This window comes from Alishewanella jeotgali KCTC 22429 (genome assembly GCF_000245735.1).
Lineage (GTDB): Bacteria > Pseudomonadota > Gammaproteobacteria > Enterobacterales > Alteromonadaceae > Alishewanella > Alishewanella jeotgali.
The window spans coordinates 1-41,227 of the sequence record NZ_AHTH01000036.1 but is presented as its reverse complement, the minus strand read 5'-3'; the positions used below and the strand labels follow the sequence as shown (position 1 = coordinate 41,227).

Sequence of the window (41,227 nt, the reverse complement as noted above, 5' to 3'; positions counted from 1 at the left end):
TATTCTGTTTATTATTTGTTATCAACTTTGCAGGTTTCTGGTGGGGATTTCAAGACAAGATTTATTCTGATGTTAATTTGCTTCATTAGGCACACTATTAACGGAGTTTAGGCCGCTCCTCACCTAGTTTTACCCCACTTTGCCATATCGGCTTACTTTCTCTAAGTTATGTACCATACAGAACAACTGCCATTGGCCTTGCACCTTGGTTTTTCCGCGCAAGCTAAAGCGGTTAAGCCCTTTATTGGTGCCAATATTGCCAAACACCGGCTCTACAACTGACATCCGATGGCTGTATATCTGTTTGCCGATATCACTATCGACTCGTTGTTTCATCCAATCGGTGTAATTGGGCGGCGCATTGGCTTTGAGTAAAAATGACACCTGCCGTCCACTGCCTTTTCTATCATTCGCTGATTCTGGGTTTACCATGCATTGCTCTTTTAAATCACAACTGCGGCACTGTAATAACTTACCCGTAAACAAGGCCCGTTGTTGGCCATCTGGTTCTATCCTGATACCCCGGCTCGACAATATCAATCCAGCTGGGCAAATACATTTCATCGCAATTGGATCAAATTCAAATTCACTTGCTGGGATGACTGCCTTTTGGCCTGCCGCGTCTTGCTGATGCCGCTTGCCATACTTTTGTTTTTGTTCGCTAAATTTGGGATCTCGTTTTCTAAACTGGTTGTCTGGGATGTAGCCATTGATATGCTGTTGATACAAGTAACTGTTATTCGCTTCATTCGCAAAGCCCGTGTCTGCCGTCACGATGGTTTTACCGTCGAAGATCTTTTCGCTGATCCCCATACTTTTATAGCGCTGCTTTATTTTCTCAAGCACAGGCACTAACGTATGATGCTCTTGCCCTTCACCAAAGGCTTGTGCGTCCACGATGATTTGATGTTTTTTATCCACCGCCGCCACGCCGTTATAGCCCTGAATAGTGCCTTTACTGGTGGTCATTTTGGCGGATTCATTATCAGTAATGTTACTTTTGACTTCCTTGGGTCTTTTGCCCTGGCCCATCCGTGGACTGGCGGTCTTTAAAAAATCAGTGATTTTGTCATGCGCTTTATTGAGCGTGTCGATGCTTTGTTGATGTCGCGCTTTACGCACTTCATCTGCATTGGCTTGTTCATCGAGCTTCTTATGTTGCTCCAAGTGGTAGCAAATTTGCCGTTTGAGTTTATCTCGTTTGGCTGTGAGTTCTTTCAAAGTACCAGACCATTCTTTGGCGGCGTTGGACGGCATTTTGCAACCGTCGATGGCAAACAGCTCGTTGCCCAGCAAACCCTGCTGATGGCAAACCAACAACACCTGCTCAAACAGCTGCGCAATTTGCACCGACGAGCCGCTGACAAACGCCGCTATCGTCGTAAAGTGCGGCACTGTATCGCACGACAGTGCTTTAAAAATGATATTGGTTTCGCAGCACCACTGTATTTCACGGCTAGAGGTGATGCCTTTGGAGTAAGCAAACAGGATGATTTTCAAAAGCACCGCAGGGTCATATGCCGGCCGTCCATTATCATTGTTGTTGTATTTACAGTGAAATATCGACAGGTCGAGCTTGTGATCAATTAGATAATGAATTGCATGTTCAAAGGTGCCTGGCTGCAACTGATCAAGATAGTTAATCACCACCATGGCACTTTGGTTGTAATCGTAAGGGATATATTTAGGCATAAAGTGTTGTCCACTTTTTAATCAGACAACACTATTTGATCACAAACCTGATCGGGTGAAAAGAGGTTTTTCTACAGCCTCAACGCCCCGCTAAACGGCGAGCGTTAGCGAGTCCGGTGGAGGCCACGCTTTTTGTGGCCGGAACGAATTTAAGCGGTTTGTTAGCAGCATTACTCAAAGGTAGCAAGCAAGTCACTGATGAGCCTCCCCGATGCCGAAACTCTAGATTTTTCAAAATGTTCAAAAGATAATCTATTTAATCTTGGCTCATACATTCTAAGCTTCTTGATAGCTTCCCGGTCAATTTCCAGAAGCTCATGAACTAAAAGCATTGCTCGATAATAGTTACTGCTGTGTTGTTTCAGATTGTCGATTAAGAACTCTTGCGAGCAATAACGGCCTGTAGCCCAAAGCGAAAAATAGGTAGAAACCCCTTCATTAAGGACTGTTGTCGGTTCCTTTTCACCACTCAAGCTCATTGTTGGATATAAAAGATGGCAAACTTCATGAGCTAATTGAAAATGAAGCTGAATCTCGTCATCTTGAGTTTTTTCACTAAGTGAAATAGCCACCTGTCCATCTTCCGGGTAATAACGAAGGTGTGGTCCCATATCATTGATTTCTACCCCCACATATTCCCAGTCGGAACACATCGGACCAAAATTTTCTTGGGCGATATTTATATATTCATCAGCGATGACTTGAATATCTGTCATTCTTCACCTTACTGCTAACGCAAAGCTTTGGGGCGGCTGGAGCGCAGCGTAAGCCGTCCCAGCCGCGCATGCGGCGACAATAGCGCCTTGTTAGAGTTTATCCCAGCACCCTGGCAGTACCGAGAGCTAATGAATAGATTAATCCTCCGATGCTCTTTCTTTTTCTTGATGGGATTAACTCTTCGATAATTACTTCGTTGTTTACAGTTAGTTTTGAGCGCCAAAGAATAAACGCGAAAATATGAACTTTGTATATTTTTGATGCAATTTCTATTTCGCTTTCATATTTCGAACTGAAGACAAAAGGTTTTGAAACCAGAACTTTTCCATCGAGCGACAAGGTAAAAACTGTGCTGAAACGATCATAGCTAGCTGTAAGCTCTCGATCTTCAACTATATGAGTCTCTTTTTGAATTCGCTCAAACATCTTCATAAACTCTAACAGTTATTATGTAGACCTCTCAGTAACATCCGAAAGGCAAAACAAATTTATACCTATGAGTTCACTGAAAATCAATAACTTAAGAGGCCAGTTAAGGACATAATTTACTTTTAATTTACGACATTACTGAGACTTCTCAGTAACACACTCGATAATCAACAAAGGAGCTTACATGACTCGTTCACCTTTCCTTGAAAGCATCAGGCAGGTTATGCGAACCAAGCATTACTCAATTCAGACTGAAACATGTCCGGTTTTCAGTCAGATACGATCTTCACTTTGAGCGAATTGCAGAATTTTCTCCCTGTACCATAATATACATACGATTGTCGGCTCAATCTCAAAACCGGACGTGTTGTCCGGTTTATTTCAATAGTAAATTAACCTTGTATAGGCCTAATTGTCCCTAAAGAATGTTGACTGTCGACATCCGGAGTAATGCGCTTTTGAACACCTAATTTTTTTACCGCAGAAGTGAATTTTTCTTAGTTGTATAACTGCAATCAGGGCTAATCTATTTGCAGTAGTTTCCGTATGTAAAGCAGTTAAACAGGCATAAAAAATTGCGGTTTTTTTCGCTCAGCTCAATTTTTGAGCATAACTTTTTATCTATTAATCGTGCGTCGTGCGCTTTTGTTTCCAAGATACGTGCTAACAAAAGCCTGAGTAGAACGTCGATAACTCACAATTGAGGATGCTTAAATGTTGAAGCCACAAAGAATGATCATGGCAATAATTGCGGTATCGTTAGCCGGACCGGTAATGGCCCGTTCCGGAGATATCGGCTTTACCTACATTGAAGGAGGTATTGTCGGTGGTTTTGTCAACGATATAGAGACATCCGGAGCAGTCACAGGGACCGTCCCACTCGATCTTGAAAGCGATGCCGATGGTGGTGGATTTATTGGCGGTGCGTGGCAGTTTGGATCTCAGATGCACCTGTTTGGCGAGTATGCATCACTTGGCCAAGAGCTTGAGATCCGCAGCGGCACCAACACTGCTGCTGGTGAGTACGACGTTACGCGTTGGCGCATTGGCGTTGGTTACCAATACCCTGTCTCAGAAACGTTGGCTTACTATGGTCGACTAAGCCTTGATCAGCTTGAGTTCAAGGATGCGCGCGCCGAAGGTTTCAATCTAGATGTCGATGCTGACGATAGCGGTATCGGTGCTGAGATTGGCGTTATCTGGGCAGCAACGCAAACTGTGCATCTTCAAGGCCATGCGCGTTACACTGCGGTCGGTGGAATCGCATCCAGCGGTTCAGACCCATTCGAATCAGACGTCCTGATCGGTGCGAACGGCCGCTGGTATCTCCGTCCCAACATCGCACTGGTCGCAGGCTATGAGTACGGAAAAATCACGACGTTGAACGTGGGATTGCGTTTATCGTTCTGAGCGCTTCCAATGCGCCGTTATTAAATTCTCCCACTGCCAGAATCCAGAGCGGTGCTATTGGAAAAGTAAGAAGATAGCTTATTTGGCTATGATAGTGCACTAAAACGCTAATTCGCGGCTTTACTCACAACAAAGTCGCGAATTCAGCACTTAAGCAAGTTGCATATACGAATGCCGCATTCAGACCCAAAGTACACATACTAAAAAGATAACTGTCAATTCGGCTTTTGGCACTTAGTGACGATCTTCACTTTGAGCGAAAAGCAGAGATTCAGCACCTCAACACAATCCGCATGCGAATGACCGCTTTTACCGCAAAACCGGACATGAAGCCCGGTTTATTTAAAACGAAATTATCGGTCTATAGGGCTAATTGTCCCTGATGAATGTTGACCGATGACATGTGTATATATTTGAGTTGTCTTCAAATCCGTATGCCCTAACAGCTCTTGAACTGTACGAATGTCTGTTCCCGCTTTTAAAAGCTGTGTTGCGAAAGAGTGCCTGAATGTGTGTGCGGTAACGTGTTTCTGAACACCTGACCGTATAATACCATTCCATCTTAAAGTTTGTTCAGTACAGCCCACTCTCTAGAGCACATCTTGATCACTCGATGGGTATCGCTGATAAAGCTGTTCCAGTCAATGCCGACCGCTCCAATTTCAACTTCACCATGCTTTCTAATGCCAAGCCGCAGCATGGTCAATGTCCGGTTAAAATCGATTTTAGTGCAAGAGCCGCAGAGCCGCGCGATGCGATTAAAGGGCAAATCGCTCGGATTTACTTTTACATGCACGACCGTTATGACCTCAACATGTCTCGCCAACAACAGCAGCTTTTAATTGCTTGGGATAAGCAGTTTCCCGTTACCGAGTGGGAGCGCGAGCGAGATAAACGCATTGCAAAACGTATGGGGCATTCAAATCCCTTTGTAACCGGAGAGCGCACCTGGTCTCTTGGGCATAAAAACCGCGCTGAGGGTGTGGTAACCCAGCTGCTATCAAGGCAAACACAGCAAACCCATGCACCCATTGAGATAAAAACATCTTTTAAAACAGATTGTTGCTCCATAGCACCTATTCCTTTTTGTGCAACGTAATTAAAAAGTTAAATTATAGTAATTAATTTATGCATTAAAAGAGGCGAAAGCAAGAAATGGTGTCAGGGTGTTCGGCGACAATTAGGATGACCGGTTGACGACAATTATCTTGGCCGGTTGGGTGTCACAATAGGTACCTTGTTTTCTGTTCGGAGTTCAAGGTGCCTGGACAACACATCACCCACCGACAAGAGGAGCTGTATATGCAGCATCGCCAACAAGGCATGACTCAAGAAATCGCTGCTGCGAAGTCTGCCATTTCCACCCGAACTGCCCGACGTATTGAGCAGTCCAACACCTTACCCCGCGTTAAAGCTGATAGAGATTGGCGCACCCGCGAAGATCTACTGGAAGCTGTATGGGAAACCGAATTGGTTGTGCTGTTAAACGCCAAGCCCGAGCTCACGCCCATTACTTTGCTGGAGCATTTGCAGGCGCACTACCCAGACCAATATGACCAGCGCATTTTGCGCACCCTGCAGCGGCGGGTTAAGCAGTGGAAAGCGCTACATGGCCCGGAGAAAGAGGTTATCTTCCGCCAGCAAGCCCCAGCCGGTTTACAGGGTTTCTCCGATTTCACTCATCCTGATAGCCCGGTTACCATTAAGCAGCAGCCCTTTGCCCATTTACTGTATCAGTTCCGACTCGCTTATAGCGGCTGGCGTTCAGTGACGGTGGTTCAGGGGGGTGAGAGTTATTCTGCCTTATCTACCGGCTTACAGCGTGCGCTGACGCAGGCCGGTGGCTGTCCGGTGGAGCACCGCACCGATAGCCTCAGTGCCGCCAGAAACAATACACAAAACGTTTGGACAGATGCCTATCAGGACTTGTGCGAGCATTACAACATGACGCCGACAAGGAATAATTTAGGGCAATCGCATGAGAATGGCGTGGTGGAATGCGCTAATGGCTCATTTAAACGCCGTCTGGCGCAGCACCTGCTCCTTCGCGGCCACAGTGACTTTGACAGTATCGAAGCCTACCAGGCCTTTATTGATCAAATCGTCGGCAAGCTAAACCAGCGCTCACGCAGCCGCTTTTTAGAAGAGCAGCAAGCCCTGCAGGCCTTACCAGAGTATGGTGCTGCTGATTACACCTTACTGAGCATTAAAGTCACCCGTAGTGCCACCATTGAAGTGCGCCGGGTGGTGTACAGCGTGCCATCACGACTGATTGGCGAGCGCCTGCAGGTACGACTGTATCATGACAAACTGGTGCTCTATGTGGGCCAGCAAGTGGCGCTGACCTTGCCACGAATTTACCCGGCCCCCGGCCAAAGCCGTGCACGTTGTATCAACTACCGGCATATTATCCGCTCACTGGCCGCTAAACCGCAGGCGTTTCGTTTCTCGCAGCTGCGGGATAACATCTTACCTGACGACAATTACCGTGAGCTGTGGCAGTTAGTGGATGATGCCTTACCGGCACAGGAGGCCTGTAAATGGATCGTCACGGTACTACGGTTGGCCTGTGAATATGATAGCGAACACGCGCTGGGTGAAGCCCTGCTGCAGCAGGCCAGAGCGGGGCAATTTGAGAGTACCCAGGCTATCCAGGCGCGCTTCTTTACACCACAACGTGCGCCTGAGTTGAAGAGTCAGCAGCACAGCCTGCAAAGTTATGATGCGCTGCTAACGTCATTGAAGGCCCAGGCGAAACACGATGTGGAGGTGCCATTTTGACTTCCTCCGTTGCATTACTGCTCAAAGAATTACGGCTGCCGGCGTTCGTCAGACACTATGAAAAACTCTGGCAAACCGCGGTAGAAAAAGGCTGGTCGCACAGTGACTACCTTGCGGCATTATGCGAATACGAGCTCTCTGAGCGCTTTACACGGCGTACACAAAGCTGGGTACGCGAAGGGAGGCTGGCACCGGGAAAAACCTTAAGCACTCTGGATAACAGCGTGCTCAGCCGGGCAAATCAAGCGCTGATCGCTAAGTTGCATCAAGAGCTGTCCTGGGCGCATCATGCCGATAACATCCTGCTGATAGGCCCCAGTGGCACCGGCAAAACCCACTTGGCCAATGCACTGGGTTACCGGCTGATAGAACAAGGCATACGCTGCAAACTGTTTCCGGCTATCGGTCTGGTACAGCAGTTACAACAAGCCAAGCGCGAATTGGATCTGATGAGCGAGATGAGCAAGCTGGATAAGTATCAGGTGATCATCATTGATGACATTGGTTATGTGAAAAAAACCGATGCAGAAACTCAGGTGCTGTTTGAGTTTATCGCGCATCGATATGAAAGCGGCAGCCTGATCATTACAGCCAATCAGCCGTTTAGTGCATGGGATCAGATCTTCCCGGACAGCATGATGACGGTAGCGGCCATAGATCGGCTGATCCACCACGCGACAATTATAGAATTAGAAGGGGAAAGCTATCGAAAACAACATCAGTTAAAACAGGCTGGAGCCAGATAAAATGCGAAAACCTAACCGGCCATCATAATTGACGCGAACCGGCCAAGATAGTTGACGCCGAACAGTCAGGGTAACTATCTAATAACAAATGCGGGAAGGTAATGCTTACTAGATTCTGCAACCAGCAACGTTATACTTACTCTCAAATAAGGGCTTGGAGCTAGCTATGACTGAACCAACTACTTATCCCGGTAACGAGCAAGACTACAAAGGCTATCACGCCGACTGGCCGCAAACCGTACGTGAGTTGGCAGGATGCTGGCAGGAGTTACCGCAGCAGGAAGAACTGCGTGCAGGGCAAGGCAAAGATATACCGCGAGAGTCGCTTTGATTTTTGGGCTAAATCCTTTAAATAGCGTTCCTACTTTGCCTGCTTACCATTGCAATAAAACCTCTTTGTGAATAATTTTGCTACTGCGCCGGGTTGACTAAAAACCCCCGCTTAACGCCCTTGCTGGCGCTGCTGCAACCGGCCAGAATAGCGCCATCTTGCAGTTGAGGTGGTTATGGTTAATCTGGCGTTGCTGGGTGCGTTTATTCCGACGTTTTTGTTTGTTTCGGTTACCCCGGGCATGTGCATGACACTGGCGATGACGTTGGGCATGAGCCAGGGCGTGCGCCGTACGCTGTGGATGATGTGGGGCGAAATGCTCGGCGTGGCGTTGGTGGCAATACTGGCGGTGTGCGGTGTGGCGGCGATAATGCTGCAGTTTCCGGCTTTTTTTCAGGGTTTTAAAGTTGCCGGTGCGGTATATCTCACTTACATAGGCCTGCAAATGTGGCGTGCTAAAGGCAAACTGGCGTTGCCGCAACCAGGCGAGCTGCCTGCCAGGCTGGCGCGGCGTACTTTATTTAGCCAGGGTTTTATTACGGCAGTGGCTAACCCCAAAGGCTGGGCGTTTCATATGGCGCTGCTGCCGCCCTTTATCGATAGCCCGCTGGCATTCTGGCCGCAGTTGCTGGTGTTAGTGGCAATTATTCTGTTGCTGGAATTTGGCTCTATGTTGCTGTACGCCAGTGGCGGCAAAGCTTTGGCGCTGTTTTTTAGTAAAACTAACCGGGTGCAGTATTTAAACCGCATCGGCGCCAGCCTGATGTTTGGCGTGGCGCTGTGGATGTTACTTGGCTAATACCGCATAGCACCGCGGTGAGTTTAACCGACGTCACGCCAGTTTAAGCCTGATGCTAAAGCGGGTAGAGCGCGCATCTGATTCGACGCTTAACTGGCCCTGATGAGCATCGACTATGGCTTTGGTAATGGCTAGGCCCAAACCCGAGCCTTCTATCTGGCGTTGGCGCGAGGCGTCAGCACGATAGAAGCGATCGAATAAAAACGGCAAATGCTGTGGCGGGATCGGCTGGCCCGGGTTTTCTACCGTGATGGTGGTGCTGTCGGCTGCTGCGGTGGTGCTGACGGTAATGGTTTCGCCGGGCGGGGTATACCTAAGCGCATTGGATAATAAATTGGTCAGGGCGTGGCGCAGCAAGGTGCGATCTGCCTGCACAATAATATTGGCACCGTGATAGCTAAGGCCAACCTGACTTTCTGCCGCCCAGGCTTCGAAAAAGTTGAAAATTGCGGCCACTTCCTGCTTTAGCTCCAGCGGCTGCTTTTGCAGTGTTAACAGGCCATTGTCACTTTTGGCCAGCCACAGCATATCGCTAATCATTTTATTCAGCCGCTCCAGCTCTTCCAGATTGGAGAACAGCAGATTCTGGTACTCGTCGGCGCTGCGCGCGCGCGATAAGCTGACCTGCGTTTGCGTGATCATATTGGTCAGCGGCGTGCGCAGCTCGTGGGCGATGTCGGCACTAAAGTGCGACAGCTTGGTAAACCCCTGCTCCAGCCGATCTAACATCAGATTAAAAGACTGCACCATGTGGCGCAGTTCGGTCGGGACCTCGCCCGGGGACAAGCGAATATCCAGTTTACTGGTTTGAATATCACGCATTTGTTCGCTAAGGCCTCTGAGTGGATTCAACCCCTGATGCACCGCCAGCCAGGCCGCCAGCAAGGTGAGCAGTGCAGAGCCGAGTAAAATCAGCCCCAGGCTGCGCTGTAACTGCGCCAAGAAATGGGTATGAAAACTGATATCAATAGCAGCAATTACCTTATAGTGCTGATCTGCCGTGGTCAGGCGGCTGAACACACCGCGATAGGCTTTGCCGTCCAGCTGCCAGTGGTGGATGGTTTTGGCATTGTAGTCGGCGCTGGCCGGGGTGTTGGCAGCCAGCAGGCTTAAGTCAACGTCGGCATTGCGGTACAGTAAGCGGTTTTGGCTATCCATCACCTGATAGTAAACACCGTGATGGCCCGATACCGCTTTGGCCAGCGTCTGTGCCGGCTGTTGCTGGCCGTCCTGAGCGGTAGTCAGCGTGTGCTCAACCGCGTGCAGGATCACGGCTAATTCGTCGGCGTCCTGCTCGATAAAGTGATGTTCGACTGAGCTGAGCAGTAATTGCTGCACGAAGAACAGGCAAATCGAAATGGTTAGCGCGACAAAAAGTACCACGCGAACGGTGATCGAGAGAGGGCGCTTGCCAGCTTTATGCATCAGTTTGCTCATCGTCCAGTTTATAGCCCATACCGCGCACGGTGTGGATCAGTTTTGCCGCAAAGCCATCATCAATTTTGGCGCGCAAGCGGCGGATAGCTACATCGATAACATTGGTGTCGCTGTCAAAATTCATATCCCACACCTGCGAGGCGATAAGCGAGCGTGGCAGTACTTCGCCGCGGCGGCGCATCAGCAGCTCAAGCAAGCTAAATTCCTGATTACTCAATGTTATTTTGGCGCCGCTGCGGCTGGCTTTACGCTTGGCGATATCCAGTTGTAAATCGGCGACCTGCAATAATTCTGACTGCGGTACGGCCTGACCACGCCGTAGCAGGGTTCTGACCCGGGCCAGCACTTCAGAGAAAGCAAAGGGTTTGATCAGGTAGTCGTCGGCGCCAAGCTCCAGGCCTTTTACCCGGTCGTCGACACTGTCGCGGGCCGACAGAAACAGTACCGGCGTGTGGTTATGGTTTTCTCTTAGCGCCTGCACAATGCGTAAGCCGCTGACGTCCGGCAGCATCACATCCAGCATGATTAAATCGAAATCTTCTGTCATCGCCAGATGATGGCCATCCAGGCCATTTCTGACCAGTGACACCTGAAAACCGGCTTCGCTCAGGCCTTGCTTCAGATAGTCGCCGGTTTTTTGTTCATCTTCCACAATCAGCAAACGCATCTTGTCATCTCCAAACATAGCTTTGGCAGTATTAGGCCATAAACCGCCAAACAGCAACATGACAGCAAGATTACAACTTTGTCATGTTCAGGTCATGCTGCTGACAGTTTCGTCCTCTACACTGCTACGCATATAGAGAGTATTGGAGGTTGCAGATGATAAAGACTAACACCATGATGCCGGTATCGGTTTCACGGCGCCGGTTTGTGCAGGGGCTGGCGGTGGGCGGCGTGCTGGCCACTTTTCCGCATATCGTCAGGGCGGGTAGCGCCTTTAAAGATAATGCCTTTACCGGCTATGCCACTGAGCTCAGCGGTAACGTGATTGATTTAACCATCGGCGAAGCGCTGGTAAATTTTACCGGCGTGGTCCGTAAAGCCACCACCATCAATGGTTCGATACCGGCACCGACCTTACGCTTGCGCGAAGGCGATGAGGTCACCATACGGGTAACCAATACCTTGTCGGTGCCCAGCTCAATTCACTGGCACGGTATTATTTTACCCTACCAGATGGACGGCGTACCCGGCATGAGCTTCAGAGGCATTATGCCCGGCGAAACCTTTGTCTATCGTTTTACGTTAAAGCAAAGCGGCACGTACTGGTATCACTCGCACAGTGGCTTTCAGGAAATGACCGGCATGTATGGCGCGCTGATCATTGAACCCAAAGCGCAGGATGTAATTGCCGCCGATCGCGAATATGTGGTGCAGCTGTCAGACTGGACCGATGAAGATCCACATACGGTGTTTCGCAAATTAAAAGTGCAAAGTGATTTGTACAATTTTAATCAGCCAACAGTGCAGGACATGCTGCGCGATATCACTGACAGAGGGCTGGACGCGGCGCTGGCAAAACGGCAGATGTGGCAGCAAATGCGCATGAATCCAACCGATTTAGCGGATTTGTCAGCCGCTGTCTTAACCTTCTTAATGAATGGCAGCACACCGCTAGCCAACTGGCGCGGTTTATTTAAGCGCGGTGAGCGCGTGCGGCTGCGGTTTATCAATGGCTCCAGCAACAGCTTTTTTGATGTGCGTATTCCCGAGCTGAAAATGACCGTGGTGCAGGCTGACGGCCAGAATGTGCACCCGGTGACGGTGGATGAATTCCGCTTTGGCCCGGGCGAAACCTATGATGTTATCGTGTCGCCACAAGCGGATGCATACACCATTTTCGCCCAGAGTATGGACCGCAGTGGCTATGCCCGCGGTACCCTGGCCGTGGCCGAGGGCTTGCACGCCCCGGTGCCGGCACTGGATCCGGTGGAGTGGCTGACGATGGCTGACATGATGGGTAATATGAATCATGGCGCAAGCGACCGCCACAGCCACGGCCACAGCGCGATGGCGCACGGCAATGGCGCGGAAGATCATAGCCAGCATGGTGCTATGGCTATCGATCACAGTCAGCATGGCCCGGCGGTGCCTTATGCCAAAGCCAGTTCAACTGTGCGTCATGCCAGCACCGAGTATGGCCCGTCGGTGGATATGCGGGTGGATATGCCAAGAACCAACCTGGACGATCCGGGCATTGGTTTGCGCAATACCGGGCGGCGCGCGCTGACCCTGGCCGATTTACATTCGCTGGACGGTATTATTGAGCCGGGCGGTCCGGAGGCGGAAATTGAGCTGCATCTGACCGGCAATATGGAGCGCTACACCTGGTCATTCGATGGTTTAGAGTTCAGTAAAAGCACACCGGTGCATATGAAGCACAATCAGCGTATCCGGGTGATCTTGCAAAACGACACCATGATGACCCACCCGATGCATTTGCACGGTATGTGGAGTGATCTGGAAAGTGACAACGGTGCCGTACAGGTACGCCGCCATACCATTCCGGTGCAACCGGCGCAGCGCATCAGCTTTTTAACCACGCCGCATGATGTTGGGCGCTGGGCCTGGCATTGTCATTTATTGTTCCATATGGATGCGGGTATGTTCAGAGAAGTGGTGGTGTCATGAAAACAGCCAACGTAACGCTAACCTTGTCGCTGCTGGCGCTGGCCTGTACTGTGGCGCTCAGCCCTGGCGTGGCAGCGCAGAACGCCACTGAGAAACCGCCGGTACCAACGCACAGTGGCATGGACCACAGCAAAATGGACCACGGCAAAATGGATCATAGCAAGATGAACCACGCTGAGCAGGCGGTTAACCATAGCCAGACGAACCCTAGTGACATGGATCACAGTCAGATGGATCATAGCGGCATGGACCACAGTAAAATGGGCCACGCTGAGCAGGCCGTAGACCATAGCCAGGTGGACCACAGCGAAGTGGACCATAGCAAAATGGATCATACCGAGATGAACCATAATGAAATGACCCATGCTGAGCAGGCCGTGGATCACAGCAGTATGGATCACAGCACGATGAACCATGCCGATATGCAGATGCAAGGCGGTAAGGCGCCGGCTAATGCCCGCGATCCACATGCCTACTCCAACGGCTACACCCTGACTGACGGGCCCTATGGCATGGCCGATTCACGCCATTTAAAGCACGGCGTTGAACATCCACAGTGGTCCGTGCTGGGCGATCGGCTGGAATACAATGCCGACAGTGAAGCTGGCGAACTGGAGCTGCAAGCCTGGTATGGTACGACCTATGATCGGTTGGTGCTGAAAACCGAAGCTGAAGTCAGTGACGGCAAGCTGGAAGAGAGCAGCACCGAGCTGTTATGGAGCCACGCGATAGCAGCCTATTGGGATGGTCAGCTTGGGCTGCGCCTGGATCAGGTTGCCGATGGCACCAACCGGCAGTGGTTAGCATTGGGTGTGCAGGGTTTAGCGCCGTACTGGTTTGAAGTGGATGTCACGGCTTATCTGGGCAGTGGTGGGCGCACTGCGCTAAGTGCCGAAGCGGAATATGAGCTGCTGTTAACGCAGCGCCTGATCCTGCAGGCCCGGGCGGAGCTGACAGCCTATGGCAAAGACGATGAGGTCAATCAGCTGGGTAAAGGCCTGTCTTCACTGGGGGCAGGGCTTCGGCTGCGCTATGAATTCTCCCGCCAGTTCGCACCCTATGTCGGGGTAGAGTGGCATAACAAATATGGTAACACGGCAGATTTTGCCCGCCTGCAGGATGCATCGACAGCAGAAACATCCTGGGTTGCCGGTGTGCGTTTCTGGTTTTAATAGATCAGGGTTTTAATAAATAAGGTGATCAACATGAAAAAATTAATCCCGCTGCTTACTCTGCTCTGTTTGGCGTTTGCCGGGCCTGTGCTGGCGCATGTTAAACAAAGCGGCTCGGTGCCGGCGGATAACGCCATGCTAATGCAGGCACCGGATGTACTCAGTATCAGCTTTAGTGGCCCGATCCGGCTGACGAAAGTCACGCTGTTGCACGATAACGGTAACACTGTCGATTTTGGCTTTACGCCCACCGCTGTCGCCACGCAGTTTAGCTGGCCGTTGCCAGTGCTGGAGATCGGTAGTTATCAGGTTAACTGGGTAGGTTTGGGCGAAGACGGTCATAAAATGAAAGGTGATTTCAGTTTTATGCTCCACGCCGGCGCTGATGCCGGGGTGAAAGCTGATAGCGCGCACGCGCATCAGCACTAGATGGCTTGAGATTGGCGATGTTTAGCGATACCTGGGTATTAGCCTTATTCGCCCACAAGCTGCTGAGTTATTTAGCGGTTAGCGGCAGTATTGGTGCGGCGTTTTTGCTGCAGTTGCCGGCGCTGGCTCAGCCACAGTCTGATAGCCTTGCCTTTCGGCTGTGGTTAAAACGCCTTGTACTGGGGTGGTCGGCCGCAGGTATGGTGCTGGCGTTACTGTATCTGCCGCTGCAGGCTGGTGCGCTGGCCGAAACAGGCGTAGCTGGCATGGCCGACAGGCTGATGCTACAGATGGTTTGGCAATCGGCAATGCGCACCCAGCTGCTTTTATGGTTATGCGGTTATGCAGCGCTGTGGCTTTGGGCCCGGCGCGTTAAACACAGCGGCAACACGGTGAGCATTGCGCTTGTTAGCCTGGCTGCGTTTTTGCTGGCCGGCAGTTTCAGCCAAACCGGCCATGTGGCCAGTTTGGCAGGCCTGTGGCAGCTGTTACTGACGCTGCATGTGCTGGCAATAGCGGCCTGGGTAGGCTCCTTGCTGCCGCTGTGGCAAAGCTGTTACCGCTTGGCACCAGACAGGCTGCTGGCGCTGATGCAGCAGTTCGGTCAGGTTGCGCTTTATCTGCTGGTATTGCTTATCAGCTGTGGCGTGTTGATCTTACTGCAACTGCTTGACCCACTTAGCCAGTTGTTTGTAACCGATTATGGCCGTTTGCTGCTGTTTAAGCTGATGTTGGTCGCGGCAATGTTACTGCTGGCCGCCTGGCATAAATTTAAGCTGGTCAACGCGCTGGCGAAGCATCAGAACAGCCGCTTGCTGGCACGGTCTATTTTTATCGAAATGCTGTTGGCGCTATTGGTTCTGGCAACCAGCAGCAGCTTTACCACTGTGGTGGGCTTAGCACATTAAGCCTGCTTTATTCTAATAATTACAACAGGATACCTAATATGTTTCGCAATAAAGTTCAAACCTTGTCTGCCATCAGCCTGGGCCTGGCGTTGCTATGCCCCGTTAGTGTGCAGGCGCACGGCAATGAAAAGCATGCCGCCCCGGCCTTGTTTGTCGGCGAAAGCACCGCTGCCGCTCAGGCGGTAAAAGCGTTTCATCAGGCGTTACGCGCTGGTGATGCCAATGCTGCCCGCGCCATGCTGGCAGATGACGTACTGATTGTCGAAGGTAATGGCGTAGAGCGCTCGGCAGATGAGTATGCCAGTCACCATATGCTGGCCGATATGAAATTTATGGCGGCGGTACAGGTAGAGGCGCTGGAACATCAGACCAAGGTGCTGGGCAAGGTGGCCTATTCGGTTAGCCGCAGCCAACTGACTGGCGACTATAAAGGCAAGCCGGTTGACGTTATCAGTAAAGAAACGCTGGTGCTGGTAGATAACGACGACGGTTGGAAGATCGTGCATGTGCACTGGTCGCACTAAGGCAACAGCGGGAGAGCACTATGAAGTTAACTCTGATAGCGGCAATGCTGGCAGCCACTGCGCTATTGGCTGGTTGTAAAGACGCCGGCCCGGCTAAACCGGAAACTACAGCTTTGTCCGACAGTGCTGGCAATGCGGCAGCACTAACCCTCACGGTATACAAAACGCCAAGCTGTGGTTGCTGTAAAAAGTGGGTATTGCACCTTGAACAGCAGGGAGTGGTTGCATACACGAAAAATTATGATGATTTAAGTGGCATTAAAGCCCGCTACGGTATCTCACCACAGTATTATTCCTGTCACACCGCCGTATCGGAGCAGGGCTATGCTTTTGAAGGCCATATCCCTGCTAAATACATCCGGCAATTCCTCGCTGAGTCGCATCCGGATGCGATTGGCCTGAGTGTACCGGCGATGCCGCTCGGCTCACCGGGCATGGAGGTCGAAGACCGCTTTATGCCGTACGACATTCTGCTGCTAAACAAAGATGGCAGCGCCAGCGTCTACGCCCACATCAGCGATGCTTCGATGCAGTAGCCAATAATAGGCGCTTAAAAAAATGGGGTATACGGATTTAATGGTTGATGGGGCACCTTCACCCCATCAATCTGATACCACCCTCAGATGGTTGATAGATCGACTCCGTAGTTGAGTTCCTCTGCGAAGTCCGGCAGTCCGTAACCGATGGTTTTCTTGTAGAAAGGAGAGACCTTCGCAGTCGGTGCCTTCTTCTTGTGCTTCGTGGTGTAGAGCATTCGTGCCCGCATCACCTCGAAGGAGTAACCGCGCCCTTCACGGTTCTTGTCCTTGGCCAGTCGGTTGATGGACTCCGTGTAAGCGTTGGTGACGGGCATGTCCGTCTCGAAGTAGGTCATGGTCTCTTCGCGCCAGTTTCCCACTGCCCTGACCAGATCGCTCCAGACTTCCTTTTGGCCCTTCGGGATGGTGGCTATCCACTCGTCCAGGGCGGCTTCTGCCTGGAGCCGTGTGGTGGCGTCCCAGATGCCGTAGAAGCGCTCCTTGTGCTCGTAGGCGGCCAGCAGTTGCGGGAACGCGCCTGTCCAGGTCTCCATGATGAGGCGCTCCCGGTCTGAGACTTCGTGAGCGCGTTTCAGCAGGATTTTCCGGTCTCCCTTGAGAGTCCGGCTCTGGGACGGTTTCAGCTCCTTTCTGAGGCCCTTGCGCACTCTCTCTAGGGCATCGTTGGCCATGCGCACCACATGGAACTTATCGACCACGATACGGGCCTGGGGCAGCACAGCCTTGACCGCTGCCCGGTAGGGGTTCCACATGTCCATGCTGACGATCTCGACCTTCTGCCGGTCTTTCAGCTTCATCAGGTAGTTGGTCACCACGTCCTGGCGGCGGGTGGCCAGCAGGTCGAGCAGGGTTCGCTCCTCAATGTTGGTCAGAATGCAGCGGTAGCGCTTGTTCAGGTAGGGGTCGTCTCAGAATTCGGAAAATAAAGCACGCTAAGGCGTAGTCACCCCGTGACTCCCCCGCGCCGATGCAGCGAGCTTCGTTCCGTCTTGCAGTGACGCAATCAGCGGGCAGGAAACGTTCCCTTTCCGCGCATGGCAGGCGCACACCAGTTCAGACAGCACGGCCTCCATGCGTGCCAAGTCGGCCATCTTCTCGCGCACATCCTTGAGCTTGTGCTCGGCCAGGCCGCTGGCTTCCTCGCAATGGGTGCCATCCTCCAGCCGCAGTAGCTCGGCGATTTCGTCCAGGCTAAAGCCCAGCCGCTGGGCCGATTTCACGAACCGCACTCGTGTTACATCCGCCTCGCCATAGCGGCGAATGCTGCCATAGGGCTTGTCTGGCTCCGGCAGCAGGCCCTTGCGCTGGTAGAACCGGATGGTCTCCACATTGACCCCGGCCGCCTTGGCAAAAACGCCAATGGTCAGATTCTCAAAATTAATTTGCATATCGCTTGACTCCGTACATAACTACGGAAGTAAGCTTAAGCTATCCAAACCAAATTTGAAAGGACAAGCGTATGTCTGAACCACAAAAGTCTGAACCACAAAAGTCTGAACCACAAAACGGGCGCGGCGCGCTCTTCGCCGGTGGGCTGGCCGCCATTCTTGCGTCGGCCTGCTGCCTGGGGCCGCTGGTTTTGATCGCCTTGGGATTCAGCGGCGCTTGGATGAGTAACTTGGCGGCATTGGAACCTTACCGCCCCATCTTTCTCGGTGCGGCATTGATAGCAATGTTCTTTGCCTACCGCCGCATCTTCCGGACTACGCAAGCATGCGAGCCTGGCGATGTATGCGCTGCCCCACAAGCCAAGACGTCGTACAAAGTCATCTTTTGGATTGTGGCTGCGCTAGTTGTCGTTGCACTAACGTTCCCGTATGTAATGCCCCTGTTCTACTAATTGAGGAAAAATCATGAAAAAACTGCTTACCGCTCTTGCCCTTGCCGCTACCTTCGCTGTCCCTGCCTGGGCCGCCACGCAGACGGTCACGTTGTCCGTTCCCGGAATGTCCTGCGCGACTTGCCCGATCACCGTCAAAATGGCGATTTCCAGGATTGAAGGCGTTGATAAAGTTGACGTTACCTTCGAACCACGCGAAGCGGTTGTCACCTTCGATGATACCAAGACCAGTGTGCATGAGTTGATCAAGGCGACGACGGACGTGGGCTACCCTTCTGAACTGAAGAAATAAGGCATCAAATGACGGCGGCGTCGCCAGAGCCAGATAGAGATGTTGTTCTGGCGATTCTACTGTCAGTCATTCCGTGCACAACCTGTAAATGACGTACGGAGCCTGTTCGCTGATGCGAAAAACTGATCCAGTTACCGAGGCGTTGTACGAGTCGGCTTGGGCATAACGGATGAAAGAGAGAGCAAAATGCAAGAATTAAACGAAGTTGGTCTGAGCGTGGCGGGCATGACTTGCCCAAGTTGCACAAAGCACGTTGAGGACGCGCTGCTGGCGGTTCCCGGCGTGATACGAGCGTCTGTCGATTATCCGGCGAACAGGGCGCAGGTCACGGGCAATAGGCTTGACGTATCGGCACTCGTGACGGCAGTGGGGGCACTTGGTTATCGTGCTAAGCCTGCAGACGAAGTGGAAAGCAAAAGGCGCAGTGCTGAACGGCCAGGACTTCTTGGCAGAGCCGCCCAGTGGCTGAGCGGTGACCGCGCGGTGGAGGAGCTGGCCGGTCAGTTACATGTGGCGGTTATCGGTAGCGGCGGAGCCGCTGTGGCGGCTGCGCTCAAAGCGGCGGAAAACGGTGCCCGGGTCACGCTGATCGAGCGCGGGACTATCGGCGGCACCTGCGTCAACGTGGGTTGCGTTCCCTCCAAGATCATGATTCGGGCAGCCCATATCGCTCATCTGCGCCGTGAAAGTCCTTTTGACGTGGGGCTCACTGCGACGCCGCCTGTTGTCTCGCGTGACCGTTTGCTTGTCCAGCAACAGGCGCGCGTGGACGAGCTGCGAATTGCCAAATATGAAAGCATCCTCGAAAGCAATCCGTCAATCAATCTGGTACGAGGCAGCGCCCGTTTCAAGGATGGCCACACGCTTATCGTGGAAGCTGCAGAAGGGGACTGGCACGAAGTGGCGTTTGACCGCTGTCTCATTGCTACCGGCGCGAGCGCAGCCATTCCGCCGTTGCCTGGTCTTGCAGAAACCCCCTATTGGACTTCCACCGAAGCGCTGGTTAGCGAGACCATTCCGAAACGGCTCGCAGTAATCGGTGCCTCAGTAGTAGCGCTGGAACTGGCGCAGGCGTTTGCACGGCTGGGCAGCGAAGTCACGATCCTGGCGCGGCGCACGTTGTTTGCGAGCGAGGACCCTGCCATTGGCGAGGCCGTTACAGCCGCGTTCCGTGCCGAAGGGATCAAGGTATTGGAACACACGCAAGCCAGCCAGGTCGCGCATGTTGACGGCGAATTCGTGCTGACCACCGGGTACGGTGAAATACGCGCCGACCAGCTGCTGGTCGCCACTGGCAGGGCACCGAACACGCGCAGCCTGGCATTGGAAGCGGCGGGAGTCGCTGCCAATGCGCAGGGGGCCATCGTCATCGACAAGGGCATGCGCACCAGTACGCCACACATTTATGCGGCTGGCGACTGCACCGACCAGCCTCAGTTCGTCTATGTGGCGGCAGCGGCCGGCACCCGTGCTGCGATCAACATGACTGGCGGCGATGCGGCCCTGGACCTGACCGCAATGCCGGCCGTGGTGTTCACCGACCCGCAGGTCGCCACCGTGGGCTACAGCGAGGCGGAAGCACATCACGACGGGATCGAGACCGACAGTCGCACCTTGACCTTGGACAACGTGCCGCGTGCGCTTGCCAACTTCGACACACGCGGCTTCATCAAGCTGGTCATCGAGGAAGGTAGCGGACGGCTCATCGGCGTGCAAGCGGTGGCCCCGGAAGCGGGTGAACTGATCCAGACGGCGGTGCTCGCCATTCGCAACCGTATGACCGTGCAGGAACTGGCCGACCAATTGTTCCCCTACCTGACCATGGTCGAAGGGCTGAAGCTCGCGGCGCAGACCTTCAGCAAGGACGTGAAGCAGCTTTCGTGCTGCGCCGGATGAGGAAAAGGAGGTGTTCAATGAGCGCCTACACAGTGTCCCGGCTGGCCCTTGATGCCGGGGTGAGCGTGCATATCGTGCGCGACTACCTGCTGCGCGGATTGCTACGGCCGGTCGCGTGCACCACGGGCGGCTACGGCTTGTTCGATGACACCGCGTTGCAACGGCTGCGCTTTGTACGGGCTGCCTTCGAAGCGGGTATCGGCCTGGACGCACTGGCGCGGCTGTGCCGGGCGCTGGATGCTGCGGACGGTGACGGTGCGTCTGCGCAGCTTGCCGTGTTGCGGCAACTCGTCGAGCGTCGGCGCGAGGCCCTGGCCAGCCACGAAATGCAACTGGCCGCCATGCCAACCGAACCGGCACAGCACGCGGAGAGTCTGCCATGAACAGCCCAGAGCACTTGCCGTCTGAGACGCACAAACCGATCACCGGCTACTTGTGGGGCGCGCTGGCCGTGCTCACCTGTCCCTGCCATTTGCCGATTCTCGCCATTGTGCTAGCCGGCACGACGGCCGGCGCGTTCATCGGGGAGCACTGGGGTATTGCAGCCCTCACGCTGACCGGCTTGTTTGTCCTGTCTGTGACGCGGCTGCTGCGGGCCTTCAAGGGAAGATCATGACCGCTTCCCAGCCAGCCGAGAGTGGGCAGCTTTGAGCTTCGCTACCAATCTGGAGGAGTACCACCATGAACGCAAACGCCCCGAACACTGCCAGTTGCACCACCTGCTGCGTATGCTGCAAAGAAATTCCGCTCGATGCCGCCTTCACCCCGGAAGGCGCGGAATTGTATAGGCGTAGGTGTCAGTCAGATCCATCCGGCTCGGCATTGGTGTTTGCTTTTTTACCCAACAAGCTGCTGGAAACGAAAAGTAAGGCACCGAGGACAATTGCAATATCAGCCAGGTTGAAGGCCGGCCAATGCCAGTCTCGCCAATAGAAATCAAAGGAATCCACAACATAGCCGCGAAAGACCCGGTCAATCAGGTTGCCCATGGCGCCACCGAGGATAAGACTGTAAGCGATGGCTTCTCCTTTATGACGATTTTCAAGGATCAGCTTGATCAGAAAAATCGAGACCACTACCGCGATTCCGATAAAAAAGTAGCGCTGCCAGCCTCCACCATTCGCAAAAAGACTGAATGCGGCACCGGTATTCCATACGTGTACCCAGTTAAAGAATGAGGTCACTGAAATAGACTCGCCATATGCCATTGATTGTTGCACCAGCCATTTTATGGCCTGATCAGACGCTGCCAGCAGGCCCGATATGGACAACAGAGCGTACGGTGACAGATGTTTGCTAAAAATGGACATTGCTTAATCCTTGAGCGCCAGAATGCGTCTAGCACCGTTAAGTACAATTACCCCCGCGATGGTGCCGATAATCAGATCCGGATAATTGGACCCGGTCCACGCGACCAGAGCGCCGGCGGTGATGACCCCCAGGTTGATCACCACGTCGTTGGCCGAGAATATCCAGCTTGCCTTCATGTGCGCCCCGCCCTCCCGATGTTTGGATATGAGCAGCAGACAACTGGTATTGGCAATCAATGCGACGAATGCGATAGCCATCATCACCAGCGATTCAGGCTCACTACCGAATACAAAGCGTCTCACCACCTCTATGAGTACGCCCACAGCCAAGATCAGTTGCAGTACACCAGCAAGATGCGCGGCACGTACCTGCATTTTCACGCTATGTCCAACCGCATAAAGGGCAAGCCCGTACACCGCCGCATCGGCAAAATTGTCCAGGGATTCTCCAATCAGGCCGGTGGACCGGGCGATCAGACCGGCAGTCATTTCCACCACGAACAGAAGTGCATTGATGCCGAGCAACCAGCGCAGGGTCCCGGATTCTTGCTTAGCAGAAGCTGCCGAAAACTCGGCGGCCTTGATGGTCTCCGGATTTGCAGCGACGGTTTCCTGAAGCGAGGCGCCTAGCCCCAAGGTCTTCAGTTTCGAGGTGACGGGCTCGACCTCACCGTCATGCACGACCTTCAACCGGCGGTTCGACAAGTCGAAGGACAGTGCCCGAATCCCCTCAACGCCGTTCAGGGCCAGGCGAATCATGCGCTCTTCTGATGGACAGTCCATCTTCGGCACGGCATAAACACTGACCCATTCCCCCGACGCATCGGAGGAGGCCTGCATATCGGTATCCGCCGCAGGCCTTGCATGGTCGCCACAGGGGCCTCCGCAGTTTTTACTCATGATATGACTCCACTTGAATGTGATCGGGTTTTCATTTAAAACTATATAGTAGCTATAATGTCAATAGCGTAGAGAATCCGTTGCGGAGGAACCCGATGCGTATTGGTCAGTTGGCACAGTCAGTAGGGGTAGATACACAGACGATCCGCTTCTACGAACGGCAGGGCTTGTTGCCGCCGCCTGGTCGGCAGGAGAACGGTTACCGTGTCTATACCGAGAAACACGTTGAGCGGCTGGCCTTTATTCGTCGCTGCCGCATCCTGGATCTGTCACTGGCAGAAATTCACGAACTAAAGCGCTATCAGGACGACCCTCATCAGTCCTGTACCGCTGTCAATGCCTTGCTCGATGATCACATCTCTCATGTGCGCTCGCAGATAACCGCTCTACAGGCGCTTGAGAAACAACTCGTTTCACTAAGAGCGCGTTGCAACGATGACCGGGAAGTTAAGGCGTGTGGGGTTCTTGCTGGAATTAGCGAAGGAAACATGCACCAGCAGTAGGTGAAGCATCAACCAGATAATCCGATGAGATGCCGGTCTGTCTCACTCTCATGCAAAGGTAAGATCAACCATTTAATCCCTTTACCCGAAAAACCGAAGAAAAATGGCGAGTAGAGACTCGCCATTTTCCGCTACCCCCTCGACGTATCCAGCTTAAACCGAACCACGAAGCCGCAGCGAGTTGAATACAACGGACGCTGAACTCAGACTCATCGCCAGGGCTGCAAACATGGGTGATAGAAGCAACCCGGCAAACGGGTACAGGACGCCAGCAGCCAGTGGAACGCCTAACGCATTATAAATGAACGCAAAACCAAGGTTCTGCTTCATATTGAGAACAGTCTTGTTTGACAGGTCCCGGGCAATCGAGATACCCCGCAGGTCTCCTTTTACCAAGGTGATTTGCGCACTGTTCATCGCTACGTCCGTCCCGGTTCCCATAGCGATACCGACATTCGCCTTGGCCAGTGCCGGGGCATCGTTGATGCCGTCGCCCGCCATCGCAACGATGCAACCTTCTGATTGAAGCTTATCAACCAGATTCAGCTTGTCGGCCGGTTTCACTTCGCCATGAACTTCGTCTATGCCTAGTTGTTCGGCGACCGCTTTTGCCGTTGAAATACCGTCACCAGTAGCCATGATGACCCTGATTCCCGCGGCCTTGAGCGCCTGTACCGCTTCAGGGGTGCTCTGTTTGATGGGGTCGGAAACGGCGAGTAGGCCGACCAGTGTGCCGTCAACCGCCAGGTACATCACACTCGCACCCTTTATCCTCCATCCCTCAGCGGTGGCAGCCAGGCCATCAACATTGACGTTATCCTGCTGCATGAACGCAGTGTTGCCCAACAGCAGTATTTTGCCTTCAACCTTGCCCCGTACGCCTATGCCGCTACCCGAGTCAAAGTCGTCCACTGGGCTGAGCACCAAATTACGTTCGCGCGCAGCGCTGACAATAGCGTCAGCCAAAGGATGCTCGCTGCCTTGATCGAGGCTGGCAGCCAGGCGCAAGATTTCATCGGCGTCCAACTCGCCAGCGGAAACAGCCTGATCGAATGCGGGTCGGCCTTCTGTCAAGGTGCCGGTCTTGTCTACGATGAGCGTATCGACTTTGCGCAGATTTTCTATTGCTGCTGCATCACGAAACAGAACACCCTGGGTTGCGCCTCGTCCGGTAGCAACCATGACTGACATGGGCGTTGCGAGCCCCAACGCACAAGGGCAAGCGATGATCAGAACAGCGACCGCATTGATCAGGCCATAGACCCAGCTTGGCTGCGGGCCGAACATGCCCCACACGACCAAGGTGAGGATGGCGATGGCTACCACCGCCATGACAAAGTAACCCGCCACCAAATCAGCCATCCGTTGCATCGGCGCCCGAGAGCGTTGGGCCTGAGCCACCAACTGGACAATTTGTGACAACACAGTGGCCGAGCCGACTTTCTCCGCCCGGATCACAAGTGCACCAGAGGTGTTCATCGTTGCCCCTATGACCTTGTCACCCGGGCGCTTGCTGATGGGTAACGATTCACCAGTCAACATGGATTCATCGAGAGAACTTGCACCCTCTTCAACAATGCCATCGACAGGAACTTTCTCACCGGGACGTACGCGTAAACGATCACCTTCATGCACATGCGTCAGCGGTACATCTTCTTCTGTTCCGTCTGCATTGATACGGCGGGCCGTCTTGGGCGCCAGACCGAGCAATGACCGGACGGCAGCGGATGTCTGGGAACGCGCGCGAAGCTCCAGCACCTGACCAAACAGCGTAAGGGAAATGATCACCACTGCGGCTTCGAAATAAACCGCCACACGCCCCATGGACATGAATGTTTCCGGAAATATACCGGGAGCTACGGTTGCCAGCGAGCTGTAGACGAAGGCGGCACCGGTACCCAAGCCGATGAGCGTCCACATGTTGGGACTGCGGTTGACCACTGATTGCCAACCCCGTACGAAGAACGGCTGTCCGGCCCACAGCACCACGGGAAGCGACAGTACAAGCTCTATCCACGTTTGCGTCGCCATCTCGAACCAGCCAAGCTGTGGCCCAAACATGGCAAGCACCGTGACAATGACGGTAAAAGGCAATGTCCACCAGAATCGCCTGGAAAAATCGTCCAGCTCGGGATTGTCATCTTCCAGACTGGGCATCAGGGGTTCAAGTGCCATGCCGCATTTAGGGCAGGTTCCGGGGTTGTCCTGACGTATTTCCGGATGCATCGGGCACGTATAAATTGTGCCTTTGACCGCTTCCGAGGGAGGTGGCGGGGTTGGTGAAAGAAACTTCTCAGGGTCATGCTGGAATCTATTCATGCATTTGGTGCTGCAGAAGTAGTAAGTTTTACCCGCATGCTCAACATGCTGGGCAGAGTCTGCCGTTACACCCATGCCGCAGACCGGGTCTGTAAGCCCTGAGCCCGTGTGGGAGGGTGTATGGTGATGACAATGAGACTCAGAATTATCGTGACCCATGGATAAGCACCTTTTCAAATAAGCAGGCAGTTTGCGCCGCGTTTTTTGCGGCTTCTTAAAGGAGGAGATTACATGAATCATGATACCATAAACTTATTAGTTAAAGATGACCAGGCTGCTCCCGCAAGCATTACATTTTAGTCATGTTATGCGAACAACGCTTTTCTCACCGATATAACCTAGCTTCCGGCCACCAACATTACATATTTGTCATTTTCTGGTCATGTTGTGGGCAGATTTCAGACTATAAAATTGATATTGACGACAATGAAATGGACTGGCTTCCTTGGCCTGAACTGTAGAGCGGAGTGGAACGATGAAGATTCTCATCGTAGAAGATGAAGTAAAAACTGGGGATTATATCCGGCAGGGCTTCATGGAATCCGGCTTTGTGGTAGATCTCGCCCGGACCGGGCTCGATGGTCACCACCTGGCGATTACCGGCTCGTATAACTTGATTGTCCTTGATGTAATGCTGCCTGATGTGGATGGCTGGCGAATTATGCAGTCATTGAGAGAGGCCAGTTCCATCACGCCTGTGTTATTTCTCACCGCAAGGGACAGTGTAGAAGACCGGGTCAAGGGTCTGGAATTGGGAGCGGACGACTATCTGGTCAAGCCTTTTGCCTTTTCGGAGCTGCTGGCACGAGTACGTACATTGTTACGGCGCGGTGCTGCGCCGGTTTTTCAGGATCAACTCCAGGTGGCTGACCTGATGCTGGATATACCTCGCCGTCGCGCACAGCGACATGGCGTGAGTATCAACTTGACCAACAAGGAGTTCACCCTACTTGAACTCCTTGTGCGGCGCCAAGGAGAAGTGTTACCACGCTCATTGATCGCTTCCCAGGTGTGGGACATGAATTTTGACAGTGACACCAATGTCATCGATGTTGCTATCCGGCGGCTGCGCGCGAAGATCGATGATGATTTTGAACCAAAGCTGATTCATACCGTACGCGGCATGGGTTATATGCTTGACGTGACACAGCCAGGCTAGCCCATGAAAAGACGCCCGCCATCTCTGGTCGTTAGACTCACCGTCTCCATTGGCGCTGTGATAACCGCTGTTCTCCTCACCTTTGGCTGGATGATGGAGCGCTCTATCAATAATCATTTCGTCCAGCAGGATGTGGATGAGCTCAATTCAGTAGTTCAGGCGTTGCAATACCTCCTCGCGACCGTACCGGCTGTAGTGGCTCATATCTGATCTGACAGTTGAGCCGAGAGGTTCCAATCCAACCCGACAGTCAGTTATGAGGAAATTTGGACTTTAGAACAGCCGATTTTCAAAAAATAAATGTCCGCTTTGCCTTAATTGCAGACATTCGATTTTTCGAGAGCCCTGAGTGTTATCTCTAATTAGATGGTCTAATTCAATGTGTCACTACATTCCAAGCAATGTGCTTTAAGAGAGACTTTCGGACTGTTTATGAAACAAGCAAAGTGAAGTCAAGGTGCCGTTTTGCTGTTGCGATTTAGAACAGGAATATCAAGACAATCTAATCGACGGCCCAAAGCAATGTAGGCGGCGTGCATCAGGGTGGCACTGTGCAGGATACCATCCTGCTACGTTAATCCGAAGCAGGATGGGTTACACACGGCACTATCTATGATGCATCAGTTAATGTATCAGTCGTTCAATCGCATCCGGTTTGTTGTGAATAGCAAATTTATCCACCAAGGTGGCGCTTGCTTCGTTTAGCCCAATTACCTCGACTTCAATGCCTTGGCGGCGCAGTTTCAAGACGACTTTATCCAGTGAACTGACCGCGGTGATGTCCCAAAAATGAGCGTGGGTTAAATCAATCCGCACCTTGGGCAAGGTTTCACCGAAATCAAAGCTTTGCACAAAGGGTTCAGCAGAAGTGAAAAACACCTGGCCGGTGACAGTGTAAATACGGCATTGTCCATCGGCGGTTACAGCAGCCTCAATGGCCAGCAACTGGCCAATTTTATTGGCAAAAAACAGCGCACTCATTAATACGCCCACAAACACACCCAGCGCCAGATTGTGGCTGTACACTACCACTGCGACCGTCGAAAGCATCACAATGCTGGAGCTTTTCGGATTGGTCCGCATGTCTTTGACCGACTGCCAGTTGAACGTGCTAATAGAAACCATAATCATCACGGCAACCAGCGCCGCCATCGGAATATGGCCGACCCAATCACCTAAGAATACGGCAAAACACAACAACAACACACCGGCCAACAGCGTCGACAAACGGGTGCGACCACCAGATTTGACGTTAATCATCGACTGGCCAATCATGGCGCAACCGGCCATGCCACCGATTAAACCTGAGCCAATGTTGGCAATGCCTTGCCCAACACACTCACGGTTTTTATTACTGTTGGTATCGGTTAAATCATCAACAATTGTGGCGGTCATCAGTGATTCGAGCAGACCGACCAGTGCCAACGCCAGCGAATAAGGGAAGATAATTTGCAGGGTTTCAAAAGTCAGCGGCACTTCTGGCCATAAAAACACGGGCAGGCTATCAGGCAGCTCGCCCATATCGGACACAGTGCGCACATCAATGCCAAAATACAGTGCGATACCGGTGAGCACCAAAATACACACCAGCGGTGATGGCACAGCTTTGGTTACCAGCGGCAACAGGTAAATAATGCCTAAACCGGCAGCAGTCATTGCATAAACAAGCCAAGTGACATTGGTCAGCTCTGGGAGCTGCGCCAGAAAAATCAAAATAGCCAGTGCATTGACAAACCCCGTCACGACCGAGCGCGATACAAAACGCATCAGCTCACCCAGTTTCAGCACACCAAACAGAATTTGCAGCACGCCACAGAGCAGCGTGGCAGCCAATAAATACTGCAAACCATGCTCTTTGACCAAGGTGATCATCAACAGCGCCATCGCGCCGGTCGCCGCAGAAATCATCGCCGGACGGCCACCGGCAAACGCCGTGATCACGGCAATGGCAAAGGAGGCGTATAAACCAACTTTTGGGTCTACCCCGGCAATAATCGAAAAGGCAATAGCCTCTGGAATAAGGGCGAGTGCGACAACGATTGCGGATAACACATCCGCACGGACATTAGACAGCCAATGCTGCCGAAGGGAATTCAACATATTCATTTCCAAAACAGCAGATCACCAAGTGATCTGAAAAACCAACCAGCTGCAACAACTGCGACTCACGAGCGAAGCCTCATAAACAAAAGCAGGGCGCAACCACAAAAAGCACCTGAGCTTTTATTGATAGTAAGTGAGAACACAGTGAACTACATCGGGGGTATCCATCCTGTTTTGGTAAATATGGGCTTATGTTATCAAACTTTGTCTACCTGTTCAGCTAATCATTCTGTTGGCAGCTAAGCATGGATAGAAATTCCAGTTCATCACATTTGAAAATGCTTGGGTGTCTTCAAAATTTCTTTTTTACGAGTTGGCAAGGCGAGAACTTCACGAAAATTTCGAGAGCCTCGGTATATTCGGTCGCCGCAATGTCCGCTTTCAGTGAAAAGCTCCGATTTAATCGAATCTCAGTGAATTTCTGCTATTGGCACAAAGCCACTATCCGACGAACTGGGACTATCCATGGAGTGATGGTGCGATTAATTTGCAACACGTAGTAAGGAACCTTTGTACTGTGGTGGTAAATTAAGTGCCATTAACAATAAATGGGAACGGCAGCTCATTTTGGAGAGTTAAGAAAACAAAATATCTTACACTTTGGTCAGGCTCTTGGATTGCCAGAGGCACTTTCGCAAGGATTATTGAACAAATAAAAAAGACAATCTTGCCGACTGCAGATAAGTTGTCTGTCCAAGTTGCTAAAGTGTACTATTTTATGATCTGAGTTCATTCTAACCATTGGATCATCACTCAAACCGGGCTACTTTTGGTTCTTCGCGAAGTAGGTGGCCGCCTTTTTTAAGATGGCCAAATCCTCTGCCTGCTCAGCCAATTGACGCTTCAAACGCGCAACTTCAGCAGCAAGCTCTGAACTAGTTCAGACTGGTCGTTCCGTTACCAGTCTTCCTCATCGGTCTGAATTTTTTTAATAATTAGATAGCAATCCGCTGAACGTGACGAAAATTTCAGAACTTCAGACTCCCTTTCTAAACCTGCAACTAAAATCGTTTTTGGGCCAAACAATTGCAGTCCTTTTTCGAAAATATCGCGGCGCACTACAAAAGGCGCACTATCAACATCAACATGATTCTGGGCATTGATGAGATCTTTAGATGAGTTTATTTCTGTGACAGAAAATCCGTGTAAAACATTATCTTTAAAATGCAGTTTTGCAAACTCATCTGATAATGCCTTTGAGATTTTCAATTCTCCAATAAATTGCATCAGACCTCGATTGCAAAATTCCACTTCACCGCCTGAAAAAGTTTGCTGCCCCTTATCTAAATAAATCTCAGACAAACATATCAGCGGAATTTGAACATAAAAGCGAGAATATTCAATTGCAAACCAGTTCTCAGTCACCAGTACAAAGCAATTATGGCTAGATGCTGTTTTAAAACCTGCAAGTACGTCTTTTAGGCATTGAAATGAATCTATACTCACTGCCCTGAGCTCATCTTTTTCAAAATCTCTTTCAAGCAACTTTACAGACGCGTTGACCGCGAAAGATTGCAATCTCAATGTCAGACCCTTCGAAGAAAAATGAAATAAAATAACTGGCTTCGAAGATTTATTGACCAGCTTTGCAATCGCATACACTTGCTCTAATTTCGTGACCAGTTCACCATGCACTGGAAATTTAAAATCGCCTACGGCAAATTCTCCGGATACATATTCTATAGATGATGCATATTCATCGACATTAATTTTGTAGGGGGAATGCCCTCTCACATCATCGAATAATTTCTCGTCATTAAAAAACTGGTTATTAATCGCTGAAAAAAAATTGATATTACCGTCTGAGTCAAATTCAAAACAGCCACTAACATTGTATGCATCCCGATTCCCAATTTTATCTAAACCAATCCTCAGCGATTCGATACTAATTGTAAAATTCGATTCAAAATCAGGAACTTTAACACAGGGTAAATTACAGAAAACTTTCCCGGGCCCCATATCTGATCGAGACTTGACAGTGAGAATATCGCTACCATGTTTTGTATACATTAACAGCTCAGTGTTTCGTCCAAAAAAGCAATTTGCCTTTCCTGTGGTACCACACAGAGCTTTAACCAGAACATTTAATAAAAAACCTGTCACATATATTTTATTCATTGGAACCACCGGCTATCAACTCAAGATACAGATTAAAAAATTTAACCACCGCTTTGAATGCAAGAACTTTTTCACTACTTGATTTTAAAAATTTGAGAGATAAAAAATTGGCTTCTCCGACTTCTAAATTAATTAGTTCACTGAATCTGTAATAATTAATTGCTTCTTGCCACGGCAAAGGCAATTGCCCATCAGAATGATGAAAAAATATTAATTTAAATTGGTAGGGACAGGTCAAACTCAAGACCTTCAGAAAATGCCGCAGTGTTCTGACATCCGTTATGCGGTCAGCCTCGATCATTCGCTGCGTTGCTTTAAATGCATTGCGCACATTGGAATTGACCGTTATCTCATTCGCCATTTCCGCACATTTCAGAAAACATGTGCGTTTATATTGGCTAATCTCCTGATTTTTGGAACTGGGCAGATTTTTTTGCAGAAAACTTTTTAATTCGCCTGCGCACTTATCAGGCGATTCGATGAAGGCAAACACTTCATCTATAAACGTCAGGAAGGTGACGTGCTTCTTAGTATTGACAGCGCAATGTAGCTTAGTGCTCTTCTTGCCCACTTTTTTACAATTCGTAAAACCATGAATTAAATTTTTAAATGGGACTGACCCGTTCTTTAAATTTGAGTGAATAAAATCGTACTTGTAGTTATTTCCGTATATCGCAGAGATAAACTCCTCATCCGGATTAAATGCTCGTATGGGATTTATTTCAAACTCAAGCAGACCTAATGTATGCCAATAACTTGCAGCGGTAATAGCTGGGGAGCAGTGTCCCAATGATGTTGAAACAATTTCAAATATGGGTGTAATGATTGATAATTCTCGGCCAGCACGTCTGAAATCTTCTCTGATATTTTTTAGCGCCGACTCTGAAAATAACTCATGATTCAGAAATGAATATTTAGTTATCAAATCAGATCGATAAAACGCGGCGATGAATAACATCCACAGCTGGTTATTTGCTGCACAATGTCTTAACGAATGCACCACTAAATCATCTATACCTGAGGCCGCTTTCAGAGCCTTCATGACAGAATCCAGATAGTAATTAATAAATCTGGGCTCAAATAAAAACTCGCCCCCTTCATCGATGCGCCGTTTGCAAAATGCTTTAAATGAATTGTGCAAACTGGGGGGTATATATGACAAAAATACCCGGCGATAGCCTGCTCCGGATTTACGCAATTCATCATTTGAAACGTAAATACATCTATCTGAAATGTCGATGATTTTTAGCCCTTCAGCTTCTGAATTTCTCAGACCCAGGTAATAGCAAAGCCTTAGAAACCAGAGAGTATGTGAAAAAATTGATTCAATTGAATTTTCTGCTACGTTTTCAAGGATGTGCTCAAAGATTTCTGGAGCGAGGTAATGCGAACGCACGTGCATTGCACCCGCCCCGCGATATTCAAGACGTGTCTCATCAAAAAATTTTACTGCGGTGTGGGTATACAGAAATTGAAGAAAAATCAAAATGGTATTTTGAATACTGGGGGAGGTGATCCCAATGATCGCGTCTGCTACATAATCAGTTAAATCATTGAGCACGCCTTGATTTTCTTGTGCATGAGCAATGAGATTGTCGTCACAAAAACAATTATTAATAAAATTCTGAATGCGCGATGAGTACTCAAGTACAGTTGAAATTCGAAGCCGATCTTTCCACGGTGTACCGTGAATAAAAATTTTTACGCAGTAATGAATAGAAAAAAACGTGATGGCGCTACAGCGCGTTCGTGACATCTCTAACAACTGATAAAGTTTAACGGAGGCTGACTTAAATGCAGACCCTTGGTGCCGCTCTCTGGTAGACTCTGCTCGAAATCGATTTAGGGTCAGACTTAGCACGTCAAACGCCTCTTTATCAAAATCTGAGCAAAAATAACCGTAATGTTCGAAAGCCATTTCTGACGGCGATGGCAGAAGTCCGTCAATATCAAATTTTTTCAGTCGGCCTTTCCTCGTTTTCAGTTGTGTATCAAGTTCATCGGCTTGATGAATCTGCGTTAGAGCAAAGATGTAGGAGGGCAGACTGAGCTCGTGATCCAATTGGCCGAGCGTCCGTGAAAAAATGGGTTTTGTCATCAGGTTAACGGCCATTAACGCGTGGTTGAAATCGAAATCTGACCTAAAATCAAGATGATCTGACCATTTTCTAAACAGCTTCTTCAGATCCTTATCAGACGTTGCGTGCTGTCGCAGCTCACAAATTTTTTTGATTAAAAATAGGCAAATACCATCGAGAAAAAATAATTTTTCATCCGCTTTTGAAATACATATTTCAGAATCCAAAATAATATAATTGGAATGTGTTGAGATGAGTGCTCTAATCGACTGCAAATTTTCTATGCCCGAATGCCTGGCGAGTAGGATTAACAAAGAAATAAGTCTGACATCCTCATCGACGTTTTTAGCACCTTGATATGCCGCAGCAATGAGAGTGTTGCATAAATTGACACCCGGCAGAGTTTCATTCCAGAACTGTTCGGGCGCCTCAACCGGTAACAGTATTGGCGGTGGGATGATATTTTTCTGTGCCCCTGCGTAATATTCAAATAACGCTGAGAGCGATTTTTGTAGCACTGTTATCTCAATATTTGAATGTGCATATTCGTAAACCCTCGAAGCAGATTGACTCAACAAATTGGGGGCAACCGGTACATTCCTGAATAATCGAGTTGACTCAATCACATGGATGGCAAAGTCCACGTAATTTTTATGCAAAAAAGCATCTTTTTCGAACGCGGCTATGAGTAGATCGCTCAGATTCATAGGTTATAAAATCCTCGTCAAGGCATTGATTATCATGCGATCCTGTTCAGCATATTTACTGTCATATAATGCAATTGCCTGTTGCTGCATCGCTATCAATTGCGCTGGTGCAGCCATGGCAAAACGTGACCAAACACTCACTCCCGCGCGCGAATGATTCAGAAGCATGTCTAATTTGCGCTGATTGAAATTAGAGCTGAGAAAAATATGACCAGTCGCGGCTGTGTGTCGCATTGAATACGCTGAGAGCTGCTCATTTGTGATGAGCTCTAATTGTTCATTTATCACAGCGCGTTTTAGTGAAATCCAGCCGTTTTGCCAGAACATTAGGCAATTAGCAGGAGGAGAAAGAGGCACTCTCTTTGAAAATGCTTCCGCCGCGCGACGCCAACATGCTAATAGTGAGGCAGCGGAGGGTGCTAACACAATTAGCCTGCGCTCCTCTTGCGAATGTACCCTTTTGTCTGCAACAGTAAAAATGCCGTGCGCTAAATCTGTATGAGCTAAATTAGGATAGGGTTCATTGACAGGTCGCAGTCCAGACGTGCTCGCGATGCGCATATGAATGTACAGCGCAGCGTTGTTAAGCACGCCAACAGGACTGAGACCGCCAATTTTCTTTGAGAAATCATTAAAAAACGCATCGTAAACATCGGTACGAATTGTGATTTTAGAACCGACATGGTTATAAATCTCATCTCCGGAGACAGAAATGCTATTGCTATCTGCTGTTTGGTCTTTAATGTGAATTCGTAATGCACTACAAAATCTCCGCCAGATTTTTAGCACGTGGCCTGAAAATTCGGCTGCAGTAAAACACACATAGTGTTGTTGAATCGCGGGTTGACCAGACAAATATCGCATCATGCTTTCGGGCACAGTTTCACGACTGAATGCTAAAAAAGCAGAATGAATTGCACGTATGGTGATCGATTTTCTACTTAAGCCCGAATTTTTAAGACCAGTCCTGAGCCATTTTTTATATTTTTGCTCTGTCATATCAAACGCTACATTTAGCGCATGCGCTCTCCGTTTATCAGGTCCAATACTATGAAGCACAATATGAAACATTAGTGTCAGAGGATGAGGCAACTCAAATGAAATACGATCAACTGTTTGATAATGAATTCTATCGTCACAAACAGCAGGGGGATTGGTTTTTAAGAAATTTGCAGGCAAACTCAACCGGCACAACGTTGATTTCACGTTGCCCACAAAAGAATATTCCACATATATTTCGTTCTCATCAGGCAAAAAATCTTTTTTAGATGACAGGTTTCGCAAAACAATAGAAAGTGGATTTTTTAAACCAAAGAAACTCAAAAATAAAACAATCAATTTCTTCCCTGTATCAATAGAAATTTTTGAGTACTCACCTGTTTTTAAATGCGGGCATAGAACATCAAAAAGCAGCGAAACTTCATCAGGCAACGCGTACTTTATGCTCGAAAAAACACATAACTCGACATTGTAGAATGCACGTTGCATACCTGATTTTTGTTTATTAAATTTGTTTTTTTGCTGAGTAGTAGTTAATGGAATTTCAGTCTCGAGTTTTAAAAAGGATCCTCCCTCAGATTCGTCGAAATTTGAAACATTGACTGCTGAAACTTTAAAACCATCATATTCATCAATCACTTCCGATATAACATAGTCATTTGAAATGACACTTTTCTTATCACAATCCAGCCTCTTGAAAGGATGATTAAGATATTGAACTATTAATTCATAATCAAAAACATTAGATTCTTTTGCATTTTCAAAATATTTTTTGAGACCCAAACTTGATAAGGATAAAATTTCTCTTACAGAGAGGATTGTAGATTTAGGTCGCTCAATGAAAACTTTATAAAAATCAAGATAAGCGCTGTAATCAGCATTTCCCCGACAATTAAATACATGAGCTAATATTGCGATTTGGCGATTTGGCTCGCAGTCCTCCAAAATGTCATTACCAGGTACTCTGATCAAAAGAAGCGTTGAAATAAATGGGAATTTTTTAAGATACGTAAATAACTCCTTTCGAGTAACGTAATTTTCATCACTTGAAGCTACATCATTTAATTTTAAAACCCAAGTCTCATACAGTCTTTTCAAGTACTCCTGTGGATTTTCAATTATTAAAAGATATTTAATAAAAACAAGTAGCCGATCCGAAATTGACTCAATTTTAAAATCTAAAGGTATGTTAAAGTGCTCATAAATTTCTTTCATTTCGACATCGTCCTCTTAGGGATATGGGAAAGCTCTGAGCTCAAATCTAATTTTAAATTTTCGCTAGGTTTAATTTCACAACTCTTATTTTTATAAATTGCGCTTCGGTGCATTCTAACTATTTTTGAAATTGCACCGGCACTTATAAAGCCCTGAATTCCAACTTCTTTTCTCAGTAAGTCCTCAATTAAAAAAACTGTTTTAAAATCAAAAACGGAAAAACAGTCCAAATAGGCTCTTGCAATGATTTTTTCATGAAGAGATTCACGTTTTTTTAAGGATTGAATATTGAAATTTATTTCACGTTCAGGTTGCAAGCACGCTACAGCTTTTAGTAGTACATAATTTTCATATGCATAAAGTTTTCCGCCGCTTTTTAAAACATTGCTTCCAGAGATTTTTTCCAATAAATAATTTTCTTTATTTGAATCAAATAAATATTGAACAAGATTTAATGCAACCTGAAGCTCTTTAATTGCATGCGAGTTGCGTGTAACAGCAAAATTAATCTTCTTGAGTGCTATAGCGTTCACGATGAGCAGCTCCTGCAAATAACTACGCATAGACTAACCCAGATTTTCGGCGGGTCATTTACACAGAAACCCTTTTTTTGGGCTGTCTGTGTATAAAAATTTTTATACAGAAAAAGACATATATCTCGGGGGGGAGGGAATTTATTCTATATATTTCAATCGTTTAAATATGTACGTTTGGCAAGAATGTGGGCATATTGCTGTTTTCCTCCGCATGTTGCATCACAAACATGCCCAGCACAACACAGAATTTTTTTGACGCCACAAAACTGGAAAAGATCTAAATGAGGGAGCAGCAACGAATCCATCATGGAACAATAAACAGAAAATTAATGACTCCAGAAGGGATATACTTGGTAAGAGATTTCGTGTTGAGTAAAGTGGATAGCAGTGACCAACTAATATTGACTGTTGACCCTTTTTTATCGTTCAACCAATCCCGCTAACGGAAGAACGACGATATACGCTCAGGGCGTGTAGCGGACGTTAACGGCAATCACACGGTTAACGGTAGCAGGCTGATATCCCTCTTCCCTTTCTTTGTGTGAGGCAATACCCATTTGCAGCTTCATCACATGATTAACCGTCAGCTCGTCATAACGTAAGCCGAGGATACTGCGACAGTGGTCAACAAGACGTTACTCATTACGCTGCTGGGTCTTTTTGGACTTTTAGCTTGCGGTAAATAGAATTGGTAAAAGAGCTCCGACACCGTTGGCATCGCCCGCAACTTAGCTTTTTCTTCCCGTGTGCGAAATTTTACTTTGCAACAACGTTTAGTTCTTTTGCCAGTTTGCTGTACGAGAGTTCTGATAACACGTATAAGCGAACTTTGGTACATGAAAAGCGAAATTTCTGCATTTTGGCACAAAGACGATCTTCACTTTGAGCGAATAGCAGACATCTCGAGCCTAATTCCAACGAAACTATAGAGTGGAGCTTATTTGTTCTTGAATGTTACTAAATAAGGTAATAATATGAATTTGCTTAGCTCTTGAGGGGCTAAGGTGTATCACAAGCTGTCAAGGGCTACCTGAACCATGAACTGGAACAGGCGCTTCTTGAAGCTACAGCAGACGGTTAATAGACTCACGTCGAACACTCCTGACACTATGATATTATACATCATACCTGACATTTGTGGCCCAGCGTCTAGCGCTGTGAATGCGTAATAAAATACGTTTGTTAAGCCTGGATCGGGAATTGGAAGGCCACAATCCCTTACCTTTCCAGGTTTTGCACTTAGCAGCAAGGATTAGCTGATGGTAAAAAAACATGATTGGTATCGAATGCGTGGCTATATCCATTTTGATGCACCAATCGGTTTAAAGAAGGCAACGGCAATAGTTACAAATACCAAGCGTGTTGCCACACATGCCTTTTTCCCCTTGTTACATTACACCATCGAAAGCTTCAAGGTTGTTAAGAACAGCCACGGTGAAGTTGAAAAGAGAATAAAACAACGCCCTATAGCTTATGCTAGCCATCTTGATTCCCATATTTATTCATATTACTCCAGAGTATTGTCTGCTAGATATGAGGTCGCTCTGCAGGAAAGAGGTTTAGATAAGAATGTAATTGCATTCCGAACTCTGGGTAAGAATAATATCGATTTTGCTAATGACGCTTTTGAGGAAGTGAAAAAGCGTAGATCATGCAGCGCCATAGCACTTGATATAACAGGTTTTTTCGACAATTTAGATCATCAAATATTAAAAGAGCATTGGTGTTACCTTTTAGGGGCCGACAAGCTGCCAAATGATCATTTCAATGTATTTCGCTCAATTACCCGCTTTTCGAAAGTATGCCGTGATACGGTATATGAGCTATTAAAAATAGCGAAGAACAATCCAAAAAATGGTCGATTTAAAATATGTCCAGAAGTGTTCCGTCGCGTTATTCGTGCAAATAAGTTAATTCAGGTAAATACAGATTCAAAGGGAGTACCACAAGGTTCTCCTATTAGCGCTCTTTTATCGAATATTTATATGTTGACGTTTGATGTTGCAGCTAAGAATATCTCTGATCAGTACAATGGCTGTTACTACAGATACTGTGATGACATGTTATTTATTGTCCCGACGGCTTATAAAGACTTAGTAGAGAAGGCTGTAATCGCTGAAATTGCCAAAGTAAAACTAGATATTAACCCTAAAAAAACTGAGGTCCGTGATTTCTGGCCGTCTGGTTCCGTGATGCAATCAAATAAACCGTTACAGTACCTTGGTTTTATTTTTGATGGGCAGCACTAATTAATTCGCTCAGCAGCTTTGGCAAAATTTTCGGGCCGAATGAAATCAGGCGTTCGCCTGGCTAAAAAAACTCAGCGCAAGGCTAACTTCAAGGAAATTATTGCCGGTAAGGAAGTTACCAGATTATTTAAACACAAGCTTTATGAACGTTATTCACACCTCAGCAATCGAAATTTCGTTACCTACGGCTATCGTGCCGCAAAAATTATGCAGTCGCAGGCAATCCGGAAACAATTAAAGCCTTTGTGGGGGCGACTTCAGAGTGAAATGACGGATGATTAAGTTATGCAAATGTATTTTTGGTTTTATGAACTGACAACCAATCAATATGTGCTTTAAGTGATTCAAATTCTCGCAAGTCAATATGGCGGCCTTTTAATTTCTTTTTACAGCGAGACAAATAATCTTCAATAGCTGCTAAAACACCATCATTTGTTTTATCCCAAATCTCGCATTCAGCGACTAGCTTATGTGCCTTGAATTCGAACTGCTTCTTTCTTGTTTTTACTTTTCTTCGTGGCTCAGTACTCCAGTATTCACCTCGAACCTGGCTTCCCATGAAGAAAAGTTTAATGTACCCAATAACCTCATTGAATTCCCAATCACCACCATATGACGAGCGGTGACTTTTTCTCCAATTCTCCACCAAACTCGGATTGCTATGCCGGAAGCTTGCATCCCATGATTTTGAGATTAGTCTCTCAAAGTCATCATTCATTTTCGAAAAATACTCACTCTCAGGCAATCGATAAACTGGAATTACCAAGAAATAATCATCAAAGATCACAATTTTTCCTTGATTGCATAACGTCGCAGTGCTTGGCTTGGTTAAATTTCACCTGCGCTTGTGCTCCGTCCTAGATGCTATATCTGGAATAGAGTCAGCAGGACTCACTACTGTTTGTACTTTCGCGCGATCTTTTAGCCTTTTTTGAGCAATATAGGCAAAAGACTTACCAGTTCTCTCTGCTTCTTGTTGCATCTCATAGATCTCTTCACCAGAGATCGGATTATCCCTTGCATCAATCATTGTCGAAAAGTGATAAACCGCTTCATCTTCGTTGTCTGACCGAGTTGTATGCTCAAGAATATCATTTAAGTCGACGCTTACGGCTTTTTGCATTCCGGAGCCGATCGCTCCAAAGTCCTGTTTGAACCAATCAGATTGCTCAATACTATTTTTCAGGACAAACAAATCGTAGTCAGTAAAAGGAACATGAAAGTCATTAAAGTTTATAAACTGCCGCCCATCAATCCGCATTTGGAAATGGTAATGTGGGTAGTTTATCGAGGTTCCTTGGTGCCCGTCGAAATCATTTTTAGAGCAGTCAAATGTCCATTCAATATTTTTCCACTTCACTGTGTAGGATAAAACCTTCCGTTCCGACCTTTCGTCATCTAAATCGTTAATATTTGAAAGCAATTTCTCTTGATTCGCACACCATCGAACGAATGCAGCTATGTTTCCGTAGCCGTATTTCTCATATACTTTCGGAAAGTCCTTTTTCTCGAACTTGCATTGTCTCAAGAGCCAATGCAAGCAGGGATTATCCTTGCTTATAGTCTTGAAAGGCTTGCCGCATAAATAGCAAATTCCTTTTTCGTATCCGGCCTTGAAGGCTTGGACTTGTCTTTGATGTTCCTCGTTATTGAGGCGATTCATCTCCTCTACTTCCTCAGGAGACATGCTTTCAAAAATCTGTCGATATTTCTCAGTATCTTGTTGCACGAAATCTTCCCGTGGAATTTAACAATTATTCGGCAGGTCGACCCGTAATTAAGCATGGATCAACCTGCTTTTGTAAATTTTTTATAAAGAACAGTACTCCTTTATCTTAAGGCTTACAACAGCTTATAGATATAATTGATGTTAAATTCGGCCGACAAGTACGGGTTCATCCGTCTATCAAAGCACTGGTAGCACTATCACTATATTGGATATAAACACAGTAACTAAGCGTCGAATGAATGGTAAAAAATGTCCGCTTTTGGCACTTAGTGAAGATTCACAGATCAAATTGGCACCTTATTACTCGTTGAGTTTGTGATGAATATCATCATATTCTTCGATCATCTCTGCCAAGTTATCAAATTTATCACCTTCAGCCGTGCCTGGTTCAGCTTCAAGCATGCTTCTAATGCCGCGGCATATTCCTGCTCATTTTTAATGGATGGCTTGGTCATCTTAATGTTTCCCCTGTGAATCGATTTGCCAGTAATAGAACTTACAAAATGGGTTTATCTCTATCCCGCATGGGGTCATGCAAGCTAGGGTAGCTGCGACTAACAAATACCCTACCCCGGCTTTAATTACTAATTCTTAGTTGCGTTTTGTGAGTAAACTATCAATCTCGATACACGTTTTGAGTAAGTTGCCTGAGGGATCCCCACAAATTGCTCCCCCATATTATCCACACTCTATCAGATCGTCCGGTGTCCAGCACCACTGAGCTAT

The 41,227-nt window shown here is 48.7% G+C and carries 38 protein-coding genes and 4 pseudogenes; 23 read left to right on the top strand and 19 right to left on the bottom strand.

What is annotated here, in order from left to right; translation table 11 throughout:
* Nucleotides 1-129 precede the first annotated feature (129 nt).
* The 3 genes from AJE_RS10700 to AJE_RS10690 form a co-directional block, all read right to left on the bottom strand.
* Nucleotides 130-1,692 (bottom strand): transposase, encoded by a 1,563-nt coding sequence (locus AJE_RS10700; RefSeq protein WP_008950851.1) that lies wholly within the window; start codon nt 1,690-1,692, stop codon nt 130-132.
* A 170-nt stretch (nt 1,693-1,862) separates the two neighbouring features.
* Nucleotides 1,863-2,408 (bottom strand): hypothetical protein, encoded by a 546-nt coding sequence (locus AJE_RS10695; RefSeq protein WP_008950850.1) that lies wholly within the window; start codon nt 2,406-2,408, stop codon nt 1,863-1,865.
* A gap of 97 nt (nt 2,409-2,505) precedes the next feature.
* A complete protein-coding gene (locus AJE_RS10690) occupies nt 2,506-2,841 on the bottom strand; it encodes a hypothetical protein (protein WP_008950849.1) in 336 nt (111 codons plus the stop codon).
* A 711-nt stretch (nt 2,842-3,552) separates the two neighbouring features.
* On the opposite strand from AJE_RS10690, the gene AJE_RS10685 reads away from it, so the two are divergent.
* Nucleotides 3,553-4,248 (top strand): hypothetical protein, encoded by a 696-nt coding sequence (locus AJE_RS10685; RefSeq protein ID WP_008950848.1) that lies wholly within the window; start codon nt 3,553-3,555, stop codon nt 4,246-4,248.
* Between the two features lie 353 nt (nt 4,249-4,601).
* Here AJE_RS10685 and AJE_RS18235 read toward each other — a convergent pair.
* Nucleotides 4,602-4,787, bottom strand: a pseudogene (locus AJE_RS18235) (tyrosine-type recombinase/integrase); the annotation flags it as partial.
* Between the two features lie 74 nt (nt 4,788-4,861).
* Between AJE_RS18235 and AJE_RS10680 the strand changes: the two are divergent.
* From AJE_RS10680 to AJE_RS10660, 5 genes are all read left to right on the top strand, one after another.
* On the top strand, nt 4,862-5,347 hold the full coding sequence (locus tag AJE_RS10680) for an endonuclease I family protein (protein ID WP_008950846.1): 486 nt from the start codon (nt 4,862-4,864) through the stop codon (nt 5,345-5,347).
* Nucleotides 5,348-5,508: 161 nt separating this feature from the next.
* Entirely contained in the window at nt 5,509-7,029 is a 1,521-nt protein-coding gene (istA, locus tag AJE_RS10675; protein ID WP_193353312.1) for an IS21 family transposase, read from the top strand.
* Nucleotides 7,026-7,775, top strand: coding sequence for an IS21-like element helper ATPase IstB (istB, locus tag AJE_RS10670; protein ID WP_008950844.1), 750 nt, complete (start codon nt 7,026-7,028; stop codon nt 7,773-7,775). The genes istA and istB overlap by 4 nt, the downstream gene beginning before the upstream one ends.
* 166 nt (nt 7,776-7,941) lie before the next feature.
* Nucleotides 7,942-8,106, top strand: coding sequence for a hypothetical protein (locus AJE_RS18555; protein ID WP_157999935.1), 165 nt, complete (start codon nt 7,942-7,944; stop codon nt 8,104-8,106).
* 175 nt (nt 8,107-8,281) lie between these two features.
* Nucleotides 8,282-8,905 (top strand): LysE family translocator, encoded by a 624-nt coding sequence (locus AJE_RS10660; protein ID WP_008950843.1) that lies wholly within the window; start codon nt 8,282-8,284, stop codon nt 8,903-8,905.
* A gap of 33 nt (nt 8,906-8,938) precedes the next feature.
* Here the strand turns inward: AJE_RS10660 and AJE_RS10655 are convergent, their stop codons facing one another.
* Nucleotides 8,939-10,330, bottom strand: a complete 1,392-nt coding sequence (locus tag AJE_RS10655) for a Cu(+)/Ag(+) sensor histidine kinase (protein WP_008950842.1) — start codon at nt 10,328-10,330, stop codon at nt 8,939-8,941.
* A complete protein-coding gene (locus AJE_RS10650; RefSeq protein WP_008950841.1) occupies nt 10,323-11,009 on the bottom strand; it encodes a heavy metal response regulator transcription factor in 687 nt (228 codons plus the stop codon). Before AJE_RS10650 ends, AJE_RS10655 begins: the two co-directional genes overlap by 8 nt.
* A gap of 155 nt (nt 11,010-11,164) precedes the next feature.
* On the opposite strand from AJE_RS10650, the gene AJE_RS10645 reads away from it, so the two are divergent.
* The 6 genes from AJE_RS10645 to AJE_RS10620 all read left to right on the top strand — a co-directional run bounded on the left by AJE_RS10645 (nt 11,165) and on the right by AJE_RS10620 (nt 16,545).
* Nucleotides 11,165-12,976, top strand: a complete 1,812-nt coding sequence (locus AJE_RS10645) for a copper resistance system multicopper oxidase (protein WP_272941540.1) — start codon at nt 11,165-11,167, stop codon at nt 12,974-12,976.
* 356 nt (nt 12,977-13,332) lie between these two features.
* Nucleotides 13,333-14,148 carry a copper resistance protein B gene (locus AJE_RS10640; RefSeq protein WP_420167174.1) on the top strand — a complete coding sequence of 272 codons (816 nt, stop codon included), beginning with the start codon at nt 13,333-13,335 and terminating at the stop codon, nt 14,146-14,148.
* A gap of 33 nt (nt 14,149-14,181) precedes the next feature.
* Nucleotides 14,182-14,577, top strand: a complete 396-nt coding sequence (locus AJE_RS10635; protein ID WP_008224208.1) for a copper resistance CopC family protein — start codon at nt 14,182-14,184, stop codon at nt 14,575-14,577.
* 17 nt (nt 14,578-14,594) lie between these two features.
* Nucleotides 14,595-15,485 carry a CopD family protein gene (locus tag AJE_RS10630; protein WP_008950838.1) on the top strand — a complete coding sequence of 297 codons (891 nt, stop codon included), beginning with the start codon at nt 14,595-14,597 and terminating at the stop codon, nt 15,483-15,485.
* Nucleotides 15,486-15,523: 38 nt separating this feature from the next.
* Nucleotides 15,524-16,009, top strand: coding sequence for a YybH family protein (locus tag AJE_RS10625; protein WP_008950837.1), 486 nt, complete (start codon nt 15,524-15,526; stop codon nt 16,007-16,009).
* A 20-nt stretch (nt 16,010-16,029) separates the two neighbouring features.
* On the top strand, nt 16,030-16,545 hold the full coding sequence (locus AJE_RS10620) for a DUF411 domain-containing protein (RefSeq protein ID WP_008950836.1): 516 nt from the start codon (nt 16,030-16,032) through the stop codon (nt 16,543-16,545).
* Nucleotides 16,546-16,628: 83 nt separating this feature from the next.
* Here AJE_RS10620 and AJE_RS10615 read toward each other — a convergent pair.
* Together AJE_RS10615 and merR are read right to left on the bottom strand one after the other, a co-directional pair.
* A pseudogene (locus AJE_RS10615) lies at nt 16,629-17,456 on the bottom strand (ISL3-like element ISPst2 family transposase); the annotation flags it as partial.
* A 24-nt stretch (nt 17,457-17,480) separates the two neighbouring features.
* A complete protein-coding gene (gene merR, locus AJE_RS10610; protein ID WP_001166628.1) occupies nt 17,481-17,936 on the bottom strand; it encodes an Hg(II)-responsive transcriptional regulator in 456 nt (151 codons plus the stop codon).
* A gap of 71 nt (nt 17,937-18,007) precedes the next feature.
* On the opposite strand from merR, the gene merT reads away from it, so the two are divergent.
* The 6 genes and pseudogenes from merT to AJE_RS18220 all read left to right on the top strand — a co-directional run.
* Nucleotides 18,008-18,388, top strand: a complete 381-nt coding sequence (merT, locus tag AJE_RS10605) for a mercuric ion transporter MerT (protein ID WP_001294655.1) — start codon at nt 18,008-18,010, stop codon at nt 18,386-18,388.
* Nucleotides 18,389-18,401: 13 nt separating this feature from the next.
* Nucleotides 18,402-18,680 carry a mercury resistance system periplasmic binding protein MerP gene (merP, locus tag AJE_RS10600; protein WP_008950835.1) on the top strand — a complete coding sequence of 93 codons (279 nt, stop codon included), beginning with the start codon at nt 18,402-18,404 and terminating at the stop codon, nt 18,678-18,680.
* Nucleotides 18,681-18,866: 186 nt separating this feature from the next.
* A complete protein-coding gene (gene merA / locus AJE_RS10595; RefSeq protein WP_001157002.1) occupies nt 18,867-20,576 on the top strand; it encodes a mercury(II) reductase in 1,710 nt (569 codons plus the stop codon).
* Between the two features lie 17 nt (nt 20,577-20,593).
* The gene (gene merD / locus AJE_RS10590) at nt 20,594-20,959 is read left to right on the top strand and encodes a mercury resistance co-regulator MerD (protein ID WP_008950834.1); all 366 of its coding nucleotides are present in this window, start codon (nt 20,594-20,596) and stop codon (nt 20,957-20,959) included.
* Complete coding sequence (gene merE, locus AJE_RS10585; protein WP_001087807.1) at nt 20,956-21,192, top strand: broad-spectrum mercury transporter MerE; 237 nt, start codon at nt 20,956-20,958, stop codon at nt 21,190-21,192. Before merD ends, merE begins: the two co-directional genes overlap by 4 nt.
* A 65-nt stretch (nt 21,193-21,257) precedes the next feature.
* A pseudogene (locus AJE_RS18220) lies at nt 21,258-21,362 on the top strand (DUF3330 domain-containing protein); the annotation flags it as partial.
* Between the two features lie 11 nt (nt 21,363-21,373).
* Here the strand turns inward: AJE_RS18220 and lspA are convergent.
* Complete coding sequence (gene lspA / locus AJE_RS10580) at nt 21,374-21,886, bottom strand: signal peptidase II (RefSeq protein ID WP_008950833.1); 513 nt, start codon at nt 21,884-21,886, stop codon at nt 21,374-21,376.
* 3 nt (nt 21,887-21,889) lie between these two features.
* A complete protein-coding gene (locus AJE_RS10575; RefSeq protein WP_004781121.1) occupies nt 21,890-22,786 on the bottom strand; it encodes a cation efflux transmembrane domain-containing protein in 897 nt (298 codons plus the stop codon).
* A 95-nt stretch (nt 22,787-22,881) separates the two neighbouring features.
* Here AJE_RS10575 and cadR point away from each other — a divergent pair, with 95 nt between their 5' ends.
* Entirely contained in the window at nt 22,882-23,289 is a 408-nt protein-coding gene (gene cadR / locus AJE_RS10570; RefSeq protein ID WP_001219640.1) for a Cd(II)/Pb(II)-responsive transcriptional regulator, read from the top strand.
* A 153-nt stretch (nt 23,290-23,442) separates the two neighbouring features.
* Here the strand turns inward: cadR and AJE_RS10565 are convergent, their stop codons facing one another.
* Nucleotides 23,443-25,767: a heavy metal translocating P-type ATPase gene (locus AJE_RS10565; RefSeq protein WP_082628927.1), complete on the bottom strand. Its 2,325-nt coding sequence runs from the start codon at nt 25,765-25,767 to the stop codon at nt 23,443-23,445.
* 316 nt (nt 25,768-26,083) lie between these two features.
* On the opposite strand from AJE_RS10565, the gene AJE_RS10560 reads away from it, so the two are divergent.
* Together AJE_RS10560 and AJE_RS10555 are read left to right on the top strand one after the other, a co-directional pair.
* The gene (locus AJE_RS10560; RefSeq protein WP_008950831.1) at nt 26,084-26,767 is read left to right on the top strand and encodes a heavy metal response regulator transcription factor; all 684 of its coding nucleotides are present in this window, start codon (nt 26,084-26,086) and stop codon (nt 26,765-26,767) included.
* A 3-nt stretch (nt 26,768-26,770) separates the two neighbouring features.
* Nucleotides 26,771-26,977, top strand: a complete 207-nt coding sequence (locus tag AJE_RS10555; protein ID WP_008950830.1) for a hypothetical protein — start codon at nt 26,771-26,773, stop codon at nt 26,975-26,977.
* 414 nt (nt 26,978-27,391) lie between these two features.
* On the opposite strand, the gene AJE_RS10550 is transcribed toward AJE_RS10555, so the two are convergent.
* From AJE_RS10550 to AJE_RS10530, 6 genes and pseudogenes are all read right to left on the bottom strand, one after another.
* On the bottom strand, nt 27,392-28,867 hold the full coding sequence (locus tag AJE_RS10550) for a SulP family inorganic anion transporter (RefSeq protein WP_008950829.1): 1,476 nt from the start codon (nt 28,865-28,867) through the stop codon (nt 27,392-27,394).
* Between the two features lie 755 nt (nt 28,868-29,622).
* Nucleotides 29,623-29,744 (bottom strand): annotated as a pseudogene (locus AJE_RS18215) (IS3 family transposase); the annotation flags it as partial.
* A 23-nt stretch (nt 29,745-29,767) separates the two neighbouring features.
* The gene (locus tag AJE_RS10545; RefSeq protein WP_008950828.1) at nt 29,768-30,988 is read right to left on the bottom strand and encodes a hypothetical protein; all 1,221 of its coding nucleotides are present in this window, start codon (nt 30,986-30,988) and stop codon (nt 29,768-29,770) included.
* Complete coding sequence (locus AJE_RS10540; RefSeq protein WP_008950827.1) at nt 30,981-33,773, bottom strand: site-specific integrase; 2,793 nt, start codon at nt 33,771-33,773, stop codon at nt 30,981-30,983. The genes AJE_RS10545 and AJE_RS10540 overlap by 8 nt, the downstream gene beginning before the upstream one ends.
* Nucleotides 33,774-33,776: 3 nt before the next feature.
* Nucleotides 33,777-35,987, bottom strand: coding sequence for a hypothetical protein (locus AJE_RS10535; protein ID WP_008950826.1), 2,211 nt, complete (start codon nt 35,985-35,987; stop codon nt 33,777-33,779).
* On the bottom strand, nt 35,984-36,550 hold the full coding sequence (locus tag AJE_RS10530; RefSeq protein ID WP_008950825.1) for a hypothetical protein: 567 nt from the start codon (nt 36,548-36,550) through the stop codon (nt 35,984-35,986). The genes AJE_RS10535 and AJE_RS10530 overlap by 4 nt, the downstream gene beginning before the upstream one ends.
* 1,232 nt (nt 36,551-37,782) lie before the next feature.
* Here AJE_RS10530 and drt2 point away from each other — a divergent pair.
* A complete protein-coding gene (gene drt2 / locus AJE_RS10525) occupies nt 37,783-38,772 on the top strand; it encodes an antiviral reverse transcriptase Drt2 (RefSeq protein ID WP_237709341.1) in 990 nt (329 codons plus the stop codon).
* A gap of 39 nt (nt 38,773-38,811) precedes the next feature.
* The gene (locus AJE_RS18785) at nt 38,812-39,054 is read left to right on the top strand and encodes a hypothetical protein (protein ID WP_237709340.1); all 243 of its coding nucleotides are present in this window, start codon (nt 38,812-38,814) and stop codon (nt 39,052-39,054) included.
* Between the two features lies 1 nt (nt 39,055).
* Here the strand turns inward: AJE_RS18785 and AJE_RS10520 are convergent, their stop codons facing one another.
* Both AJE_RS10520 and AJE_RS10515 read right to left on the bottom strand, forming a co-directional pair.
* Nucleotides 39,056-39,559, bottom strand: coding sequence for a hypothetical protein (locus AJE_RS10520; protein ID WP_008950824.1), 504 nt, complete (start codon nt 39,557-39,559; stop codon nt 39,056-39,058).
* Between the two features lie 48 nt (nt 39,560-39,607).
* Entirely contained in the window at nt 39,608-40,501 is an 894-nt protein-coding gene (locus AJE_RS10515; protein WP_008950823.1) for a hypothetical protein, read from the bottom strand.
* Between the last annotated feature and the right edge of the window lie 726 nt (nt 40,502-41,227).

Coding starts and splice junctions, on each gene's coding strand:
- AJE_RS10700 (WP_008950851.1), bottom strand. CDS start 1,692: ATGCCTAAATATATCCCTTACGATTACAACCAAAGTGCCATGGTGGTG.
- AJE_RS10695 (WP_008950850.1), bottom strand. CDS start 2,408: ATGACAGATATTCAAGTCATCGCTGATGAATATATAAATATCGCCCAA.
- AJE_RS10690 (WP_008950849.1), bottom strand. CDS start 2,841: ATGAAGATGTTTGAGCGAATTCAAAAAGAGACTCATATAGTTGAAGAT.
- AJE_RS10685 (WP_008950848.1), top strand. CDS start 3,553: ATGTTGAAGCCACAAAGAATGATCATGGCAATAATTGCGGTATCGTTA.
- AJE_RS10680 (WP_008950846.1), top strand. CDS start 4,862: ATGGGTATCGCTGATAAAGCTGTTCCAGTCAATGCCGACCGCTCCAAT.
- AJE_RS18555 (WP_157999935.1), top strand. CDS start 7,942: ATGACTGAACCAACTACTTATCCCGGTAACGAGCAAGACTACAAAGGC.
- AJE_RS10660 (WP_008950843.1), top strand. CDS start 8,282: ATGGTTAATCTGGCGTTGCTGGGTGCGTTTATTCCGACGTTTTTGTTT.
- AJE_RS10655 (WP_008950842.1), bottom strand. CDS start 10,330: ATGCATAAAGCTGGCAAGCGCCCTCTCTCGATCACCGTTCGCGTGGTA.
- AJE_RS10650 (WP_008950841.1), bottom strand. CDS start 11,009: ATGCGTTTGCTGATTGTGGAAGATGAACAAAAAACCGGCGACTATCTG.
- AJE_RS10645 (WP_272941540.1), top strand. CDS start 11,165: ATGATAAAGACTAACACCATGATGCCGGTATCGGTTTCACGGCGCCGG.
- AJE_RS10640 (WP_420167174.1), top strand. CDS start 13,333: ATGACCCATGCTGAGCAGGCCGTGGATCACAGCAGTATGGATCACAGC.
- AJE_RS10635 (WP_008224208.1), top strand. CDS start 14,182: ATGAAAAAATTAATCCCGCTGCTTACTCTGCTCTGTTTGGCGTTTGCC.
- AJE_RS10630 (WP_008950838.1), top strand. CDS start 14,595: ATGTTTAGCGATACCTGGGTATTAGCCTTATTCGCCCACAAGCTGCTG.
- AJE_RS10625 (WP_008950837.1), top strand. CDS start 15,524: ATGTTTCGCAATAAAGTTCAAACCTTGTCTGCCATCAGCCTGGGCCTG.
- AJE_RS10620 (WP_008950836.1), top strand. CDS start 16,030: ATGAAGTTAACTCTGATAGCGGCAATGCTGGCAGCCACTGCGCTATTG.
- merR (WP_001166628.1), bottom strand. CDS start 17,936: ATGCAAATTAATTTTGAGAATCTGACCATTGGCGTTTTTGCCAAGGCG.
- merT (WP_001294655.1), top strand. CDS start 18,008: ATGTCTGAACCACAAAAGTCTGAACCACAAAAGTCTGAACCACAAAAC.
- merP (WP_008950835.1), top strand. CDS start 18,402: ATGAAAAAACTGCTTACCGCTCTTGCCCTTGCCGCTACCTTCGCTGTC.
- merA (WP_001157002.1), top strand. CDS start 18,867: ATGCAAGAATTAAACGAAGTTGGTCTGAGCGTGGCGGGCATGACTTGC.
- merD (WP_008950834.1), top strand. CDS start 20,594: ATGAGCGCCTACACAGTGTCCCGGCTGGCCCTTGATGCCGGGGTGAGC.
- merE (WP_001087807.1), top strand. CDS start 20,956: ATGAACAGCCCAGAGCACTTGCCGTCTGAGACGCACAAACCGATCACC.
- lspA (WP_008950833.1), bottom strand. CDS start 21,886: ATGTCCATTTTTAGCAAACATCTGTCACCGTACGCTCTGTTGTCCATA.
- AJE_RS10575 (WP_004781121.1), bottom strand. CDS start 22,786: ATGAGTAAAAACTGCGGAGGCCCCTGTGGCGACCATGCAAGGCCTGCG.
- cadR (WP_001219640.1), top strand. CDS start 22,882: ATGCGTATTGGTCAGTTGGCACAGTCAGTAGGGGTAGATACACAGACG.
- AJE_RS10565 (WP_082628927.1), bottom strand. CDS start 25,767: ATGGGTCACGATAATTCTGAGTCTCATTGTCATCACCATACACCCTCC.
- AJE_RS10560 (WP_008950831.1), top strand. CDS start 26,084: ATGAAGATTCTCATCGTAGAAGATGAAGTAAAAACTGGGGATTATATC.
- AJE_RS10555 (WP_008950830.1), top strand. CDS start 26,771: ATGAAAAGACGCCCGCCATCTCTGGTCGTTAGACTCACCGTCTCCATT.
- AJE_RS10550 (WP_008950829.1), bottom strand. CDS start 28,867: ATGTTGAATTCCCTTCGGCAGCATTGGCTGTCTAATGTCCGTGCGGAT.
- AJE_RS10545 (WP_008950828.1), bottom strand. CDS start 30,988: ATGAATAAAATATATGTGACAGGTTTTTTATTAAATGTTCTGGTTAAA.
- AJE_RS10540 (WP_008950827.1), bottom strand. CDS start 33,773: ATGAATCTGAGCGATCTACTCATAGCCGCGTTCGAAAAAGATGCTTTT.
- AJE_RS10535 (WP_008950826.1), bottom strand. CDS start 35,987: ATGAAAGAAATTTATGAGCACTTTAACATACCTTTAGATTTTAAAATT.
- AJE_RS10530 (WP_008950825.1), bottom strand. CDS start 36,550: ATGCGTAGTTATTTGCAGGAGCTGCTCATCGTGAACGCTATAGCACTC.
- drt2 (WP_237709341.1), top strand. CDS start 37,783: ATGGTAAAAAAACATGATTGGTATCGAATGCGTGGCTATATCCATTTT.
- AJE_RS18785 (WP_237709340.1), top strand. CDS start 38,812: ATGAAATCAGGCGTTCGCCTGGCTAAAAAAACTCAGCGCAAGGCTAAC.